Source organism: Tenacibaculum tangerinum (assembly GCF_029853675.1).
GTDB lineage: Bacteria > Bacteroidota > Bacteroidia > Flavobacteriales > Flavobacteriaceae > Polaribacter > Polaribacter tangerinum_A.
The window spans coordinates 1,388,700-1,446,370 of record NZ_CP122539.1 but is presented as its reverse complement, the minus strand read 5'-3'; the positions used below and the strand labels follow the sequence as shown (position 1 = coordinate 1,446,370).

The window sequence follows — 57,671 nt, the reverse complement described above, 5'->3', positions numbered from 1 at the left end:
AATAGACAAGAAAAGTTAGTAAAAACACCTGAATAGCGCATTACCATCGCTTTTACTGAAAGTTTGTTGAGACGGGTTTCAAACATAAAAAAAAACGGAGTTAACTGTTAACTCCGTTTTTTTTTATGTTTATAATTAGTAGTTTACGTAATCAACTATCTCCAGTCCGTAACCAATCATACCCACACGTTTGGCTTGTTTGGTATTAGAAACAAGACGTAGTTTATGAATGTGTAAATCGTGTAAAATCTGTGCGCCAATACCAAAATCTTTATTATCCATCACAACATTAGGAGCTTTTAGTTCTCCTTTTTCTTGGTTTTCTTTTAAGCCACGAAGTCTGTTTAATAAATTTAACGCTTGCATTTGTTGGTTAATAAATATAATAGCACCTCTGCCTTCGTCATTAATCACCTTAAACATTTGATCTAATTTTTGATCGGCATTGTTAGTTAAGGTTCCTAAAATATCGTTGTTTACCAACGTAGAATTTATACGTGTTAAAACAGGTTCATTTTTACTCCAAGTTCCCTTGGTTAAAGCAATATGAATTTGGTTATTGGTAGTTTGCTGGTAAGCATGTAAGCGAAAATCTCCAAAACGAGTTTGTATATTAAAATCTTCTTTCTTTTCAATTAACGAATCGTGCTCCATTCGGTACGCTACTAAATTTTCAATAGAAACGATTTTTAAATCAAATTTTTCAGCTACTTTCATTAGTTGAGGTAAGCGTGCCATGGTACCGTCTTCATTCATAATTTCAACAATAACACCAGCGGGTTGTAAACCAGCCAAACGCGCAAAGTCGATAGCAGCTTCGGTATGCCCAGTTCTACGTAATACCCCTCCAGTTTTAGCTTTTAAAGGAAAAATATGTCCAGGTCGAGCTAAATCAAAAGGTTTCGTATCAGGATTTATTAAGGCTTGTACGGTTTTGGCTCTATCAGAAGCAGAAATACCTGTAGTAACTCCATTTCCACGTAAATCTACCGATACGGTAAACGCCGTTTCCATAGGGTCGGTATTGTTACTAACCATCATGTCTAACTCCAACTCTTTACAACGAGTTTCAGTAAGGGGCGTACAAATTAATCCACGACCGTGTGTTGCCATGAAATTAATCATTTCTGGAGTAATTTTTTCAGCTGCTGCTAAAAAATCACCTTCATTTTCTCGATCTTCATCATCAACCACGATAATAACTTTACCGTTTTTAATATCTTCTATGGCTTCTTCAATAGTATTTAATTGAATGTTCGTTGTGGTTTGTGTTGTCATTATGTTGCGTTTTTCTCTTTTTTTGAGAATAAGTTTTTTACAAAGTTTTGTATTGGAGCAAAAAAGCTATTCACATCAAATAGTCCTTTGTCTTTGGTAGCTCTCACCGTTAACGTAATTGCCAAAGGTAGCATTAAAAACACACTTAGCCAAGAGCCAAAAATGGCGGTTAAAGAGCTTTCTTCGGCTAGGTTTCTTCCGAAAGTATTGGAGAAAAAGTATAAAACATAAATACAAATAGCTAAAATCATAGGCATTCCCATACCTCCTTTTCTGATAATAGAACCCAAAGGGGCTCCAATAAAGAAAAGCAATAAGCAAGAAAGCGAAAAGGCTACGCGATTGTAAAACTCAATATCGTATAAGTTTAAATACTTTCGTTTGTTTTTTAAGGTTTCTTTGTTAGAATTATTGTTGTTGATCGTACGCTCTAACTTTGAGGTAGCTATAGAGAGAATATTTCTTTTTTCTTTTAAATCAAAATTATCGAGAATGTTAAGTGATAACTCCTTGTTTATTAAAGAATCAGGGTATTGGTGTAGGTCTTCTATATCAATACTTAAAAATAAGTTTTTAGCTCTACTGCTCACAAAGGCATCGTAGTCTCGTTTTAGGGTAGGTAAGGTGTCGTTTAATTGTTTTAAACTTAACATATTAAAGTTTTTAGTATACTTTAAATCGTCAATATCATCATCATTAAAAGAAGAGATATCAATATTTATAGTATACTTTTCAAAATCGGCATAAGAGGCTGCCATTTTTTCACGCTCTTTAAAAGGCATTCCTACTTTTTCGTGATGCTCAAAGTAGTATCCGTCTTTTAAAATTAACGTCATGTAACGACTTCCATCTTCTGAAAGAATCTCCCCTTTCTTTGCAGTTATAATTTTGTTATTTCCTTTTTTGGAAGACAAATCATAGATCATGACCTCTTTTAAAAGATTGTCTTCTTCGCCATATTTTTCTTTGAATTTTATTTGAAAATTCGGAATTTCAGTATTAAATCCACCCGCAACTAAAGCAATGGCAGGTTGTTTCTTCTTAATATTTACCTTCATGTTTAATTGCTTTAACATAGCATAAGGGTATACGTAATTAAGAAACAGAAAGTTAATTCCGCTTAAAAAAATAGCTAAGAAAACAATAGGACGAACCATGCGTTGTAAAGATACTCCAGCAGATTTTGCTGCGGCAAATTCGTAGTTTTCAGATAGGCTACCCAGCGTCATAATAGAAGATAGTAAAACACCAATGGGCAACGCTTGCGGAGCTACAATAAGGGTGGTGTACCATAGGAATTTTAAAATAATTCCTACGCTTATACCTTTACCAGCAAAATTATCGAAAGCGAGCCACAGTGCTTGCATTACCAGTACAAATAAAATGATAAAGAAGGTGGCTAAAAATGGTATTAAAAAGCTTTTTAATATATATCTGTCTAATGTTTTCACAGATGCAAAGGTAGTAGGTTAGCGGGATATAAACATAAAAGTTTTGTTAATGATTTTATAAGTAAATCAGAAACAAAACTTTTGTTGTTTTTTTAGTCTATGTAATATCCTTGTTTGGCATACTTTGTTCTATCAAAAGAAAAAAGCTGAGCAGATATAGGTTGGTTGCTTTTAAATTTGGTAATGGTAAAGGTGGTTTCTGAACCATTAGAACCTATTTGTGTTAATTTGTAAATGTGCTTTGTTTTTGCATCGATACCTAACTTAACTTTTACAATATCAGAGTTGCTATCTATAGGAGTTAAGTTGATGTATTGCACTCTACGTCCGTTACTGTTTTCTAAAGCGCCCATTTGATAATTGTACCCTTCTTTATAAAAGGTTAGTAATTTTGAAGGGTAAATGAAACCGTCTTCATCGTCTAAGTTTCCGTTATTAATACTTATTTCTTTTTCATCTTTATTAATAACCACAAGTTTTTTTCCGTCGAAAATAAACGTATTTCCTAAATAATCTAAGTTGTATTTTTCTCCTGCCAAGGTAATTTCACCTCTAATTGGAGGGTCGTTGGTAATGCCTGCTTCTTTATTTATTAATGAAGAGCTAAAACCAATAACCATATTTTTATAAGCACCCATTTTGGCTGAAACTTCATTGAGCAATTTCTTCGCTTCTGAAGAATTTGTTTGTCCCATAGTGCTCATACTAACACACAATCCAATAAATAATACTCCTATTTTTTTCATCTTCTTTCTTGTTTCCAGTTTCGGAATAGTTTTAATTATTAATTCTTTTTCATTTTCTAATAATTGCTCTAAAGCAATCAAATCAGGTATTAGCACTTGTCGCGCTTTGCTACCTTCGAAAGGACCTACAATGCCTGCTGCTTCTAGTTGGTCAATTAATCTACCAGCACGATTGTATCCTAACTTTAACTTACGTTGCAATAACGATGCCGAACCTTGTTGTGCTGTTACAATAATTTCAGCAGCTTCTTTAAACAGTTTGTCTCTGTCTTCAATGTCAATATCAAGATTTGTGCCACCTTCATCATCAACGTATTCTGGTAACAAATATGCCTCTGGATATGCTCTTTGAGAACCAATAAAATCGGTTATTTTTTCGACTTCTGGGGTGTCTACAAAAGCACATTGAATACGTATAATATCATTTCCTCCAGAATATAATAAATCTCCTCGACCAATTAATTGATCTGCTCCTGGAGCATCTAAAATCGTTCTAGAGTCAATTTTTGAAGTCACTCTAAAGGCAATTCTAGAAGGGAAGTTCGCTTTGATAATACCTGTAATTACGTTTACTGACGGACGTTGGGTTGCCACGATTAAATGAATACCAATGGCACGAGCTAATTGTGCCAAACGCGCAATAGGAGTTTCTACTTCTTTACCCGCGGTCATAATTAAATCGGCAAACTCATCAATTACCAATACGATGTATGGTAAGAATCGGTGTCCGTTTTCAGGATTTAGTTTTCGAGCCTTAAATTTCGCATTGTATTCTTTAAGGTTACGAACCATGGCATTTTTGAGTAAGTCGTAACGGTTATCCATTTCAATACACAATGAGTTTAAGGTATTCACTACCTTGGTTGTATCGGTAATAATGGCTTCAGAATCATCTGGCAATTTTGCTAAGTAATGACGTTCTATTTTGTTGAATAATGTCAATTCTACTTTCTTAGGGTCAACCAGTACAAATTTCACTTCAGCAGGGTGTTTTTTATACAGAAGTGAGGTTAAGATAGCGTTTAGTCCTACCGATTTTCCTTGTCCTGTAGCACCCGCCATGAGTAAGTGAGGCATTTTCGCTAAATCGATGACAAAGGTTTCGTTTGAAATGGTCTTTCCTAAAGCTATGGGAAGTTGCATAGGTGATTCTTGAAATTTCTTTGAAGAAATTACCGAGTGCATAGAAACAATGGTTGCCTTCTTATTGGGTACTTCGATACCAATGGTTCCTTTCCCAGGAATAGGAGCGATAATACGTATGCCTAATGCTGAAAGTGATAGGGCGATATCGTCTTCTAAGTTTTTAATTTTAGAAATACGCACCCCAGCTTCAGGTACAATTTCATACAACGTAATAGTAGGACCAACCGTAGCTTTAATTTGTGCAATACCAATTTTATAGTTTTTTAAAGTTTCTACAATTTGATTTTTATTTGCTTCGAGTTCTGTTGGGTCTATAGAAATGCTTTCGTTGTATTCTTTTAGTAAGTTAAAAGTTGGAAATTTAAAGTTTCCGAGCTCTAGGGTGGGGTCAAATTCGCCAAAGTCTTTAATAAGTTGGTCAGATAAATTTTCAGAAACACTTTTTTCTTCTGCTATTTTTTCAATGGCAACTTCTACTTCTCTCTGTGTTTGTTCTGATACTTTTGTTGTGGGCTCGTTCGTTTGTATAACGTTTAAGGTAATTTCATCTTTTTGTGTGTTTTCTGAATTTTTATCGATACCAGAATAGTTTGTAATCGTCGGTTGTAAATTCTCTAAGGATACTTCAAAATTAGATTTGTCTTTTTGAATAGGTTCTTTTTCAGCGTCTTCAATATCGTTTATAGCAGTAGTTTCGTTTTGGGGTGTTGTAGAAGCATCTTCAAGGCTGCTTTCTTTTTTGCTATTCTGAATTTTCTCGCCAATAACCTCTGGGGTAATGCTAAAACGAATGATTAAATAGGCAATGAAGAAGAAAATTAGTAAAATGGTTAACCCTGTTTTGCCTAAAAAAGTTTGTAAATATTCATTGAGCTCAAATCCAATAACACCTGATAATAGTGCGTGCTTTTTTTCAACAAAACCTAGTGCCGTAGATAACCAAAGCATCATTAAAATACTCCAATTCCAAGAAGTAACAATTCTCTTTAAATTGGTTTTTAGCAATATTCTAGCACCAGTTAAGAACAATGTTATAGGAATAATAAAAGCGCCCAGACCGAAACCTCTATACACCAAAAAATCACTTAATTGTGCTCCTATTTTACCTAATAAATTTTTAGCAAGAACCGTTTTGTCTGTAAATTGATTCAGCGTGCTTTGATCTTCTTGCCAAGAAAAGAAAAAAGAAATAAAAGCTACAGTTAAAAATATAGAAAACAGTAACAGAAAAAAACCAATAATAGTTTGATTTTGTCTGTTAGAAAAAAAGTTTTTTATTCTTTTAAAGATAGATTTTTTAGGCTGTTTCTCACGAACAGTTGTTTTTTTTCTTGCCATGTATTTTTGTTAGAAATAAATTGAACGCTACAATATAGCTATTATTTTAGGAAGGTAAATTATTACAGCTATAATTAAAGAGATGATTGCTGCAAATGCTGGAGCACCAGCAGCAATATCTTTAATAAAACCTATTTTTTTATGATAATCAGGGTGTATAAAATCTGCTAACTTTTCAATAGCAGTATTCAAAGCTTCTGCTACCAAAACGAGTCCAATTATCAGCGTTTGAATCATCCATTCGGTAGTAGAAATTTGAAAATAAAAACCTAATAAAGTGGCAATAATACCAAAGAACAGTTGTGCTTTGATACTGTCTTCTGTAATAATTAACAGCCACATTCCTCTTAGAGCAAATTTTATACTACGTATGCGTCCTCTTAAAAAGCCGTCATTCGGATTCTTCATATATTCTTTTAAAGTGCTTTTAGTGCAGCATCGTAATTAGGTTCATCTGCAGTTTCATTTACTTGCTCAGAGTATAGTATCTTGCCATTTTCGTCAATAATAACAATACAACGAGAATGCAAGCCAGCTAGCGGACCTGTAACGATTTCTAAACCGTAATCTTTACCAAATCTACCTGCTGCGAAATCTGATAACATTACCACATTTTCAATACCTTCTGCACCACAAAAGCGGTTTTGAGCAAATGGTAAATCTCTCGAAATACACAAAACTTTGGTGTTTTCTAATTCGGCAGCTCTTTTATTAAATTCTCTAACTGAAGTAGCGCAGGTACCTGTATCGATACTTGGAAAGATGTTTAAAATCAATCTAGAACCGCTAAAATCACTTAGTTTTTTAGTTGATAAATCTGTAGCGACTAACAAAAAATCAATCGCTTCACTACCATTTTCAGGCAGGTTACCTATCGTTTCTATTTCATTTCCTTGTAGTGTTATCGTAGCCATATCGTATTTGTTTTTTTGAAAATCAAAGGTAGTTAAATTAATTAAAAAATGAAGAAGATAAACGCAACGCTCCTTGAAAAAAGTTATCTTCGCATGTCGAAAAACCAAGAAATTGAATTTACAACAGTATACTTCTGAGTTTAGGTATAACTTACAACTTGCAACGCCAGTTATGCTGGGTATGTTAGGGCATACCTTTGTGAGTTTTATTGATAATATTATGGTAGGGCAATTGGGAACTGCTGAATTGGCAGCGGTTTCATTGGGTAATAGTTTTATGTTTATTGCTATGTCATTAGGTATTGGTTTTTCGACGGCAATTACTCCACTCATTGCATCAGCCGATGCTTCTAATAATTTTTCACAAGCAAAGTCTACTTTTAAACACGGACTTTTTTTGTGTACCGTAATTGGAATTGTACTCTTTTTAGGAATTTTTTTTCGAAACCATTAATGTATTTAATGAAACAGCCAGCTGAAGTGGTCGAATTGGCAATTCCGTATTTAGACTTGGTGGCTTTTTCGTTAATTCCAATGATTGTTTTTCAGGGATTTAAACAATTTAGTGATGGCATGTCTATGACTCGCTATCCTATGTACGCTACGTTATTAGCCAATGTGCTTAATGTGTTACTAAACTATATATTAATTTATGGAAAGTTTGGATTTCCTAAATTAGGAATTGTAGGAGCTGCTTACGGAACTCTTTTATCACGGTTTGTAATGGTACTCTATTTATGGTGGTTGTTAAGTAAAAAAGAATGTTCTAAACGTTTGGTAACCAATATTAAATTCTTTGTGTTAGATACGTTGATGCTTCGAAAGATTATCAATTTGGGGACACCGAGTGCCATGCAAATGTTTTTTGAAGTAGCTATTTTTACGGCGGCAATATGGTTAAGTGGCTTGTTAGGAAAAAACCCTCAAGCAGCGAATCAAATAGCTTTAAATTTATCTTCAATGACATTTATGGTAGCCACAGGGTTGAGTGTAGCCTCAATGATAAGGGTAGGAAATCAAAAAGGATTGCAAAACTACAAAGAATTGCGAAGGATAGCATTTTCTATATTTTTACTAGGAACGATTTTGGCAACGATATTTGCCACTTTGTTTTTTGCATTTCACGAATGGTTGCCAAGTTTGTACGTTGATGTAAACGACGCAACGAATTATGAAGACAATATGGAAGTAATGAAAATAGCAGCAAATTTATTAATAGCCGCTGCATTTTTTCAAATAAGCGATAGTATTCAAGTCGTAGTGCTGGGAGCATTGCGTGGTTTACAAGATGTTGCCATACCCACACTCATCACTTTTATATCGTATTGGATAGTAGGTTTTCCTATTAGTTTTTTCTTAGGCACGGCAGAAAAATATGGCAGCTTTGGTATTTGGCTTGGCTTACTTGCCGGATTAACAACAGCTGCCATTTTATTATTTATACGATTTAATAAATTAACTTTACAATTGATTAAAACGAAACACGATGAACTTACCTAAATTTTTATTAGCCGATAACAGCGAGCACCCGGAAGATATCTTTGTGCTGCATACAGAATATCCTCGTTTTTTAATTAACTTAAAAGATGATGAAGTTGAGTGGTTTGAAGACTTGGCTAATGAAAATGAGCAAGATTTAGCGAATGAGTTGGAAAAACTTATTGAAGCTGCAGGAGCTTTCTACGATGCTGAAATGGAAGGATTGGAGTAAAGTTAGTCGCTGTCTATTCTTTTTCGACTTTCTACAATACAGCTTTTTCGTGTAATGCGAAGTTGAGAAACACATTATATGATACATGCAAGATTAATTTGCATGGTCGATTTTGTATATAAACCGAAGGAATTTTATAATTGCAAAATCCCCAGTAGGTGGTTATGCACTTTGTGTACATTTCTTCTTGTAACCTTTGGTTGAAATTACCGTGAAACATATACTTTTATAGTACATATTCCTAAGACGTAAAATTAAGATACATTTTTAAAGTTTTTTTATTGAAGCTAACTTTAAGATATTTGCCCAAAATAAGAATAATGTCTAAAATAGTTTTCATAACAGGAGCTTCTTCAGGAATAGGAGAATCAATAGCGAACTATCTGCACGATAAAGGGTATACCGTTTACGGAACCAGTAGAAACCCTAAAAAAGGTAGTACTCCATTTCAAATGGTGGCCTTGGATGTAACCGATGCAGCATCTATAAAAAAAGCAGTTACTGAAGTAATTACTGCGGAAGGAAAAATAGACGTACTTATAAACAATGCGGGAAAAGGAATTACAGGACCTATTGAAGATACTCCGACAGCAGCAATGAAAGAGAACTTTAATACTAACTTTTTTGGAGCAATAGACGTTATAAAAGCGGTGTTACCTCACATGCGTACCCAAAAATCAGGAACGATTATCAATACAACTTCTATAGCAGGGTATATGGGGTTACCGTTTAGAGGAATTTATTCGGCAAGTAAAGGAGCATTAGAGTTGGTAACAGAGGCATTGAGTATGGAGGTAAAAAGTTTCGGAATAACCGTGGTGAACGTAGCACCTGGAGATTTTGCTACCAATATTGCAGCAGGAAGATACCATACGCCCATTTTTGAAGATTCTGCCTACAAAGAAAAATATGCCGAGAACTTAGCGTTGATGGATGCTCACGTCGATTCAGGAGCAGACCCAAGAATCATGGCAACGGCAATTTGTAAAATCATTGAAAACAAGAACCCTAAAATTCACTACAAAGTTGGAGGCTTTATGGAGAAGTTTTCTATCGTATTAAAAAGAATATTACCCGATAAAGTTTACGAAAAACTGCTAATGAATCATTATAAATTGTAAATTCGCACACAATTAGAAAACAACAAAAATTACAACTTATAAAATTGTTTTATAAAGAGTTGAATTCTCTTAAAAACTAAAAATTAGGACACAACTACATAATTATATACAAATGAAATTTTTTATTGACACCGCTAACTTAGATCAAATTAGAGAAGCACAAGCTTTAGGTATTTTAGATGGAGTAACAACCAATCCGTCGTTAATGGCTAAAGAAGGAATTACAGGAGAGGAAAATATTATCAATCATTACAAAGCAATTTGTGATATCGTAGAAGGAGACGTATCTGCCGAGGTAATTTCAACTGATTTTGACGGAATGGTAAAAGAAGGAGAAGCGTTAGCTGCTTTAAATCCTCAAATTGTGGTAAAATTACCAATGATTAAAGACGGTATAAAAGCCTGTAAATATTTTTCTGAAAAAGGAATCAAAACAAATGTAACCTTAGTGTTTTCAGCGGGTCAAGCATTATTGGCTGCAAAAGCAGGGGCGACCTATGTGTCTCCTTTTATAGGTCGTTTAGACGATGTTTCTACAGACGGTTTAAACCTAATCGCTGAGATTCGTCATATTTACGACAATTACATGTTTGAAACAGAGATTTTAGCAGCATCTGTACGTCATACCATGCACATTATCGATTGTGCTAAGATTGGTGCTGATGTAATGACAGGACCTTTAAGTGCTATTGAAGGATTGCTAAAACACCCATTAACAGATATCGGTTTGGCTAAATTCCTAGAAGATTATAAAAAAGGAAATTAACCAACTTAAATTTACAAGTTATAAAGTCAGAAAGTTGAAAAGGGTATTCTTTAACTTCTGACTTTTTGTGCCTTTATCAACAAGAAAAAACTTTGTTGCTTTGTAACTTAACAAGAATGTTTCCAAAAAAAGAACTTGCACAATTGGTCATATCAGCATGTCATCAATTTAATGTTGATACGGTTGTTATTTCTCCAGGCTCACGCAACGCACCGCTTACTGTTGGATTTTCAAACCATCCAGCGATTCAAGCATTGAGTGTGGTCGATGAGCGTTGCGCTGCTTTTTTTGCGCTGGGAATAGCACAACAAACCCAACGACCTGTGGCTATGGTATGTTCTTCGGGGTCGGCACTGTTAAACTATTATCCTGCCATAGCAGAAGCTTTTTATAGCAATATTCCGCTCGTAGTAATTTCGGCAGACAGACCCAAACACTTGATTGATATTGGTGACGGACAAACCATTCGTCAAGAAAATGTATTTGAAAATCATATTTTGTTTTCGGCTAATTTAATAGAAGAAAAAAATCAGTTAAAAATAAATAGTGATTTGTTAATGGAAGCATTACATACTGCTACCAATCAGAAAGGACCTGTGCATATCAACGTTCCGTTTGATGAACCTTTGTATCAAACAGTTGAAGAACTCGATGCTACTATTGTAAGTAATGTAGAGCAATCTTATGAGGATTTTAATGTCGTTACCAGCAAGGCGAAACAATCTGTAGTAGAAATAGAGAAATTAGCTTCTATCTGGAATGCTTCTTCAAAAAAAATGATTTTAGTAGGAAGTCATTTTCCTGATGCCGAATTGCAACAAATACTGAATGTATATGCCGAAGACACCTCTGTTTTAGTACTTACAGAAACGACTTCAAACGTATATCACCCAAAATTTATCAACAGTATTGATAAATTGATATCTAAACTCACCGAAGAAGAATACAAAAAACTACAACCCGAAGTATTAATTACTTTAGGAGGAATGGTTATTTCTAAAAGAATTAAACAGTTTTTACGTAAGTTACCACCCAAACACCACTGGCATGTTGATGAATTAAAGGCGATGGATACCTACCATTGTTTATCAGCGTTTCTACAAACAAACCCCGTTAGGTTTTTAACAAATCTTGCAGCGGAAAAGAAAAACGTTGAAAGTGCTTATCAGCAAGTATGGTTACAAGAAAAAGAACGCAGAGCAATTCAGCATGAAGAATATTTGAAAAACTGTGCCTATTCAGATTTAAAATCTTTTGAAGCTATTTTAAAAAGTATTCCCGATACTTCACAAGTACAAATTAGCAATAGTTCAATCATTCGATACTCGCAATTGTTTGATATGAATCCTACATTAAAAGTGTTTTGTAATCGAGGAACTAGTGGTATTGACGGAAGTACAAGTACGGCTTTAGGAGCAGCATATGCTTCAAAAAACCAAACAATATTTATAACTGGAGATTTGAGTTTTCTTTACGATAGCAATGCGTTGTGGAATGCCAACATTCCGAAGAATTTTAGAATTATTATTTTAAATAATGCCGGGGGTGGTATTTTTAGATACATTCCAGGACCCTTAACAACCAATGCTGCGGAGTATTTTGAAACTCCTCATCAGTTAACAGCAGAACACTTGGCGAAAATGTATGATTTTGAATATGTGCAGGTAAACGACTTACAAAGCTTACAAACCAGTTTGACTTCGTTTTATACAACATCGAAGCAACCCAAAATAATGGAGATTTTCACTCCAAAAGAAATAAATGATGTAGTTTTAAAGAACTATTTTAAAAATTTATAAGATGGATTTAAAAGAAGGTGATAAGGTAGATTTAGTGATTGGTGTACAAACGGCACTAGGTTACACAGTATTAATCAATGAAGCGTATGAAGGCTTGTTGTACAACAATGAGGTGTTTAGTGATATAGAAGAAGGAATGCGCACTCAAGGTTATGTTAAAAAGATACGTGAAGATGAAAAAATAGACGTGTCATTGCGTCCGCAAGGATTTAAAAATGTAATTGATTCAGATGTTGATAAAATACTTAAAAAGTTAGAAGAAAAAGGCTTTTTGTTATTGACAGATAAAAGCTCTCCTGAATCTATTAAGTTTCACTTACAAATGAGTAAAAAAGCGTTCAAGAGAGCTATTGGCAGCTTGTATAAAGATAAAAAGATAGACTTACAAGAAGATAGAATAGTGTTAAAATAACCTATTCTTTATCTTCTTCATCAATCTCTTCCTCATCGTTCATCTCATCCTTTTTTTGGCCTCCCATTAAATCGTTTACCCGTTTGATATTTTCATAAAAAGCATCTGCATTTGGGTTTGAGGGGTCCATTTTTCCATAAGCAGCTTTGTAGTAAAAATCAGCTTTTTCATAATCTTTACCCAACTCATAATACTTTCCAACATAAAAATCTCCCATGTGAGAATCAGGATATTTTATCATCACAAAATCACCTAAAACACGTAGGTAATCACCATCTTGCCTGTCAATTACTATATCTTCAATAGCAAAAATATCATCTATTCTAACATTTAAGTTCGAGCCGTATAAATACTGAATATCTAAATATTTTTTCTCCACATATTTAATAGCATCTAAGGGAGCTAAATCTTTAACGTGGGTATCAAACTCTTCTTTGGTAATTTTAGAGTATAAAGCAAACATTTTGGTGAAAGCTCTAGGAATCGTTTCTGCAATAATTGATAAGTAACTAGGGGCATTTTTAAACGCATCAACCGTAATATGTAAGTTTTCATTGTCGAATGAAGAAAGATAGTTTCCTATTTGTTTAAAACGATCTCCTTGTTTTGTTTCGATGTATTTTTCATTGTTACTTAAATAAATGAAGTAAGTATTATCGATCGAATTAAGTCTTTCTAAAGAGTACGATTCTATAATGTTTGGAGCAAACTGCGGAAACTCTGGGGTAATACAAATATAGGAGTTAAAAATAGGCTCCGCATCTTTTAAATAGTGTGTAACAAAATTAGCTCCTTCCCCTTCACCCACAATGGTCATAAAAGGAGAAGTTCTAAAATTCCCCTCCATAAAAGGAATCAACTCATGTTTAATAAAGTTAAAAAAATGAAGTCCAACACTTGTCAAGGAGTTGTTAGCAGGTATCACTGAAACATCTTTGGCATAGGTAGCTTTCATATCAATTCCTACCACAATTTGCCTTGGAGCCTTATCAACATTGGCATACAATTTTGCATTTCCTACATATAAATCGAAAAGATACTCGTCGCCTAAAACAATAGCAACAGGATAATTGGTCGTTAAATCTGATTCATAGTTTTTAGGAAGATAGATTTTAACACCTCTATCTCCTTTCAATTCTTTCGAGTTTACTTTTTGAGTAATAATTTTTTGAGAAAAAAGATTGGCGCTAATTAATAACAGACCAATAAATAAATATACTTGTTTCATATTAGGGGTAAATTAGATCATTCAAATATAGAAAAGAAAAATAAAGTTATTATGTTATTTTTGTACAAGTAAATAACGACAATAATTTAAAATTATGATACAACCAGACTGGAAAGTTGCCAAAGAGTACGAAGATATTACCTATAAAAAGTCACACAACGTTGCAAGAATAGCATTTAATAGACCTAATGTACGTAATGCGTTTCGACCCAAAACTACTTCAGAGTTATTAGACGCATTTCACGATGCACATGAAGACACCAATATAGGAGTTGTATTATTGTCTGCTGAAGGACCATCGACAAAAGATGGGGTTTGGAGTTTCTGTTCTGGTGGAGATCAAAATGCACGTGGACATCAAGGATATGTAGGAGACGATGGGTACCACCGATTGAATATTTTAGAAGTACAACGTTTAATCCGCTTTATGCCAAAAGCAGTCATCTGTGTAGTGCCAGGTTGGGCAGTAGGTGGCGGACACAGCTTACACGTAACTTGCGATTTAACCTTGGCAAGTAAAGAACATGCTATTTTTAAACAAACCGATGCCGATGTTACATCATTTGACGCAGGGTATGGATCGGCTTATTTAGCGAAAATGGTAGGGCAAAAAAAAGCACGTGAAATCTTTTTCTTAGGAAGAAATTACTCAGCACAAGAAGCCTATGAAATGGGAATGGTGAATGCCGTAATTCCTCACGACGAATTAGAACAAACTGCGTTTGATTGGGCACAAGAAATCTTGGCAAAATCACCCACTTCTATTAAAATGTTAAAGTTCGCTATGAATTTAACGGACGATGGAATGGTAGGGCAACAAGTATTTGCAGGAGAAGTAACCCGTTTGGCATATATGACCGATGAGGCGAAAGAAGGACGTGATGCGTTCTTAGAGAAACGCAAACCAAACTTTCCAAAAACGTGGATACCTTAAAGGCTCACCCTAACCCTCCCAAAGGAAGGGAATGAGTTTGAGAAAATTATAAAAATAAAAGAGTATAATTTTTCCCCCTTGGGGAAATTAAAAGGGGATTATGAAAATAATTTGTATCGGGCGTAATTACGCAAAACATATTGAAGAATTAGCGAATGAAAGACCAGAAAATCCGGTAGTTTTCTTAAAGCCAGACTCGGCGATTCTTCCTAAAAAAATGCCATTTTTTATTCCACCATTTTCAAATGATATCCATTACGAGGTAGAAATATTGGTTAAAATAAACAAAGTTGGAAAACATATTTCTCCAAAATTTGCCCACAAATATTATGACACTGTGGGGCTGGGAATCGATTTTACAGCACGCGATGTACAAGCACAATGTAAAGAAAAAGGATTGCCTTGGGAAAAAGCCAAAGCTTTTGATGGCAGTGCTATTGTGGGAGAGTTTTTTCCAAAGGAAGATTTTGACTTAGAAAATGTATCGTTTCAATTACAGAAGAACGATGAGGTAGTGCAAGACGGAAATACTTCAAGTATGCTATGGAAAATTGATGAATTGATTAGTTATGTATCGCAATATTTTACGTTGAAAAAAGGCGATATTATTTTTACCGGAACACCCGCAGGAGTTGGAAAAGTGGCAGAAAATGATGTGTTAACAGGAACTATTGAAGGAAGGCAAGCTTTTCAAATTAAAGTAAAGTAGTTTTGTTTAGATGTTTAGATGTTTAGATGTTTAGATGTTTAGATGTTTAGATGTTTAGATTGTAAGTTTTCAGTTAGGTAGCTTGATTAACTTTTCAACTTTCCAACTTTCCAACTTTCATACATTACCAACTTTCAAACCAACAAAGAAATGAATGCAGAAATTATTACGATAGGCGATGAAATTCTTATCGGACAAATTGTAGATACGAACTCCCAATGGATTGGTCAAGAACTCAATAAAATAGGTGTTTCAGTCTATCAAATATCATCCATACAAGACGAAAAGCAACATATTTTAAATGCGTTAAAAGAAGCAGAAAGTAGAGCAGATATCGTTATTGTTACAGGGGGGTTAGGGCCTACCAAAGACGATATTACAAAAAAAACAATTGCAGAGTATTTTAAAGACGATAAAATTGTTGAGTACCCAGAAGTAATTGAGAATATTAAATACATATTCAAAAAAGTCAATCACCCATTCAACGAAATTCAGAAATATCAAGCGCAACTACCTTCCAAAGCCACCTTGTTGATGAACCGTTTAGGAACCGCGCCAGGAATGTGGTTTTACGAAAATAATACGGTTTTTGTATCATTACCAGGCGTACCTTATGAAATGAAAGGCTTAATGAAGTACGAGGTATTGCCAAAACTTCAAGCTACTTTTAAACTGCCATTTATTTTGCATCGAACCATTATGACGGTGGGTACAGGCGAAACCATCATTGCAGAAAGAATTTCTGATTGGGAAGATAACTTGCCTGATTTCATAAAATTAGCCTATTTACCATCTTTCGGAAGAGTTCGCTTACGATTATCTGCTAAAGGAGATGATAAAGAACTATTGGCAAAAGAGATAGAAAAGCAAGTTTCTGAATTGTATACCTTGCTTCCAGAGATTATTGTTGGAGACGATAACGAAACATCCTTAGAAAAAGAAGTAGGTAAGCTGTTAAAACAACATAAAAAAACGGTTGCAACTGCCGAAAGTTTAACAGGAGGAAAAATAGCATCAACTTTTGTCTCTGTTCCAGGAGCATCAAGCTATTTTGCGGGCGGATTCGTAACCTATACAGCCGCTTTAAAACAACAACTGCTAGGAGTTTCCGAAGAAACAATTAAGCAGTTTACAGTGGTAAGTAAAGAAGTAGCATCGGCAATGGCAACCGGATGTTTAGAGCAATTGCAAACAGATTATGCGATAGCTGTAACAGGAAATGCAGGCCCCACTACCGACCATAACGATAAAAGTGTAGGCTTGGTGTATATTGCTATTGCTAGCAAAAAAGGAGTGGCAGTACACGAGTTCAATTTTGGCAAGCCAAGAGAGAAAGTAATAAACAGAACCGTAACCAAATCTTTAGAATTATTACGAGCTGCCATATTAAAATAAATTAGTATTTTTGCCGCCGTTACGCTTCCATATAGGTTAGATGCTGAACCTAAGTTATGAATGATTAAAATAATTTAAAATTTAATCGAGAATATTTTTGTGCAATAAATTAAAATGCATAAATTTGCACCTCGTTTAGAAATAACACTAAAAACTGTCAAGAAGATGTCTAGAGTTTGTGAATTAACAGGAAAAAAAGCGATGGTAGGTAATAACGTATCTCACGCTTTAAATAGAACTAAAAGAAGATTTAACGCTAATTTAATGACCAAGCGTTTCTATATTCCAGAAGAAGATAAATGGGTAACTTTAAAAGTATCTGCTTCTGCATTAAAAAATATTAATAAAAAAGGAATCTCTGCGGTTATTAAAGAAGCAAGAGAAAAAGGTTTCTTAACTAAATAATTCCTTACGTAGATAAAATTTTAGAGAGATGGCAAAAAAAGGAAACAGAGTTCAAGTAATTTTAGAGTGTACAGAGCACAAAGCTTCTGGGCAACCAGGAACTTCTCGTTATATTACAACAAAGAACAAAAAGAATACTCCTGATAGAATGGAATTAAAGAAATTTAATCCAATCTTAAAGAAAATGACAGTTCATAAAGAAATTAAATAATAAGCTACGGCGTAAACTTTAATATAAAATGGCAAAGAAATCAGTAGCATCGTTACAAACAGGTTCGAAAAGATTAACCAAAGCTATCAAAATGGTAAAGTCTCCTAAGTCTGGAGCTTACACTTTTGTTGAAGCTATTATGGATCCAGATAGCGTGAATGACTTTTTAGCAAAAAAGTAATTCTTGTATACAGTTTAAAGAAAAGCTACTTTCATTTGAGAGTAGCTTTTTTTATATTTGACAATCTCAAGTTTTTAGTACAACGTAAAGATTTGGGCGTTACCCTAGCGGGTCGGGCTTTCGGCAGTCGCTTCCCGAAGTATCGGGAGAGCTCCAACAAATGCCTCAATCCCTAACGCAAGAGTAATGACAATTTGACCGTATCCATACAAACGGTATGGTTTTTAACCTATGTAAGCGATATAAAATTTAAGCATGAGTTTTTTAAAGAACATCTTCTCTAAAGAGAAAAAGGAAACCTTAGATAAAGGATTAGAAAAAACCAAATCGAGTTTTTTCTCTAAATTATCAAAAGCAGTTGCAGGAAAGGCAAAGGTTGACGATGATGTGTTAGACAATTTAGAAGAAGTATTGGTGTCGTCTGATGTAGGAGTAGAAACAACGCTAAAAATTATCGATAGAATTGAAGAACGCGTAGCACGCGATAAGTATCTAGGCACCGAAGAACTCAATCAAATTTTACGCGAAGAAATTGCAGGTTTATTATCAGAAACCAATACAGGCGATGAAACCGATTTTACCATTCCAGTAACGACCAAACCTTATGTGTTAATGGTGGTAGGAGTAAACGGAGTGGGAAAAACCACTACAATAGGTAAACTAGCCTCACAATTTAAAAAGAAAGGCTTAAAAGTCGTGTTAGGAGCTGCAGATACATTTAGAGCAGCAGCCATAGATCAATTACAAGTTTGGGCAGATAGAACAGAAGTGCCGATTGTACGTCAAGAAATGGGGTCAGACCCAGCCTCTGTGGCATTTGATACCGTGAAGTCAGGAGTAAGTCAAGATGCCGATGTTATTATCATCGATACGGCAGGACGTTTACATAATAAGGTAAATTTAATGAATGAGTTGACCAAAATTAAACGTGTCATGCAAAAAGTAGTACCTGATGCACCACACGATGTATTGTTAGTATTAGACGGTTCAACAGGGCAAAACGCCTTTGAGCAAGCCAAACAATTTACCAAAGCAACCGAAGTTACCTCATTGGCAGTAACCAAATTAGACGGTACGGCAAAAGGAGGCGTGGTCATTGGTATATCTGACCAATTTCAAATTCCTGTAAAATATATAGGCGTAGGAGAAGGAATCGACGATTTACAAGTATTTAACAAACACGAGTTTGTAGATTCATTTTTTAAGTAATACAAGAAGTAAACATATATCGAAAACTCCCATTTTGGGAGTTTTTTGTTTTTAAATAAGTACATTTGAGTATTTAATAACTAAGCAAAATGAGAAAAATAATACTGGTATTCGTAACGACGCTATTCATTTTTTCCTGTAAACAAACTCCATCAGCAAAGAACTACTTCAAAAAATACGATGAGACTGCTGAAATAGAACAACAGCAAACGCATGAAAACAAGCGAATGCAATTCAAATTACTACAATCGAAATACTCAGATTTAAACGAGCAGTTTCAGCCTTTTGAAGAGGAACTATCGAAATTTTCAGAAAAAGAATACAACCAATTAAAGCCACTCATTTTAGAAAAAAATATTCCCGCCATTCAACAAAGTATTTCAACAAAAAAACTAACCTACGAAAAACTAACCTTATTCTATTTGTATAGAATACGAAAGTTTGAAAGTGATAGCACACACTATTTGAATGCAATTATAGCACTCAATCCAAATGTTTTAAAAGAAGCAAGAGCAAAAGATAAAGAAGTAAAAGAAGTAGGAGCGTTCTCTCTGAACGGAATTCCAATTTTGATAAAAGACAATATCGATGCAGCAGGAATGGTAACTACCGCAGGAGCTGTAGCCTTACAAAACAACTCGACCGATAAAGACACTTTTATCGTTACAAAATTAAAAGATGCAGGCGCACTAATCTTAGGAAAAGTAAATTTAAGTGAATGGGCGTATTTCTTTTGTGAAGGATGTCCGTTAGGGTATAGCGCAATAGGAGGGCAGACCTTAAATCCTTACGGAAGAAAAGTTTTTGAAACAGGAGGTTCCAGTTCAGGAAGCGGGGTTTCGATTGCTGCAAATTATGCTGCTGCTGCTGTGGGTACAGAAACCGCGGGCTCTATCACATCACCATCGAGTCAGAACTCATTAGTTGGTTTAAAGCCTACCATTGGAGTGTTAAGTCGTTCTGGAATCGTGCCGATTTCAAGTACTTTAGATACCCCAGGTCCGATGACCAAAAGTATTGTTGATACTGCAATTTTGTATGAAGCCATGTTGGGGAAGGACGAGAAAGATGCAGCCTCTTTAAAAATAGAAGGTTTTAACCCTAAAGCTTTGCTCGAAGAAAATTACAATATAAAAGAAAAAAGAATTGGTGCTTTAAAACCACTTTTAAAAGATACTATCTATAGAGCAAGTATAGAAAAACTTCGAGAAGCAGGTGCAGAAATCATAGAAATTACACCCCCAGAAATATCGTTTGATGGTTTTATTACATTGTTGAATATCGATATGAAATACGATTTACCTAAATATCTATCAACCTATGGAAATAAAAATCTTACGGTAAAAAAGGTGGAAGATGTTGTTAGTTTTAACGAAAAAGATAGTATCAAAAGAGCTCCTTACGGACAACAATTATTTGAAGGAATTGTAAAAGATACGACCAGTTTGGCGCAATTAGAGATTGTAAAAGATAGCTTAGCTTTTAATGGGAAGAAGTTTTTACAAGATTTGGAGGCTCAGAACTTAGATGTCATTCTGTCTATTAACAATTACCACTCTGGTATTGCAGCAGTAGCGAAATACCCAACACTAACTGTCCCTATGGGTTATAAAAAATCAGGAGAACCTGTTAGTTTAACTTTTATAGGGAAACCATTTACAGAAAAAGAATTATTACAACTAGGGTACGTATTTGAGCAGTTAACGAAAGCAAGAAAGTTACCTGCTGATTATCAATAAAACACATTATTATATATCTCGCGTAAACTTATTCTAACGTGAGTTCGGCATAAGTATCAAATTGAACTTGCTAAAAATCAATATAATGATATCCCGAACTCACGTTATTTTACGTTATTCTTTCTAAAATGCTCTGTTGAATTGACAAAAATCCATAGTGCGTCATGTTGATAGCACGAAGTAGGAGTAATTTTAGAAACACAAATAAATTTAATCTAGTCTTGAAAGTCACAAGCGAAAAGCTTTTTTATAGTTTAATTTGAATTTTGATTTAAAAAAACCTCATGATTTTTTGCTGCTTGTATTGCCCATTGTCGGGGTCGAGTACCAAAACATTCTAAAATAGCATCAACGCCAATAATGGTTCCTTTCGCCAATCGTCCGAGCAAGGCTATGGGGATTTTTCTGTTGATATCGTCTGAAACTAAATATCCATTTTCGTCCGTAACCACACCAAAGTCATCATGAACTGCTTGCATTAAGTTATCCGAAAGTAAATTTTGAATAAGTGTTGATCGCACCGCTCTAATTTTTGGTGAATCTAAAACTGAATCAATCATCAAATTAACAGTGATGGTTTTTTTATCATCAGTGAACTGCCATCCTTCGTCAATTAAATCGATCGTTGGATCACAGACAAAATCTAAATTTAGAACCCCACTATTTGAAAGTGCTATTAATTGTTGAATGCTTTCAACTGGTGGACCATACGAGTATCTTTTCGTCGATTCGTCCAGTTTTATGATTTCAGCAAAAACTTTGTTTGAACACTCATTGAAAGAAAGGGCTTTATAAATAGATGGTTGGCAATGTCGCCATACTTGACCTATGCAAAAATCTAAGCTAATTGATTTTTCTCCAATAGCCATTCCTACGTAATCTTGCATACTCTGTTCGGCAGACTGCTTGGTAGAAAGGAATAAGGGGTGCTCATAAGTCTGGTCTTTTAACCATAAATCGATAGCCTGTTCAATTTCCTTTTTACTGAAGGTATTTTGGGTGTTCGGCAGGTTGCTATAAATAGTAGAGGCTATAGGAGCAAACGCATCTATAAGAAATTGAGGACTTTTTGCTGCTTTTTGATTTTCCTTGTCTCCAATTTGCTCCTCAAAAGCAGTAAGCGATTTTTGAGAAGGCGTAAACCAATTGTCTATGTGTGCGTTCAACGGTTTTGGCACTGGAGGCAATCCGTCGAGTGAAAACGGAACAAGTAAATTTTTAAGAGGTCGTTCAGTTTCAAATTCACACGCTTTAGTCTTTTCATTTGTGGTAACAAACTCGCCAAACTTATTGGCAATGGCTCTTGTAACATCAATCATGGCTAAGCCAAATCCACGAATTCCAATAGTGCTGTTTTCTTCCAGACTTTTGTGCTGTAAAAAGCTACTTATGGGATAAGGAGATTTAAATAAGTAAATGTCTTTTTTGGCGGAAACAAACTTTTCCCAGTCTTGTATTTGTTTAGAAAGTTTTGTGGGCTGATGCCCGATGGTCAATAAAATTTCATCAAAATCTTTGTGTGTAGTTTTATGGGTATTTATGACTAATTTACCATCATCCAACCATTGGACTTCTTGCACACACTCTTGATGTAAGGAAGCTATACCTGATTGTACCAAAGGCGTAAGAAGTGATTGCAAGCGTTGAGATAAAAACTTTCCTATTTTGGAACGTGGCGGATAGGTGTCTGGACTTTCTTCAGAGATGATGGAATAATCTTTAGACGCCCATTCCTTGTATGACGGAAAAGACTCTATATTCAGCGAATCTGTTTCGATTGGCTCACGTTCATTCAAATTTAACACGCGTTCTGTAATGTTTATCCAATTCGATGCATTCTGGTGTACATCATAAACCTGTCCGTTGCCAAAATCACCTGTTTGCTCAAATAACGATATATGAATGTTGGTAAGATGGTTTTTTCTTGCTAAGGCTACCATGAACCTTTCACAAGCATATCCACCTCTGGGGCCCAAGCCTATAATTGCGATTTTCCTTTTTTGTGATGCCATGTTTTATTATCTCTAGTCCTGAAATATGGATACAGTTTAAAAATTGATTTTACGCTGTTTTTAAATATACCATATTCGGTGTTTTATAGTCTAAAGATACAGGTAATATTATTGGATTGTATAGCTTAATTACATTTTTGTTGCTTTTCATGATAATAGTTTGAATTTTACGTTAGTAAATTGGAGTTTATAACTGTACTATTTTTTGGGAAGCCTACATTTTTGGGGAAGCCTACATTTTTTGTGGATGTTCAAAAAAATGTACCCTATTACTTAACATCTTTTGTTGTAAGTTTTCTAAAAGAACAAAAATCAGGAATTAAAATTTTGGCTTCGTTCTAAATAAAGCTCTTACATAGCTTTAAAATGAATTCCATTTTTTTAAAATTAATGGGTTGTGCATCAGCTACCATTGTTGGCAGAAGTACTTTTATTTTTTTAATTCTTCGTAATCATAATTTAGTCCGTATTCCGAGAAATATTTACTTAATGACTTTAAAAGACTATTGAAGTTTTTATTAAATAAGTCAAAATTCGGTCTTTGGTCATCATAATAGTCTTTTGTAGTCTTATCTGTTTTATCAACTGCTTCCTTGTATTTAGAACTATTTATACTTTCCGCTTCTTTAATAATCGACATTTTAATTCTTCCAAAATGTTTCTTGAAAGTCGATTTAATTAAATGATTACTTGCGACAATATCATTGGCATTTTCAACTATTTCTTTGTTTTTAATATGAAACAATACAAGGTTATGATAGTCTGAATAGAGCTTTCTATGAGCCTTTTCCACTTCAATTTGGTAGTCAACCAAATTTTGAGCTAAATCTTTTCCTGCAAAGCCACCAAAACTCTGAGAATGTAAGTCTTTAATTTCTAAACATCTTTCGAAGAAACTATTAAGCACTTGAATAGATTTCTCATCAACTATTGAACTTTGGTTGGTAAGAATAGAGAGTTGAGCGTTTATATCGGAAAGTTCCTTTCTAAACTCCTGTTTAACGTCTTCAGAAACTTTAGTCATTAAAGGAAGGTCTTCGGTAGTCGCTTCATTCTCTATTTTCTTCTTATAGTATGCTTTAAGAAGGTCCAATAGGAAGTAAAAAGCAATCCCTCCAAAAAAGTAAATTATTTCATCCATCTCAGTTTTTGTATTTCTGCCAACGTTCCGGCTAAAAAGCGTTGCTTTCCCGCAGGGCAGCTATGATTTTTTAGCCGTTGTGCCTGTTGCACAACCCCAATATACGATTTATTTTTTTTGCAATATAAAAGGTTTTTTTTATGTTAAGTTGCTGTATGTTAATTATATAAATTGTATATTTAATCATACAAGTCAAAAAAACGTATCAAGAAAAACTGTTCACTTCCTTTCAGTTGAGTGCACATGTACCGCAAGAAAACTTTTATCGTAGATTAAATTGTGGAGCCTGTTTTTGGAACTCTTACACAGTATGTGGGCTTGCGCAAGGTCAATGTTAGGGGTGTCGATGGGGCGAACAAGTGCATGCTCATGGCTGGGGCTGCATACAACATTAAAAAACTATTAAAATTCTTGGGTAAGTCTACTAAAACTGAGGCCAAAGCGGTTGCTTTTGTGTTTTGGTTAAAAAAAGTACGATATCACTTAATAAATTTCGTTTTAAGCTCAGAAAAAAGCAAAATAAGGAGTTAAAAATTTTGGCTTAATTCTAAATACAACCCTTACATAGCTTTAAAATGAATTCCACTTTTTTTAAATTTAGGGGTTATGCATCAGCTACCGTTGTTATGTGCTGGCTTTTCTACGTTCAGTTTATCAAAATATTCATTCATTTTATCCCAAACTGCGTAATATTCTAATTCTCTAGCTCTTTCGTCATTTCCCATATCACAGTTAATTACAATGTATCTTCCAGTCTTTTTTTCTTTGTCAAAATACATCCAAGTAGCAACTCCAGCGTCACCACCTGAGTGACCAACAAAACCGAATGCGCTATATCCTATAAAAATTGCAGGATTATAGTCTCCATCATAAGGATGATCTGCGTTACGTTCACCTTCTGCAAAATTGTTATCACTAAGTTGTTCTGTAAAAAGTTCTTTATAACTTTCTTTTGAAAGTAATGTACCTTCTCCCGAATAACCCTTAATCAATTCAACTAGATACTTTGCCATATCACTACTTGATGAAATTAACATTCCATCGGGATACGTTATAGCGGTGTAGAAAGGTAAAAGAGAGTTATCGTTTCTGTATAACCTTGAATGCTTTTTTATATCCACATCTTCTAATGACCAACCAGATGAATTCATACTCAATGGTTTTAAGATGTGTTCTTCAGTAAATGAATCAAACGCTTGACCTGTTGCTTTTTCGATGACTAATGCACATAAAGTAGCCCCTATGTTTGAATAGTTATATCGCTCTCCTGGTTTGAAGTTTATGTAATTGTCATCTTGGTAATATGCTCCATTTATTTCCAAATATCCTTTTAAATATTTTTCCATTGGTATGTTTAGTTCATATGGATTTAATTTTTGAGCGGGATAATCTGAACTAACTTTTGTTAAGTCTTGGTCTTTTGTAAGAATCCAAGCTCTTTCCATATATTGCTCGTCAGTATCATTAATACCAGAAGTATGAGTAGCTAATTGTCTTATAGTAATTGTTTCATTAGGATAATTTGGGTTTATTACCTTAAAAGGCAAATAGTTCTGAATCGGGTCATCTAAATTTAATTTCCCCATTTCTTTAGCTTTCATTAAGGCTATACCAATTAACGTTTTAGAAACCGAAGCAATGTGCTGTATTGTGTTTTCTGTATACTTCTCTTTTGTCTCAATATTAGCTAATCCAAAGCCTTTTTCATAGAGTGCTCCGTTTTGGTCGACCATTGCAACTGCAAATCCATTTATTAGTCCATTTTTTTGAATAGAATCCAATTCAGCTGTTAAAGAATTCATTACAATTTGGTTTTCACTTATTGGATTGTCGGTGTTTTTTTTATTTTGATTACACGATGAAAAAGAAATTACTATGATTAGTATTAAAGCTAATTTTCTCATTTGTTTTTATGGTTTCTTCTAAAGATTAAAAAAATGGGTTATTGTTACAGTTTCTTTTTTTTCGCTTGCACATAACGTCAGTCTGTCTCAAAAGTAGCATAAATGATTGATTTTTTAGGTAAATGCGTCATTTTTTTAGTAAAAAGGTTTGGTTCTTGAATTGTTTCAAAATGTATCTTTTGAGTTTGTAAAGCTTTTATTTTAAGGTATATAGCCCCAAATAGGCTTACAATAACGGCAAAATGTGTTTTAACAAGACAATATACCTCTTTTGTAAGGGTACTGAATCCCATGATATTGATTATTCTTCTCAGGTTATAGGCTAAGGCTATAAGCCCAACATCGGCACTAGCGCTTTCCTTTCCTTTCCCTTCTTGGTCATGATATGGTCAAATCCCCATTGTCGCTTTATGGTTCCAAAGGGGTGCTCTACCAGAGCTTGCCTCTTTTTGTACAGTTCTCCACTAGTTTTAATTCGTTTGGCATTGTTTTCTATATAGGGAGCATATTCACTGCGTTGTATAATCTTACCATTGATTTTTGCTGTGGTGCATAGCGTTCTTACTGGGCAGCTTTTACAGGCTTTAGTTTTGTATTGTTTAATAGTTTCTTCCTTTATACCAACTGCCATTGCTTGTTAGGGTATGTTGCTCAGGGCAAGTGTAGATGTCTGATGATTTGTGGTATGTAAAGTTTTCAAGGTTATATTTTGAATCTGGTGCTTGGCTGCTTTTACCAATAGCGGGTATGGCTACTAGAGTGTGTATGCCTAATTTCTCTGCACAATAAAACTCGCTTCCGGTATGATATCCTTTGTCGTAGAGCGCTGTTATTAGGTGTGATGGTCTGAGGATGGTTTTAGCCCTTTGAAGCATGTTGCCCATGGCTTTTTTGTCGTTTTCGTTGGTTACTTTAAAATCCACAAGTAGTTTGTACTTATCATCAACAGTTGTTTGTGCGGTGTAACATATTTCGGTAATGGGCGCCCCTGATAATTTGATGTCTGCTATCGGGATCGCTGGTGGATATTTGAGGGTTTTCATAGGATTCGTCCTGCTTTAATTGCTTTTGGATAGCTTTATACTTTTGTTGGTGCTTTTTGTGTTTGTCGATATGCAGCTGTATTTCGGCTGCCCTATCACCTGTCTATTCCTGAAATATGGCTACAGGTTAAAAATTGAATTTACGCTGTTTTTAAATATACCATATTCGGTGTTTCATAGCCTAAAGATACAGGTAATCTTATTTGTTTGTATAGCTTAATTACACTTTTTGTTGCTTTTCAAAATCACCCTTTGAATTTCACGTTCGAAAATTGAAATTTATAACTGTCCTGTTTTTGGGGGATGTTCACTCTTTTAGGCAAACGTTCCAAGGGGATACTGCAGAGCCAGGTGGAGCCTGTTTTTGGAACTCTCACGCAGTATATGGGCTTGCGCAAAGTAAATGTTAGAGGTATTGATGGGGCGAATACGTACATGCTCATGGCGGGGGCTGCATACAACATTAAAAAACTATTAAAATTCTTGGGTAAACCTACTAAAACTGAGGCCAAAGCAGCTGCTTGTGTGTTTTGGTTAAAAATGTACCCTATTACTTAACATCTTTTGTTGTAAGCTTTCTAAAAGAAGAAAATAAGGAGTTAAATTTTGGCTTCGTTCTAAATACAACCCTTACATAGCTTTAAAATGAATTCTATTTTTTTGAAATTTGGGGGTTGTGTATCAGCTACCATTGTTGGCTGTAGTTATTTTTTATTACCAAATTTCTTTTTAATCATTTTGTTTTTCCATTCCTCCCCGAAAAAATCAAAACTAATGAAGGAATAAATTCCTAAGAAAGCAATCCAAGAAATGAGCATATATAAAAACACGTACCAACCTTCTGAATCTGAATCATTAATCGCAATAAAAAAGAAGAAAATCAAATTCAATACTGCTAAACCAAAAAGTTTATAAAACCCTTTTAATTTTTGAATATAGGCTTCCTCTTTTCTAACCTGTTCTAATTCTGTTTTTTTATTCGAATCTTCAATGTTGGTTTCAAAAACAGCTGCTAATGATTTTAAAGATTCTAGTCCTGCATTTTCACCATTTTCAATTCTTTGAATGGTTCGGACACTTAATCCGCTCATTTCAGCCAATTGTTCCTGAGACCAATGACGTTCTAATCTCATTTTTTTGATATCTCTTAGATTTCTTTTGTTTGAATTCATTTCTAATAATTTTTTGATTTCGGTGCAAAGGTAATGTTTGAAGATAGTTTGTTATTGTCAGCTACCTGACCCAAGCATGACATCAATACGACATGAACTAGACAATCAATTTAGGTGACTTTAAACGATTAGATTTTTACTAAAGATTGTTTTAATTACAGCCAACGTTTGGTATAAAGATAGTTGCGGTTTTATGAGCGAGGATTTTCCGCAGGAAAATCAGAGGTAACAAAAGTGCAACGCCCTTCAGTTAAGCACTAATTTAGCAATTATTTTTATACGGTGTTGGCAACTAGCTTTTTTATTTAAAGTGTATTTTCATTCCTTCGTGAGTTGCTTTAAATCCCAAACCTTCGTAAAATTTAATTGCCTTTGTTCTTTTTTTGTCAGTCGTTAATTGTAGTAAATGAGCATTCCGTTCTTTTGCTCTATTAATTGCCCATTCAAACATTGTTTTTCCAATTCCGAGGCCTCTTTTGTCTTTTCTGATCCTAACAGCTTCTATCTGTGCTCTTATTCCGCCTCGATAGGTGAGATATTGGATAAAGGACAACTGTAAAGTTCCAATAATTTCTGAGTTTACATTTTCGACAACAATTAGTTCTTGATTTTGGTCAGCGTTTATTTTTTCAAAAGCGTTAAGATATTCGTTCGGTAATGGTACCTGAAAATTTTCTCTGGTTTTCCCAAGTTCGTCATCCGCAATCATTTCCACAATTATTGCAACATCATTTCTTGTCGCTTTTCTAAATTTCATCTTTTTGTTCAGTTTTTCCAGATTGTTGCCAACGGTGAGTATATGAAGTGTAGCCTGCCGATAGGCGGTTATGATTTCATATACAGTGTTCTCTGCTGGCTTTCCTTTTCATTTGTTTCTTTCAGCATTGTCATACAGCTCTTTGCAACCGCAGGAACGAGGATTGCAATGTGCTGTAAATTGCGTTGGCTGTTATAATCTTGGGTCAACATCTTCACTCTCCAATGCTAATACTCCAAAAACACTTTCGTGTATTCTTCTTAAAGGTTCTTTTCTTACAAACCTTTCCAGTCCTTCTACTCCTAATGCAAATTCTCTCAAAGCCAAAGAACGCTTTCTTGACAGTCCTCTGCTTTTAAGTCTTTGCATATTCTCTGGTAAGTCATATTCTGGTCCATAAATTATTCTTAGATACTCACTTCCTCTACATTTAACGGCAGGTTGTAATAGCCCTTCTTTACCATATGAAATGAAATCAAAAGATTTAACGACCATTCCTTCTCCACCTTTTTCTGTCATCTCTGTCCACCAATCAATGGCTTTCTGCACGCTCTCTTTGTCGTTTGTCTCAACAACTTTGTAAGGTGTAATTCTGAATATTTTTTCATCAGCAAGGCAAACTTCTTTGATGTTTTCCATATGCCAGTGATGGTCTTTATCAATGTGTACAGCTCCTTCCGTCGCAAGAATATGAAATGGTGCTAATTTGTAATCATCCACAGAATTAACATCCCAACAATAATTTCTATAAGCATCAATGAATTTAGAAACCGCTTTTTTCTTGTAGCTAAATTTATCTAAAATAGTTTCAATATCTTTAATTCCTCTGTTTTTTGTCTTCTGTAGTACTTGCTCAACCGCTGTTAACGAGTTTTTGGCAGAAGAACCAACGGAGGCATATTGGTCTTGTAATAACGACTGGGCTTTTGAAGACCAAGGCATTAATTCTGCATCTAAACATACCCAATCAGTCTTAAATTTATCCCAAAACCCAGATTTGGTTAATGCAATTTGAACTCTGCTCAAAAATTCTTTTTCTATGGTACTATCATTAAAAAAGTTTCGTCCAGTTCTTGTATAACAAATTCCAATTCTCTCATTTTCTATTCCAAAACGATTTAAAACCGTCTCTTCATCTTTACAAAGCACTAAAATGACTCGTGAACCCATATGCTTTTCTTCACAAACTATTTTTTCAACTCCTCTTTTCCTGTAATAGTTAATAGCTTGCTCTGGATGCTCCAAGTAATTCGGTAATTCACTTGTGGCACACGGTGACATTGTTGGTGGCAAATAAATGAGCCATTTAGGATTGATGGCAAAACGACTCATTACTTCTAATGCTGCAATAGAGTTTTCTTCTCTGATGGTCAAATTATTTCGCAGGCGTGTTTGCACGATTCGTTTTCCTATAACATCATCAATATTCAATAAATCATCATATTCTTGTTGATGACTTAGGTTAGATTCTACTTCTAATTCCAATGGTTTTATAGGTTCTGAATATACTTTGGCTGCTTTAACAGAAACTAATTCTTCTTCGGGATAACGTAAGGCTGTAAGTTCTCCACCGAATACGCAACCTGTGTCAATATCAATAGTTTTATTAAGCCATTCTGCTTTTGGAACAGGTGTGTGTCCATAAATAACTTTGGCTTTACCTCTATATTCAGAAGCCCAATTATACCTGACAGGTAAACCGAATTCGTCAATTTCTCCCGTAGTTTCTCCATATAAACAAAATGACCTAACTGCACCAGAGCCTCTCCCTTGCATTTCTTCTTTTATACCAGCGTGTGCAACAGCTAACTTACCATCATCTAAAATATAGTGACTAATTAGGCTGTATAAAAACTCTTTAACATCTGCTATAAACTCAGGCGACTCGTTTTCCAATTGTTCCATTGTCTCAGCTAAACCGTGTTTCAACTGAACATTTTTTCCGTTTAATTTCTTTTGAAGTTTTAGGTCGTGATTTCCAGGAACGCAAAGAGCTGAACCGCTTCTAACCATACTCATTACTAATTTTAGAACCGCTGGCGAATTCGGACCTCTATCCACTAAGTCACCTAAAAATATCACTTGTCTATTTTCAGGATGTTTTATTTCTAATCCGTAATTGTTTCCATCATTATCCACTGAATTAATGATATACCCGAGTTTTTTTAAGAGTGAAATTGTTTCATCATAGCAACCGTGAATATCTCCAATAATGTCAAAAGGTCCGTGAAGTTCTTTTTTATCGTTGTAGAGTTTTTCTCTAACGATTCCAGTTACGGAATCGACTTCTTCTTCACTTTTTAAAACGTATATCTTTCTGAAGCCTTCTCTTTTTAGTCCTTTTATCGACCTTTTGAGTTGCTGTTTTTGTTGTCTAATAACATGATTTCCAAAGTTTCTATCTTCTCGACTTGCATTTCTATCTTCACAAATTCTTTGAGGTAAATCTAAAACAATGGCAACTGGTAAGGTATGATATTGTCTTGCAAGATTAATTAATCCTTTTCGGGCTTCGGTTTGTACGTTTGTAGCATCAACAACAGTTAAATGCCCGTTTTTTAGTCTTTTTCCAACAATGAAGTTCAGTACATCAAAGGCATCATTTGTCGCACTCTGACTGTTCTCGTCATTCGATACAATTCCTCTACACACGTCAGAAGAAACGACTTCGTGTTTGCCAAAATGCGTTTTAGCAAAAGTGCTTTTTCCTGAACCAGAAGCACCAATAAGTAATACTAATGATAATTCGGGTACTTTAATTTCCATATTCAAAAATTGCCATTTGTGAAGGTGCTCCTACTTTTTTGTCTTCCTCGCCAATAGGTAAGAATTGCACATTATAATTATTAGTTTCAGCTACTTTTTTTGCCCAAGTTTCAAATTCTGTTCTTGACCATTCAAATCTATGGTCTGTATGTCGCATTGTATCAGCTTCCATATTTTCAAAAAGTACGTTGTATTCACCGTTCGGTGTTGTTAAAACAACTGTTTTGGGTTTAGCACATTCAAATACAACTCGTTCAAAAGATGTTAACCTATTCTCATCAAGGTGTTCAATTACTTCTACAATTGCTGCTGCATCAAATCCCTCCAATCGTTTGTCTTTATAGGTTAAAGCACCTTGAAACAGATTGATTCGTTCTTTTTGTCTTGGTGCCATTTCGTCCCAATGTAATCTGTCTTTACATTTTGTTAATTCTTGGTAAGACACATCCATTCCAGTTATATTGCTAAATTGTTTTTCCTTTAACAACATTCGAATGAGTTTTCCTTCTCCACAGCCTAAATCAAGTACGCTTTTAGCACCTGACTCTTTTAATTTACTCAAAACCAATGACAATCTTTGTTGATGTAAAGTCTCTTTTTTCTTTACTTCCTCTAAATCTGTTTCTTCCTGCAACTCCTTTGATTCGTCATCATCATTCAATCGCTCCAATGCCTGTCTTGAAAGAGAGTTAAGATTAAAAAGATAGCGTCTTGTAATTTGTTCTTTTTCGGGATGGTCAGATAGCCAACCCTTTCCTTTTTCTAGTAGTTTATCAATCTCATTCTGACTTACATAATAATGTTTGTCATTGTCCAGTGCTGGAATCATTACGTATAAATGAGACAACAATTCTTGAAGAGTAGTGGTGTGATTTAGTTTTAATGTAAAATATTTACTGTCTCCCCAATTCACGAATTTGTTGTCCAAAATATGTCTTTCCAATACCACTTTATAACCAAGAGGTTCAAACATCTTTCGAATAAGGATTTCTCCGCCTTTTGGGACAGGTAATACTGAAATAGTAACTTCAAATGGCATTTTAATATCTACCAATTCGGGTTTTTTACTACACTTACCATTCATTGCGGTTGAAAACGCTTTAGCAATGGCAACACTCATAAATGAAGAAGCCACATAAGGTCTGTCATTAACGTATTGTCCAAGAGAAAAGCCTTTTCCTGATAAGTTTCTGCCACCTCTCACCATATCAATTGGGTCAATATCCAATAATAAGGAAGCGGTAGTTCTTTCATCTGAATTTTCAGGATAAAATATATGTGCTTTTCCAATCGACAAATCAATGGATTGCAATTTATCGGGATGTTTATGCAACAAATATCCTAAGTCTATTGCTGGTTTATGTGTCGTAGTTATGTTTAGTAACATTTATTCATTTTATTTTTAGCACTGGCAAAAAAAAGCAATGTGTGCGATAGCACTCTTTGCTTTTGTGCAGTTGGCTGTTTTAGCTTGTTGCCAACGTATTTGTGTATGATTAGTGGTGTGTTTCGGCACCTAATTTAGCAAATAAAAACCGAATAGAAAATCCGAGAGGATTTTCGTAAGTAGGCGAGAACCAGCCATTAATTACACAACGTGTTGCCCACAGTTATTTTATTCTTTTCCAAACACTATATCCTTTATAAGTGAAAAATTCAATTTTATTTTTGCTTACATATTTTAATTTGAATTTTTTCTGATATGTATAATAAAACTTTCCACACTCTTTTTCGAAAATCTTTTTTTGTTTTAAAAAGGCTTCTCCGAGTATTATATCTTCAAATGTTTTTGTTGAAAATCTTCGCCAAAATATTATAGTGTTATTTTTATCTATTTCATAATCTCCAATTTCGACATAATCTTTATTGAAATACATTTTAAATTTACTATTTTTCCTAAAAGTTAAATCTGGGTTCCCTGTTGCACCATTTTCAGTTTTTATATAATTAATACATACAGCAATATCTTCAGATTTTTCTTTTTCAGTTCGCAAGTCAATTTCCGATTCAAATCTCCAAGTACCTTTTAGATATTTAGGTTTAATTTCTTGAGCATTGAGAAAACTAATTTGTAAAATCAATATGAATTTCAATACGTTTTTCATAATGTTTAGTCCTGAAATATGGCTACAGTTTAAAATTGAATTTACGCTGTTTTTAAATATACCATATTCGGTGTTTTATGACTTAAAGATACAGGTAATCTTACTTGGTTGTATAGCTTAATTACATTTTTTGTTGCTTTTCATGATAATAGTTTGAATTTTGCGTTAGTCAATTCGAATTAATAATTGTCCTTTTTTTGAGGGTGTTTACAATAAACTATACCCTATTACTTAACATCTTTTGTTGTAAGCTTTCTAAAAGAAGAAAATAAGGAGTTAAAAACTTTGGCTTCGTTCTAAATAAAGCCCTTACATAGCTTTAAAATCAATTCTATTTTTTTTAAATTTAGGGGTTGTGCATCAGCTACCGTTGTTGTACACTGTTTTTATTCTTTTTTATGTGGATGTGAATTCCAATTATAAGGTATATTATAAGTGAAGGAAACCCACTTAAAGATTCCATATCAATCACAAATGGCGCTATCCATATCAATCCACAAGTTCCAAAAATACTGAATGTAACTTTATCTAAATCAATTAATATTGCGTAAATTGAGTTTATAATCAGGCTGATTACACCGAACAACCAAGCGTAGTCAAACAATTGATTAAAGCCTGCACGAAATCCATACTCCTTAAAATTCCATATCAATATTAGATAGCTGCTTATTAAAGATATTATTCCAATTAATTTTATAATCTTTTTCATCGTAATTTTTAATTTTTAGAGAGCGACTTAATGATTTGACTCTCGCTAAATTTGCTACTTTTCATAATGACAGTTTGAGTTTAAAGTTAGTAAATTCGAATTTATAGCTGTCCTGTTTTTGGGGAAGCTTACATAAATAAAGCCCTTACATAGCTTTAAAAGGAAATCCGTTTTTTGAAATTTGGGGGTTGTGCATCAGCTACCGGTGTTGGCATTAGTATTTTTCTAATTTCATTTTATTCAAGCTAATTTTCTCTTTCTTTCTTGGATATTTTCCATGTTCAAAAGTTAATTCAAAATCGAATTCAAAATCTTCTTTTTCAATTCGTTCCAATGAAATTAAGTCAACATTATAGAAATAACCAATTCTATATAATTCGTAATCTTCCCCAAGTTCTTCTGGTTCAATAACAATATATATTGAATCTGTGCAATTACACATTTCAAGCGGTAAAGATTCTCCGTCACAAATGCTAAAAGCCGAATATCCAAAAGAGTTCAATTTCTCTCTAATATTTCCAAAAGCTTCTGCAAATAGTTTATTATCTAATTTAGTCAACTCAACAGTTCTCTCAAATATGTATTCGTTTCCATATTTTTCTAAATCCAACGTGTCTTTTGAAAAACGTTCGTCGAGTTTTTTTATTACTTTAGAATTTCTTAATTCTTTGTTTTTACTTTCCACATTTTCAGATTTCGATGATTTAAGAATCGAGTTTAGTTTACTTAATTCAACATTTTCTTTCTCCAATTCCGATATATTAGTTTTTAGAATTTTGTTTTCTTTTATCAAGGCTTTGTTTTTATTCTTTTCAGAACAAGAAAAATTTAAAATTAGAATAAGAAATATGATTGTTATTCGGCTCATTTTTTAATTCAGACTAACGGTAATTCTTTTCTTTAAAATTACTCTAAAAATTTCACTCGTTAGCTTAAGAAATTAATAAAGTTTCTTTATGTGGGAAATTGGTTACAACGTTTTGTATAAACACCGTTTTAATGGGGTTTATATTTTGTTGTGTGTAGTTAGTTTTTTCCACTCATCTTCATCTTTTAAATATCTGTTTTCATCTAAATAATAGATTTCACCTGCACCAGTAGATTCATTCATAATCGCTTTAACTGTAGTTTTCGTTATAGTTTTTACATCATTCCAACATTTTGAAACAAAAAAATGTAAAAGGTTTAGTTCTGTATCATAAAACTCAGGTAAATCTAATTCCCAAAATTCACCTGATTCTGGATCTTCAATAGAGCTTATTTCATCCCAAATCGAAGCAAATATTTCTAGTAACAATAAATTTTCATTATTAGTATTTATCTCAAAACGAGGGTTTTCTTCATGTTGTTCCGATAAATTAAAAGGCTCTATGAAAATATAAAAATATTGGCAGTTGTAATACCAAACACAAAAAACATCAATCACTGAAGAAATGTTTTTTTCTGTCTCAAACTCTTTAGATTGAACTTTGAAAAACAATTTTCTTAATTCTTCTTGAATAGGTAATAAAACATAATTAGGATAAATTCTATTCCATTCTTCAAGTAGTACGTCAATTACCGTGTTATATTTCCATTCGTTATCAACTCCCCCCTTTTGTTTACATTTTTTAAACTCTTTTAGTGCTTTATCAAAAGTTGAACTGATTAAGTCCCAATTCTCCTTAATTAACTTTGATTTAATGTCGTCTTTATTCATACAATATCTTAGAATTCTTAGTAACCTTTTTGTAATTATTAAAAGTCAATACTACTTTTTTAATTTAATCCTTTCGTAAAACACTTCCATAAATTAAGTATTTTTTTTCATGGAATATGAAGGTAATGTCTAGTCCTGAAATATGGCTACAGTTTAAAATTGAATTTACGCTGATTTCAACTATACCATATTTGTTGTTTTATAGCCTAAAGGTACAGGTAATCTTATTTTGTTGTATAATTTAATTACATTTCTTGTTGCTTTTCAGAATCACCATTTGGATTTGACGTTCGTAAAATGGAATTTATAACTGTACTATTTTTTGGGGATGTTCAAAAAAATGTACCCCATTACTTAACATCCTTTGTTGTAAGCTTTCTAAAAGAAGAAAATAAGGAGTTAAAAATTTTGGCTTCGTTCTAAATAAAGCCCTTAGGTAGCTTTAAAAGGAAATCCGTTTTTTGAAATTTGGGGGTTGTGCATCAGCTACCATTGTTACCAGCCGTTTTTTATTTTTTCAGCTTTTATTTCTTCAATAATTGCCTTTTTACCTTCCCAATCACTCTCAATCCTATTTAAAAGTGACTCTGCCTTTTCCAAGTATTCTCTGGATTCTTCTTTGTCCTTATCTCTAGTTAGTTCGTAGAGTGACAAATAAAACTCAAAATAATTAGGATAATATCTAATTCCCAATTTATAAATTTCTGTAGTTATATCATTATAATCGCTATTCCAGTATCTTGAAGCAATTCCATTAATTTCTGCTAATTCAGGTGGATAAAAAGAAGCTCCAATTTTTGATGCTGATATTACCTTTTCAACTTCATTTTCTGGTGTTTCGGGTACAGAAATCAATTTATATTCTTCATTGACTTTTGCAATATGCGTGTATCTATCTCTAAAATTTTGAAAGACTCTTGTTAGAAGAGTAGATGTCGATACAATTGGCACAGCATTATGTGCAGAATAATCGGCTTCAAAGATGTTGATTGAATTAAAAAAGTCTGGATGCTTTTCTTTTAGTTCATTATATTTTTTCCGGTGGTAATAGTCTTTGTTCCCTGATATTCCACCTATGCTTATAGAAATTTTACTTTTTTCTATTTTATTATTCCCTTGAAAACTGCTAACCAACAATTCCAATTCATCAAGTGGTGTATTTGCTATTACAGAAGTGTAGTAGTCTGGATGGTTATAATATGAATAGAGTGAAAATGATGCTGAAAAAGAGTGTCCAATAATTACTTTTATATCACTTGGGTTATACTTTTTTAATAGCTCTTTGTCTAATTCGTTCGTTATAAAAGCATCAAGTGGTAATTCGCTTTTTAAATCTACAATACCACATTCTTTATTCCGATTTTTATGAGGAACAACAGCAACTATTGCATTGGGGATTTCATGCGTATATTGTAAATATTTTATGTCTGAAAGTATCGGGTTAACAAACCATTCATGTTGTCCATCAAGTAAATAGATTACAGGAAGCTTTACTGAATCCGATTTGTATTTGTAAAATTCTGGTTTGTGAAGATATACAGTTCTTTCTTCTTGAAAGGCTTTTGAATAAAAAGTCAGAGTGTCTATTTTCTGTCCATATGTTATGGAAGAAATGCTAAATAATAACAACAAGATTGCAATCTTCATCTGAGAGTTTCTTTTAATGTTTAGTCCTGAAATATGGCTACAGGTTAAAAATTGAATTTACGCTGTTTTTAAATATACCATATTCGTTGTTTTATGACTTAAAGATACAGGTAATCTTACTTGGTTGTATAGCTTAATTACACTTTTTGTTGCTTTTTAGAATCACCCTTTGAATTTTACGTTAGTAAATTCGAATTAATAATTGTCCTTTTTTTGAGGATGTTTACAATAAACTATACACTATTACTTAACATCTTTTGTTGTAAGCTTTCTAAAAGAACAAAAATAAGGAGTTGAAAATTTTGGCTTCGTTCTAAATACAACCCTTAAATAGCTTTAAAATGAATTCCATTTTTTTGAAATTTAGGGGTTGTGCATCAGCTACCGGTGTTAGCAGTAGTTATTTTTCCTTCAAGTATATTTTTCCATCTTTCATAAAAGCTATTAAGCCTTCATTTTTCTTTATTATTAACTGATTAATTAGAGAATTATCTCTTTCGTGCTTAATCAAGTTTAGTTCAATAACATTTGTAAATTTATAATTATCTAGGATTAATTCCTCTTGCGTAATTTCATTAAATTTATTTGTTATTATTTCTTTGTTATTAATTAATCTCCTTTCACTATATCTAGAATAATTTACAGAGTAATCTATGTCAATAAATTCAGATTCATCTTCCAAAATCGAAGCTGTGATTTGTGTTCTAAAAAATAAAGAATCGTTTACTCTGTATATTTCCTCAAAAGAACTAAAGCAATCACAATTCGGGTCTGCAAAACCTCCACATCTTTCAATATAACTTTCTGAAAAATATCTACCAGAGGAAGATAATTTTACTGTGTCATTTTGTTGATTAATAAAATTATAATTGTCATTTTCTTCTTGGAACATTGAGTAATCAAGAATGACATTAGATTTATCAAATTCTTTACAATTAATTTCAATTACTTCGCAACTTATAATTGTCAAAATTGCTAAAAAGTAAATAGTTTTTTTCATTTTTTTCATTTCGTTTTTTTAATTACTGGCAACGTGTTTGTGTATAATTTGTGGTGTGTTTAAGCACTAATCTAGCAAATAAATCACAGATAGAAAGTCTGCGAGGACTTTCGTAAGTAGACTCAAACTAGCAATTACTTATAGCCATTGTGCCTGTTGTACAACCCTAATATACGATTTATTTTTTGCATTATAGAAGAGTTTTTTTTCTGTTAAGTTGTTGTTTTTCAAATGTATAAATCGTATATTTAATCATGCAAGTCAAAAAAACGTATCAAGAAAAACTGTTCACTTCCTTTCAGTTGAGTGCGCATGTACCCCAAGAAAACTTTTATCGTAGATTAAATTGTGGAGCCTGTTTTTGGAACTCTCACGCAGTATATGGGCTTGCGCAAAGTAAATGTTAGGGGTATCGATGGGGCGAACAAGTGCATGCTCATGGCTGGGGCTGCATACAACATTAAAAAACTATTAAAATTCTTGGGTAAGTCTACTAAAACTGAGGCCAAAGCGGTTGCTTTTGTGTTTTGGTTAAAAAAAGTACGATATCACTTAATAAATTTCGTTTTAAGCTCAGAAAAAAGCAAAATAAGGAGTTAAAAATTTTGGCTTCGTTCTAAATAAAGCCCTTACATAGCTTTAAAATGAATTCCATTTTTTGAAATTTGGGGGTTGTGCATCAGCTACCGTTGTTGCCCACAGTTTTTAAATTCCAAAAAGTAAATTATTTTTTAAGTTCGTTATAAATATTATGCATCAAATCATTTAGCTTTTGATTCACATTAACGGAAGATTCATTAGTGAAAATAGAAATACCAATTTTATTTTCGGGGAAAATAGCTAATACATTTTTTGCTCTAGAAATTCCGCCATCGTGCCTATAGTGTAAATCGTAATTTTGATTTTCTATACACCACCAAAAATAACCTATCCAATAATCAGTATCAATTTCGAATATCTCTTTGTGAGATTCTTCAACAATTTTGTCATTTTTAAACTGATGACTTATATATTTTAGTATATCTGAAGTGGTAGATTTAAGTGCACCTTCTGCTCCCCAAAGCGTATTGGCTAAATTAGTTTCTGGCATTGGTTTCCCTAATAGATAACCATTTGCAAGTCTATCTCGTTTGTTTCTAGGAACATTGAAATAAGTGTCTTCCATTTTTGCCTTTGCGACTACTTCATTCATTATTAACTTTTGAAAAGGTTCTTCGTATACTTTTTCTAATATATACCCCATTAAATTTGTTCCAGCATTTGAATAACTAAATATAGTTCCTGGTTTTTTAGTAAGTTTAATTTTGGAAAGACTTTCAAAAAAAGGGGTTTTGTTTTTTTGTTTTCGTGAGCAACCACAATTTTATTAAAATCTATTTCATTTGAGTTTTGATTTATTTTAGTATCTAAAGCTATTACATGTCCTGGTAATCCACTAGTATGAGTTAGTAAATGCTTAACTTTAATGGGGTTTCCTTTATATTCTAAATTAGGATATGCTTGAGATAAATAGGTTCTTATATCTTCTTCTAGATTCAATTTCTCTTGCAAAACAGCTTTTGCTGCTAATGTGCCAGTAAATGTTTTTGTAACTGAAGCAATTTCATATATGGTTTTATTTGTTGGAATGTCTCCTTTTCCTTTTGTTAATTCTCCATAATTGAATGCAAAGGAAACATTGTTTATATATAGGCCAATAGACAAAGAATTTATTAAAGAATCTTTTAAAAGTTCTTTTGCGTTTTTATCTATGATTTGCTTTATTTCTTTCCCGATTGCATCACTATAAATCTCAACTGATTTATTACCGTCTACTATTACTTTATTTGATTTTCTATTTTGAGATTTACAACTTGAACAGATAAAGAATAGAGACAAAAGTGTTAAAAATAAGTTTTTCATATTGTTGTGTTTTTAATTCAACACAAATAAAAACTTATAATCATTTTAAAAGGTTCGACTACGTAAAGTCGAACCCTTTTTACTCCTTATTATCGCTTGTTTGCGATATCGAATCCTTGGTTTTTCTATATTCAGAAGGGGTTACACCTGTTTGCTTTTTAAAAGCTGTGTAAAAAGAGGATTTAGAATTAAACCCAACATCATACATAATTTGTTGTATGGTTAACTGATTGTTTTTTGGATTTTGAAGAATACTCTGCGCTTTTTTTATTCTAAATTGGTTTATGAAGTCGAAAAAATGTTGATTCAAATTATGATTAATCAATATTGAAACATCACGATTTGGTAATTCTAATTTATTCGCAAGTTTTTGTAAAGTTAAAGTAGCGTCGAGGTAAGGTTCTTCGGTTTCCATAAACTCTAATAATCTATTAACATCTTCACTACTATCCTTTTCTAACTTATTGAGTATGTTATCTTCTATTAAAATTTTTTTTGCTAATCTATGCTCTGAACTAATATTTCTAAAAAGGTCTGGATGATACATACTTTTTAAAACAATCCAAGTTAAAAAAACAAGTAAAAACAAAGTAAGGGTTAATCTTAAAATATTTAAAATCTCAACATCAGTTCCATATAGCTTATAAAGTTGTTTTAATAATGAAAAACAATAAATAACACTTAATATCACTAATAATTGATATAACCATTTATAGTTGAAAACAGATTTATTTGAATAATTTTCTAATAGTAATTGTTTGTATTTTCTTAATTCTAAAAACATTGCAACTAAATAAAAAAGAGCGATAAATAACCCAAAAATTATAGATAACCTTCCTTCTATAGTATTGTTTAAATTTTCAAGTAAAAAATTTCTTGTACTTATATCTGCAAAATAAAACCTTGGCGAAAAAATTAATATTTGGATTATAAAAGGCAATAAATGTAATAGATGTTTAGGTTTTAATTTGAAATCTGAATATATAGAAGATATTATATATAAAAATAACAAAGGGCTTGTAAAAAAAGAAATATGGTCACGAAGCATTTCTAAATCTGGTGGTAGGCTAATATATTTATGGTAAAAGAAAACACTAATATGAATTGCAAAAACCAAAAAATAAATCCCTAAAAATGTATTTGCTTTTTTGTTAGATGTTTTAACTGTTAAAAGAAATAACGCTAACAAAAACGAAGTAAATAATATAAAAATTGTTGTTATTCCTAAAATTGAAAAATCCATTTAAATATAAATAGGCAAATATAATTTAATAATACAGAAGAGTATGAATTTCAGTTTCACGGGAAGAATAAAATTTAATCAAAATCAATAACTATTAGTCCTAGCGAAAAGGTGGTTAAATTGTGGGCAACGTTTTGTATAAGAATAGTAGCGGATTTCAAGGCTCTTTACTTTCAGCTTAGCACTAAACTTTGTACAAAGATACTTGCTTTAAATTTGGCACTTTACCCGCTATTATTTTTATACTTTGTTACCTGCTTTGCTTGTTTCTATTTCTAATAAATTTCCAAATTTGAATTCCTTTTGGATGCAATAATATAAGGTGAGTAAGAGCCATTAGAATTGCACCAGGGATAATATTAACTGCTATAGTTTTTGTTAGTTGCTGTCCGAAACTATTATTTAAAGTTTCATTAATTTTTATATTAAATTCAGTTATTTCTATTCTTGTAGCTATAACTAAAAGGATTGATGCAAAATGAAAACTATTTACAAAAAGATGTAAAATATATTCCCATCTTGGTAAGCCTCCAATTGATTTTCTACTATCTTTTTCTGAAAAAGCATCAATCCCTAATACAATAAGGTCAATAATAAATAAAGTTATTCCTAACCAAAAACTAATAGAATCTACATTTACAAATAAAAGCCAAAGTATTAGAGGAAATAAAATAGCCCTTGTTGTATGTGTTTTGTGCTCAAATACACTTTCATTTCTATTAAACAATTCGCTTACTTCCAAAGATGTAAGTATAAACCATCATAGTTTGCAATAATCATAAACCCTATCAAGCAAACTATTATCAAATAATATAATATTTCCATTTACTAAAATCTAGATTTTTTTGCACTTATAGAAATGCTTGCAACAGAATTTGAAATATTTTCAATTTCTTGTTTACTTAAATTATTTTCCTTAATAATTTTTATTGCAATTGGGTCATTTAACATTAATTCCATTGGAAAATGTGTTTGTTTGTCAATATTTATTTCTGTAAAACCTGCTTTAGAAAGAGCATTGATGTATTCTTCTTTACTTACTGCTCCAGCCAAACAAGCAATATGTCCATCTAAAGAATTATTTATATATTTAGGTAAGTCATTAAGCAAAATGATATCCGAAATTATAATTCTACCATTCGGTTTTAGGGCTCTAAAAGACTCTTTAAAAACTTGTTCTTTTTGATTTGATAAATTGATTACACAATTAGAAATAATTAAATCAATACTATTAGTTTCAATAGGTAAATTTTCAATTTTCCCAATTTTGAATTCTACATTATTATAGTTTCCTTTTTTAGCATTTTTTTTGCCTGTATTACCATTTCAGGTGTTATGTCCACTCCAATAACTTTTCCTGTTTCACCAGTTTTTCCTGATGCTAAAAAACAATCAAAACCTGCTCCAGAACCAAGGTCTAAGATAGTTTCACCTTTATTAATAGATGCCAAAGCAGTTGGGTTGCCACAACCAATTCCTAAGTTGGCATCTTCTGGAACATTTTTTAATTCTTCTTCGCTGTACCCAATTTTCTTTCCAATGTGAGTTGCGATTTCTTTTTGATCGCAACATTGAAAAATATTTGGAAGAAAGGATTTTTTAGTATTTCTCTTAACTATATCTGCATAGCCAGTTTTTACTTTTTTTTGAATTTGATTGTTATCCATTTTTTTATGTTTTAATTATCAATAAATTACAACACAAAGGTTAGGAAACTTTAAAAGGGTTGAAAGGACAAATGTCCTCAAATGTTTATTTAGAAACTTCTTGTCGTATTCTTGATAAAGTCCGCCTTGTAATACCCAAATAAGAAGCAATATCTTCTATTTTTGCTTTTTGTAGAACACTTGGTTGTTCTTTTAGAAGTCTTAAATATTTTTTTTTGGCAGTTTCGTTATTAAGCACCGAAGCATACTTTTCCATAATAATATATTCTCTCTCCGCAACTACTCTACCAATAGTTTGCCAAACAATACTTGTACTATATAATTTTTGTAAATTGTCGTAATCAATTATCAAAAGTTCTGTTTCTTCCAATGCTTGAAGAGAAAGAGTAGAAGGTTGTTGAAGTATAAAACTTTTGTAAGAAGTTGTTAAATTGTTTTCGGTGCAAAAGCAAGATGTGGTTTCTTCTGCTTTATCGTTGAGATAAAAAGTTCTTAAGATACCTTTATTTATAAATGCAATTTGTTTGCAAACTTTTCCTTGTTGTACAAGAAAATCACCTTTATTTAAAGTTTGCTTTTTAAAGGTAGAAACTGTCTGTTCAAATTCTATGTCAGAAATTGGACTTATTTGTTTTATAAATTTTTTGAAATTATTAATCAATATTCAGCTTGTTTGTCGGTTTTGGTCGCATTGCAGGTAACTCGTTTTATACCAAACTTTAGTTTTGTTATCCCGATAAAAACATGGGATAACCTAAAATTTAACAATGATTATACGCTATCAAATATATCAAAACCAATGCTTTATCAAAAGTAAAGTTATTAACGAGTTATTGCTATTTGTTAATTAATTATAAAAATCGAGTTGTTCTTACAATTCTTGCGAATCTAAAACATTCCTCCCACACAATCTTACGGAATCCCACAAGCTTAACTATTTACGTTATAAAAGTTACTTTTTAGAGTAGGAACAGTTTTTATATCACAAAAATGGGTCGCAGCTATCACGGCGTGCTCCGCTAATACCACGGCATGGGTTGCAGCTATCACGACATGCTCCGCTAATACTACGGCATGGGTCGCAGATACTACGGCATGCTTCGCTAACACCACGGCATGGAGCGCACCTATCACCGCGTGCTCCGCTAATACTACGGCATGGGGCGCAGCTATCACGGCATGCTCCGTCAACACCACGATATGGGTCGCTGATACTACGGCTATCCTACCAATCTCAAATCTGTATGGATTCAATTCAACCCTCTTGGGCTACGTATTAACGACTTAGATTTTACATGGAAAAATCTTTTTCTAAGCTATTATTCTTTTTCTCCATAACAGTACGATCAATACGTTGGATTTAATTCTTTTTTAAATCAGCAAAGAAATCGCAGACTCATAAACACCTTAAAAGTGATGATTGTAAACATTGAATGTACGGCGTTTTTAAAATTGCATTCCTACTTTAAAATTCAATACCCTACCAGTCATGTAATTTGGAATGCCGTATTGATTTTTACTGTAAGCATCACGCACCCAGGTATTGGTGTTCGAGTTGCGAATATCAAAAATGTTAAAGAGTTCTAGGCCAGCAGTAAGTTCTTTAAAACTGCGTAAAAATCCGGTTTTATATTGCTTGTTCGCATCGGCAAAAACATAAGAAATTCCGACATCGGCACGTTTGTAATCGTTCAAGCGATTTTGAAATTGATATACATCGGCATAGGCAGGGGCACCTCCTGGTAAACCTGTGTTGTAAACAAGATTTAAGTACGCTTTTAAATCAGGTAAATTAGGTACATAATCTTGAAAAAGTACCCCAAGTTTAAAACGTTGGTCAGTGGGCCTAGCAATAAATCCTCTGTTATTTATGTTTTCTTCCGTTTTTAAATAGCCAACACTAACCCAACTATCGTTACCAGGAACAAACTCTCCATTGAGTCGAACATCCAATCCGTATGCATACGCATCAGTAACATTATCGGCACGATAGCGAATACGCACATTGTCTACCGAATAGGCATTCACATCGGTTAAATCTTTATAATATATTTCAGTAACTAATTTAAAAGGACGTTCCCACAGATTAAAACTAAATTCATTTCCGGCAACGATATGAATTGATTTTTGTGCTTTTACCTTGGGCTGAACTTGTCCGTCATAATCACGTAACTCCCTATAAAAAGGAGGTTGTGCATACCATCCTCCAGAAATTCTAAACAGCATGTCACTCTCCCAATCAGGTTTAATGGCAAATTGTGCTCTAGGACTAAATATTGTTTGAGAATAGGTATCTGTAGAAGCAGTTTTTACAGTCCAATAATGAGAGCGAACACCGAGATTTAACCATACTTGATGATCGTTCCACGTTGTTTTTCTGCTAAATTGTAAAAAACCAGTAATTCGATTGATGTCTGTTTCATTATCAGCTCTTACATTTCTATAAGGTTCTATAGGACCTGTAAAAGGTTCGTAGGGTTGATTGTTTGGGGTGTGATGTGGCGGACGAACAGAAAAGCCTAACGAATCGATTACTTCCCACTCACGAATGCGATCTTTAATGTTTTCTGTTTGGTATTTCATACCTGCTTTCCATTCATTGTCGCCATCTCTTAACGTTGCTTTTAATTGAATGGTATTTATTAAGGCATCTAAATCGTTACGTGCGTGATTAATTTGTGAACCAATGCCTTGAAAAAAATCAACCTCTCCAAAATTTTCAGAACCGAGGTTGCTATTTACTTCTCCTATGGCATAAGCTGCAGCAATATCAAAATATTCTTCTTCTTGTGTATTAAAAGATGAAATTGTACCCGTTAATTTTAGGTTGTCATTCATTTGATAGTCAGCAGACAAAGCTCCGAACAACGTTTGAAAACGATCTTGTTCTTGACCTTGATAAAAAACAATCAATTCTAAAGGGTCTGTTAAGGTGCCAAATCGAGTTTTACGAGTAATTGGTTTATAGTTGTAATTGTTTAGCGAGAAGTTGCCTAAGAAGTTTAATGTAAGTTTATCAGTAGCTTGGTAGCTTAAAAACGATTGCACATCTGTAAACTGAGGCCTGAAGTTTACTTCAGTCTGCTTACTATTTACAAATAAACTATTATCACGATAGCGAACACCTATGATAGCACTTAGTTTATTGTTGGCAAAAACATCTTCAATAGTAAAACTTCCCCCTAATAAGCTGAGGTCTAATTGAATTCCAAAGTCAGTAGGTTTGCGATAGGTGATGTCTAACACAGAAGATAATTTATCACCGTATTTTGCTTGAAAACCACCGGCAGAAAAGCTAATGTTCTGAATCATGTGTGGATTGGTAAAACTCAATCCTTCTTGTTGACCCGAGCGAATTAAAAATGGGCGATATACTTCGATTCCGTTTACATATACCAAGTTTTCATCAAAATTACCGCCACGAACATTGTATTGGGTGCTTAGTTCGTTGTTATTACTTACCCCAGGTAGTGTCATTAAGATGTTTTCAACTCCAGCATTGGCACCGAGTATATTTTTTACTTTTTCAGTTTTTATCTTGGTAATGCCCTGTGCTTCCTTTTGTTGGTTTTTTACAATTACTTCTTCTAATTCTTGACTTTTAATTTGTAATGTGGGTGAAAAATTAAAGTTTTTTTTACCCCTTGAGGTAAATTTTTTCACTAAAGTTTTATAAGAAACATGAGTAAATGTAACAGTTACTGTTTTTCGTGTAGGAATAGTAAATTGGTACATTCCATTAGCATTGGTAGTTGTTCCTTTTGATAGATAAGAAATTGCGACTCCTTCAATCGGAGTGTTGAATTTATTGGTAATGATTCCTTTTACGGTAGCTGTTTGCTGCGAAAAAACGAGTGAAGGAAATACTAATAAAAGAATGAGTTTTTTCAAGTTTGTTTAATTTACTTTTTAAAAAATGTAGCAGAAATGGTTTCAGTATTTCCCACATTGTCAGAGACTACAAGTTTAAAAATATGTTTGCTACCTACCAACTTTTTATCATTAAAATCGTAGGTAAGAATACCTTTTTTATGATTATACTCCATTAAAATCCATTCACCATCAATAGTTGCATGGTAATTCTTAATACCCGTTTGGGTATCTTTAATTTTAACCTTTAAGGTTTTATTTTTAGAAATCCATTGGTTATCGTTAAAATTGTACAGTTGTATAGTAGGTTTTTCTGTATCAAAACGTAACTCATAACTGCCTAAAAGCTTCGTAGTGGTGTATACTTTATCTATTTTTTTTCTTGTTGAAGTGTATCTAGGATATTTTGGATTGGTAACGTTGGCGATGTATACCTGTTGCTTTTGTTCTTCAGTTAAAAAAGAAGTTTCAAAAGTGAGTGTATAACGTTTGTCTAAAGGAATGGTGGCATCGTGCACTTTAGCAATGCCATTTTCAACCTTAAAATCGATGAAACAATCTTCGTAAAAGGTGTTTTTAGGAAAGGCAATAGTTACATTTTTTTGATGGAATTTATTAAAGTTAGCTGCTATAATTTTATAATTTGTGGTGTCTTTTTGTTTGAATACTAAGTTACTTACAGTTCCTTTAACGGGTATTCGCATTTTTGACGTGTTGTGTTTAAAGTCTTTGGCTATAATTTCAATCGTATAGTTGGCTCCGTTTTCAATATGAACCTTTCCGCTATTTACTAAATCTTCGTATAGGCTCAGTCTGTTTGCGTTTACTTTATATGTTCTCTGTACCCTAGTTCTGTATTTTTTATAGTGCTTATAATCGATTAACAAATTGATGTATTTACTTTCAGCAAAAGAAAAAGTTTCAACATCGTGATAATACACACGCTTGCCATTTACCTTCATTTCTAAGCTGTAAATGCCATTTTTATTTAAAGCACCATTCAATCGATCAAAAACACTTATACCAAAACCAATAGTACCACTAGCCGTAATCCTTTCAGCAACATAGTTACCACTCTCTTTTTCTTTAAAAGAAATAGTAGATTCTAGGAAAGAGTTGTTAATTCTAGCATCGTCGCTTAATGGGTATGCCATTAATTTTTGAATGGTGGGTTTTTTATCATCTTCAGCAGTAAGACCAAAAAGCATAGGGTTGATAATATGCTCTGTTTTAGTGTCTCTAATTTCATAATGTAAATGAGGTCCCCCAGAACTTCCAGTATCACCAGTATAGCCTATAATTTGCCCTTTTTTTACAGGAAACACATCCGGTTTAGGAAAAAGATTCCCCGTAGCGTACTTTTCTTTGTTGTATTGAATTTGCTTTACATATTGTTGAATTTTTGGTTCAAAACGTTTTAGATGTGCGTATACAGTAGTGTATCCGTTAGGGTGGGTGATGTACAAAGCCTTGCCAAAACCATATTGTTGCACTTTAATGCGCGAAACATACCCATCTGCAGGAGCATAAATAGGAATATTTTCTTTACCCTGTGTTTTAATATCTACTCCTGAATGAAAGTGATTACTGCGCAGTTCGCCAAAAGTACCTGCAAATACAGTAGGAATTTTTAGAGGGTTTGAAAAGTAATTTCTAGGATACTGATTTTGAGCAAATCCGCAAACCACAAATAGCCATAAAATAATAGAAAAATAAAGTTTCAAAATGCAACGGTTTTTATACAAAACTACTAAAAATATGAGAATAATCTTAAAGGTTGAAAATCAGTGTTTTGGTAAAAAATAACAAAAGAGTTGTTAATTATAAGTTATATTAATAACTTTGTAAATGTAGTTTTATTCTCTAAAATAAATGAGTAATACAGTAGAAGCAATTCATTTGTTGGAAGATAAGTTAAAAAACTTACTTTCAAATTATGAGTTTTTAAAGGAAGAAAACAAAGTTTTGCTTCAAAATAATGCAGAATTACAGATTTTATTACAAGAAAGAGATAAGCAATTAAAAGAACAGCAAAGACAATTTAATTTGCTAAAAATTGCCAAAACTATTGAAGGCAGTAATGAAAATACAAGAGAAACAAAACTCAAAATAAATGCTTTAATTCGAGAGATTGATAAATGTATTACTCTTTTGAATACATAACAATGAGTTCTTTACATGGAAAAAATAAAAGTTAATGTAGTAATAGCTGGTAGAACATATCCTTTAAGTGTGAATAGTGTTGACGAAGAAGAAGGATTACGCAAAGCAGCAAAAAATATTAACGAATTAATAGCCAAGTTTGAACAAAGTTATGCGGTAGCAGATAAGCAAGATGTATTAGCAATGAGTGCGTTGCAATTTGCATCAAAAGCAGAAATAGTATCGTTAAAAAATACTAAAGAAAATACCGAAGTATTGCAAAAGATAAATGAATTGACTAACTTGCTAGAAAATCATTTATAAAACGTTCTTTAAAATATATAATTTAAATATACTGCCTACATTAGTACATTGTTTGTTAAACTCAACGTTATTCAATTATAAAGGATGAGTCGTGATTAGTAAAGCATGCCGATTTTATTTCGGATCCTTGATCAATCAGTTAGTCCTAAACTTGTTATTTGGAGTTTTAAAACCCTATTAATGTAGGCTTTTTTATACAATAAAATCAAAATTATGGAGGGAGTATTATTTCTTGTTTTAGCAGGAATTATAGGAGCAGCAGTAGGTTTTTTTATAGCTAAAATGCTAGAAAAATCTAATGCAAATAAATTAATACAGGAAACAAAAAAAGAGGCTAACAGTATTATAAAAGAGGCCAAAGTAGAGGCAGAGGCTATAAAAAAAGATAAAATTTTACAGGCTAAAGAGCGGTTTATAGAACTAAAATCTGAGCACGAAAAAGTAATTTTATCTAGAGAAAAGAAAGTTTCCGATGTAGAAAAAAGAATAAGAGACAAAGAAAGCCAAGTATCGTCAGAGCTCGATAAAAACAAAAGACTTAATAAACAGTTAGAGAAAAAAGAGGCTGATTTAGATTTTAAGTTAGAGTTTCTAGAAAAAAAAGAATCAGAATTAGAAAAAATGCACAAGCGCCATGTAGATATGCTTGAGCAAATTTCTGGACTATCAGCAGATGAAGCTAAAACAGAATTAGTAGCATCGTTAAAAGATGAAGCAAAATCAGATGCGATGTCTTTCATACAAGATACCATCGAAGAGGCTAAAATGACGGCTCAACAAGAAGCGAGAAAGGTAGTTTTAAATACAATTCAAAGGGTAGGAGTAGAACAAGCAGTAGAGAATTGTGTTTCTGTTTTTAATCTAGAGTCTGATGATGTAAAAGGAAGAATTATTGGTCGAGAAGGACGTAATATTCGTGCTTTAGAATCGGCAACAGGTGTAGAAATCATTGTAGATGATACCCCCGAAGCGATTATCTTATCTTGCTTTGACCCTGTACGTCGTGAAATTGCTCGTTTGTCAATGCATAAGTTGGTAACCGATGGAAGAATACACCCAGCGAGAATAGAAGAAATTGTAAAGAAAACCGAAAAACAGATTACTCAAGAAATCATCGAAGTAGGTAAACGTACTGTTATCGACTTAGGAATTCACGGTTTACACCCTGAACTGATTAAAACAATTGGACGTATGAAGTATCGCTCTTCGTATGGTCAAAATTTGTTACAACACTCGCGTGAAGTAGCAAACCTATGTGGTATTATGGCTGCAGAGATGGGCTTAAACGCTAAAGCTGCTAAACGTGCTGGATTATTACACGATATTGGTAAAGTGCCAGAAACTGAAAGTGAATTGCCACATGCTTTATTAGGAATGCAGTGGGCAGAGAAATACGGTGAAAAACCAGATGTATGTAATGCAATTGGAGCTCACCACGATGAGATTGAAATGAAAACAATGTTGGCGCCTATTGTACAAGTATGTGATGCGATTTCAGGGGCAAGACCAGGAGCTCGTCGTCAAGTATTAGACTCTTATATACAACGTTTAAAAGATTTAGAAGATATCGCTTTTGGATTTAACGGAGTACAAAAAGCCTATGCTATTCAAGCAGGACGTGAATTAAGAGTTATGGTTGAAAGTGCTAAAGTAAACGATACCAAAGCGGCAGAATTATCATTTAATATTTCTCAAAAAATTCAGAACGATATGACGTATCCAGGTCAGGTTAAGGTTACGGTAATTAGAGAGACAAGAGCAGTGAATGTGGCAAAGTAATTCAAACTTCTAGAAACAGCTGTTATTAAAGAATAGAGAAGTATTACAAAAAAAAGAAAATAGCAAAAACGACTATTATATTAATTGAAACCCTACGGAAACCCGTAGGGTTTTGTGTTTTTATCGGGGTAGGTTTGTAGTAACATTAATTTAAAAAATATGGAATATAAAGTAGTACCGTTTTATCCTATTATAACTAGAGAGAAAGATAATTCAAAAAAAATAGCAAAACAGTTAGAAGATATTATAGAAAATTATTCAAATCAAGGTTGGCAATATGTTAGGTTAGAGAGTGTAGAAACTTATTTATTTCCAGATGCAGGCTGTTTTGGTTTTGGAGCGAAACCAGGATATACAGCATATAGAAAGATGATTGTTTTTAGTAAAGCATGATGAAATACTTATTACTTCTTGGAATAAAGTCCTATTGGAAGTTCAAGCCAAAAGACAAACTAGAAAGATGATTGTTTTTAGTAAAGCATGATGAAATACTTATTACTTCTTGGAATAAAGTCCTATTGGAAGTTCAAGCCAAAAGACAAACCACCTCGCTGTATTTTTAGAAAGTCATGCTCGCACTACGTATATGAAGAAACTAAAAATACCGGCTTTATAGCAGGAATTAAGGCACTCATGTATCGGTTTAAAAATTGCACTTACGGTTATGAACTATATACGAATCCTGTAAACAAGAAAAAGCAGCTGTTACTAAAGAATGGAGAGGTAGTAGACGAAGAGAACATAGCAAAACGATTGTTATACTGACAAGTACCCTACGGAAATCCGTAAGGTTTTATGTTTTACAAGAGCTAATTTAGACACCATAAATTCAAGCTCTTTTGTATTATGGATCAGCTAAACAGAAAAGTGTTACTACTCGCATCGTCACTTATGGTAATAGCTGCTTTGGTGATTATTGCCAGAAAAGACAATGTTCAAGAAAATGTATACAACACGGCTATAGTCGGTTGTTATGTTTCTCCTGAAGCTAGGTGTACAGGTTCTGCAAACTGTAGGGCATGTAAAAACTGTAACTATTGTAAACATTGTAGCAAAGGAGGTTCATGCGGAGTGTGTTCTGGAAGAAATCAAACAAGAAACTATTCAAATTCTCGTAAAAACTACCCAAGACCAAAACCTACCGAAAGAACTATTTTTGACGGTCGTAACACTACAAATACGATAATACAAGAAGAACCCTACTATTTAAAAATATTATTGGTAAACCAAAATTCCTTAAACTTAAGGAGCGGACCCGATACTTCTTATTACGTAATACAAGAATTAAATTTTAGCGAAAAGTTAAGTCTGTTATCTACACATGGTAAATGGATTAAAGTAAAAGTGAAGAAAACAAAAGCAATTGGTTTTGTACATTATAGTGGAGTCCTTTTGGTAGAAGAGTAACTTTAAATTTAAGTTCATTACGGTTTTCCGTAAGGTTTTGTTTTATAAACAGTTTAGTTTTGGGATATGGAACTAGTTGCTTCAAAAATAAACGAGATAATACCATTAATCATTCTATTGCTAATTATTCTAGATGTTACTTTTTTATACGAGTATCCAGCTCACATTGCATATTTATTCATAGTGGCATTTATTGTATTAAAAACACGACTACCTAATGTCACATCAATAATACTGGTAGTAGTACTAAGGTTGGCACTAAGTGCGTTCCACTATTTTATTTGGAGAAAAAAGTTAGAAAAACTTCACGATACAATACGATCACCAAGAAAACATATTGGGCTATTGAAAGTTGTATAGGAGTGAAAGGAAAAATTTAAAAATAGAAGAAGAATTATTCATAACTCAATATAAAGAAAATGGAACTAACCAATAAACTAAAAACACTGTCGCAAAAAATTATCACGTTAAAAGAGCAGATAGAAACAGAAGAAGCCACCAAAACAGCCTTTGTGCTACCATTTATAGATTTGTTAGGCTACGATATTTTTAATCCAACAGAAGTAATTCCAGAATTTACGGCAGATATTGGTTTGAAGAAAGGGGAAAAAGTAGCTTATGCAATTATTCAAAATAATATTCCTGTTTTACTCATAGAATGTAAATATTGGAAAGAAGACTTGAATACACACAACTCACAATTGTTTAGATACTTCCATACTTCAAAATCAAGATTTACTCTTTTAAAAACAATAAATCATTACAAAGAACTAGACGTAGAAAATGTTAATTAGAATAAATCGAATTCAACCTTATAAACTTTAAAGCAACCAAATTAAAAACCAATGAAGAAAATCGTAATAATCCTGCTCTTTTTGAGTATGTTAGTCGCGTTTCAGAAAAAAGAAGATAAAAAAGTATATATCTGTAGTAGTGTAGCGAGTACAAGCTACCATTTTAAAAAAAAGTGTAGAGGATTGTCTAACTGTAAAACAGCCATCAAAGAAAGTACCGAAAAAAGAGTAAAAAAATTTGGTAGACTGCTGTGTAAATGGGAAGAAAAAGAATTAAAAAAGAAATAAAACGAACTCTGTTGATAACTATATGAACAGAGTTTTTTATTTTTTCGGGCGAAGTGGTATTTTAGCAAAGACTTCAAATTTACACGATTTTTATGACGCAAGAAACACAATATACCGAAGACAATATACGCTCACTTGACTGGAAAGAACACATTCGTATGCGTCCAGGAATGTACATTGGTAAATTAGGAGACGGATCATCACCAGATGACGGAATTTACATTTTGGTTAAAGAGGTTTTAGACAACTCTATCGACGAATTTGTCATGGGAGGTGGTAAAAACATCGAAGTTTCTGTTCAAGGAAATAAAGTAATCGTGCGTGACTACGGGCGTGGTATTCCGCTAGGAAAAGTGGTCGACGTAGTTTCAAAAATGAATACGGGTGGAAAGTACGATTCTAAAGCCTTTAAAAAATCTGTTGGTTTAAATGGGGTAGGTACCAAAGCAGTAAATGCGTTGTCATCTTATTTTAGAGTAGAGTCGACTCGTGACGGGAAATCAGCTGCTGCAGAGTTCGAAAAAGGGAATTTAACCAATCAGGAGTTTTTAGAAGAAACCTCACGCAGAAAAGGAACCAAAGTAACCTTTATTGCAGACGACACTATTTTTAAAAATTATAAATACCGCCCTGAATACATTTCTAAACTATTAAAAAACTATGTGTATCTAAACCCAGGATTAACCATAGTTTTTAACGGAGAAAAATTTTATTCAGAAAACGGATTAAAAGATTTATTGGAAGACAACAATAATCAAGACGATATGTTGTATCCAATAATTCACTTACGAGGCGATGATATTGAGGTAGCCATTACCCACAGTAAAACACAATATTCAGAAGAATACCATTCGTTTGTAAACGGACAAAATACCACCCAAGGAGGAACACACTTAAATGCCTTTCGAGAAGCAGTTGTAAAAACAGTACGAGAATTTTTCGGGAAGAACTTTGATGCCTCCGATGTACGTAAATCCATTATTTCAGCGATTTCTATCAAGGTAATGGAGCCCGTTTTTGAAAGTCAAACAAAAACAAAATTAGGTTCTACCGAAATGGGAGGCGACTTACCGACCGTTCGTACCTATATCAACGACTTTGTAAAAACACAATTAGACAACTATTTACATAAAAACACCGAAGTAGCTGATAAACTCCAAAAAAAGATACTACAAGCTGAAAAAGAGCGAAAAGAATTATCAGGAATTCGAAAATTAGCACGCGAACGTGCTAAAAAAGCTAGTTTGCACAATAAAAAACTACGCGATTGTCGTATCCATTTTGGAGACACCAAAAAAGATGGCTATTTAGATACTACCTTGTTTATTACCGAGGGAGATTCGGCAAGTGGATCGATTACCAAATCACGAAATGTAAACACGCAAGCGGTATTTAGTTTAAAAGGAAAACCCCTAAACTCATACGGATTGTCTAAAAAAATAGTATATGAAAACGAAGAATTTAACCTCTTACAAGCAGCATTGAATATAGAAGATGGCTTAGAAGATTTGCGTTATAACAATATTGTAATTGCAACCGATGCCGATGTAGACGGTATGCACATCCGTTTGTTATTAATTACCTTCTTTTTACAATTCTTTCCAGAAGTAATTAAAGAAGGACATTTGTATATTTTAGATACGCCGCTGTTTAGAGTACGAAATAAAAAAGAAACCATTTATTGCTATTCAGAAGAAGAAAAACAAGCAGCAATAGAAAAATTAAGAGGCAAACCTGAGATTACTAGATTTAAAGGATTGGGGGAGATTTCTCCTAATGAATTCGTGCATTTCATCGGAGACGATATCCGTCTAGACCCCGTAATGTTAGACAAAGAAATGTCGATAGAACAAATGCTAGAGTTTTATATGGGTAAAAACACACCCGACCGACAGAAGTTTATTATAAACAACTTAAAAGTGGAGTTGGATTTAGTAGAAGAAAATTAAAATAAAAAGCAACATGGAAATAAAACGATTAGAGTACTATAAAATACTACTTGTATTCTTTGTAGTAATAGCTGTCGGTTGTTCTTCAAATGACGATGAAGATTGTGTGAAAACAATCACTATCCCACAATTCTATATAGTATGGAATCAGACGTATCGTTACGATATTGAGCAAGAAGTACCTTGTGATGTAGAAGAAATAATAGAGCCTATCAAAATAGCACCACTATTATTAGAAGGATTTACGTACGAAGTAGTCCGTTTTGAATATACCCCAGATACCGGTAATAATACATCTCGGTTACAATTCGAAATAAAATTAAATAATCCCAATAATTATGCTGTGAATGGAGTCGCTTATTTTAGAATACTTAGTGACGATTTAGAGTTTTCAACAAATTATGAAAACTTAGTGAATCCGCCTTGTACAACTCTTGAAGCGAATTCAAGTTGTACGGTAACTTTAGATGTAGAAGAAAATAGAGATTTGGGGTACGCCAATTCATTTGAGCTTTTAGATGTAGAGTATTATATAACTAACTAAATATCAATAAATAAAAATATTTTTTAACGAATAAACGTTGAAACATTCATACATGAGTGAAGAACATAACAAGTACGAACACGACGAAGAACTAGATAAACCAATAGAGAACACCGAAACCATTACCAAGGTTACAGGTATGTATAAAGAATGGTTTTTAGACTATGCTTCGTATGTAATTTTAGAACGTGCGGTCCCCTCTATAGAAGACGGATTCAAACCCGTGCAACGTCGTATCATGCATTCTATGAAAGACTTAGATGATGGGCGCTATAATAAAGTAGCAAACATTGTTGGTCATACCATGCAGTACCACCCACACGGAGATGCTTCAATTGCCGATGCCATGGTACAAATGGGGCAAAAAGAACTGCTGATAGATATGCAAGGGAACTGGGGAAATATCCTAACAGGAGACCGTGCAGCAGCCTCTCGTTATATAGAAGCACGATTGTCTAAATTTGCCTTAGATGTTGTTTTCAACGCCAAAACTACCGAGTGGCAAGCCTCGTACGACGGACGTAAAAAAGAACCCGTAAACTTACCCGTAAAATTCCCGTTGTTGTTAGCGCAAGGAGCAGAAGGTATTGCGGTAGGATTATCAACCAAAATATTACCTCATAACTTTAACGAATTAATCGATGCTTCTATCAAATATTTGAAAGGAAGAAGTTTTACCATCGTTCCCGATTTTTTAACAGGCGGTATCGTAGATGTTACCGATTATAAAGATGGAAAAAGAGGAGGGAAAATTCGAGTACGTGCCAAAATAGCAGCATTGGATAAGAAAACACTGGTTATTAATGAAATTCCGTTTGGAACTACGACCTCTTCGCTAATCGACAGTATTTTAAAAGCCAACGATAAAGGAAAAATTAAAATCAAAAAGATTGAAGATAACACGGCTGCTGAGGTAGAAATTTTAGTACACTTACCGCCTAATGTATCGCCAGACAAAACTATCGATGCATTGTATGCTTTTACCAGTTGTGAAAACTCAATATCACCACTGTGCTGTATTATTGAAGACAACAAACCTATTTTTATCGGTGTTAGCGAAATTCTAAAAAAATCAACAGATTTTACAGTAGAACTGCTAAAACGTGAATTAGAA

At 33.3% G+C, this 57,671-nt stretch carries 52 protein-coding genes, 1 other RNA gene and 5 pseudogenes (2 of these 58 cut by a window edge); 29 read left to right on the top strand and 29 right to left on the bottom strand.

The features are described from left to right. Positions 1–36, top strand: the 3' end of a protein-coding gene (locus tag P8625_RS06170; RefSeq protein ID WP_279652597.1) for a hypothetical protein. The gene continues 354 nt to the left of window position 1, outside the view; the window shows 36 of its 390 coding nt (coding positions 355–390); its start codon lies beyond the left edge, outside the window; it ends in the stop codon at positions 34–36. 99 nt (positions 37–135) lie between these two features. Here the strand turns inward: P8625_RS06170 and ribB are convergent, their stop codons facing one another. The 6 genes and pseudogenes from ribB to tpx form a co-directional block, all read right to left on the bottom strand. After that, a complete protein-coding gene (gene ribB / locus P8625_RS06165) occupies positions 136–1,278 on the bottom strand; it encodes a 3,4-dihydroxy-2-butanone-4-phosphate synthase (protein WP_279652596.1) in 1,143 nt (380 codons plus the stop codon). Then, positions 1,278–2,729 (bottom strand): LptF/LptG family permease, encoded by a 1,452-nt coding sequence (locus P8625_RS06160; protein WP_279652595.1) that lies wholly within the window; start codon positions 2,727–2,729, stop codon positions 1,278–1,280. Before P8625_RS06160 ends, ribB begins: the two co-directional genes overlap by 1 nt. Positions 2,730–2,821: 92 nt before the next feature. Beyond that, a pseudogene (locus P8625_RS06155) lies at positions 2,822–3,217 on the bottom strand (LolA family protein); the annotation flags it as partial. A gap of 303 nt (positions 3,218–3,520) precedes the next feature. Further along, a pseudogene (locus P8625_RS06150) lies at positions 3,521–5,959 on the bottom strand (DNA translocase FtsK); the annotation flags it as partial. 27 nt (positions 5,960–5,986) lie between these two features. Further along, positions 5,987–6,367: a diacylglycerol kinase family protein gene (locus tag P8625_RS06145; RefSeq protein ID WP_279652594.1), complete on the bottom strand. Its 381-nt coding sequence runs from the start codon at positions 6,365–6,367 to the stop codon at positions 5,987–5,989. 8 nt (positions 6,368–6,375) lie between these two features. Further along, the gene (tpx, locus tag P8625_RS06140) at positions 6,376–6,873 is read right to left on the bottom strand and encodes a thiol peroxidase (protein WP_279652593.1); all 498 of its coding nucleotides are present in this window, start codon (positions 6,871–6,873) and stop codon (positions 6,376–6,378) included. Between the two features lie 112 nt (positions 6,874–6,985). On the opposite strand from tpx, the pseudogene P8625_RS06135 reads away from it, so the two are divergent. From P8625_RS06135 to P8625_RS06110, 6 genes and pseudogenes are all read left to right on the top strand, one after another. Then, positions 6,986–8,373, top strand: a pseudogene (locus tag P8625_RS06135) (MATE family efflux transporter). Continuing rightward, entirely contained in the window at positions 8,360–8,584 is a 225-nt protein-coding gene (locus P8625_RS06130) for a hypothetical protein (RefSeq protein WP_279652592.1), read from the top strand. The pseudogene P8625_RS06135 and the gene P8625_RS06130 overlap by 14 nt, the downstream one beginning before the upstream one ends. 320 nt (positions 8,585–8,904) lie before the next feature. Beyond that, positions 8,905–9,705, top strand: coding sequence for an SDR family oxidoreductase (locus tag P8625_RS06125; RefSeq protein ID WP_279652591.1), 801 nt, complete (start codon positions 8,905–8,907; stop codon positions 9,703–9,705). Between the two features lie 112 nt (positions 9,706–9,817). Further along, entirely contained in the window at positions 9,818–10,471 is a 654-nt protein-coding gene (gene fsa, locus P8625_RS06120) for a fructose-6-phosphate aldolase (protein ID WP_279652590.1), read from the top strand. A 116-nt stretch (positions 10,472–10,587) separates the two neighbouring features. After that, positions 10,588–12,270 (top strand): 2-succinyl-5-enolpyruvyl-6-hydroxy-3-cyclohexene-1-carboxylic-acid synthase, encoded by a 1,683-nt coding sequence (gene menD / locus P8625_RS06115; RefSeq protein ID WP_279652589.1) that lies wholly within the window; start codon positions 10,588–10,590, stop codon positions 12,268–12,270. A 1-nt stretch (position 12,271) separates the two neighbouring features. Beyond that, complete coding sequence (locus P8625_RS06110; RefSeq protein ID WP_279652588.1) at positions 12,272–12,682, top strand: S1 RNA-binding domain-containing protein; 411 nt, start codon at positions 12,272–12,274, stop codon at positions 12,680–12,682. 1 nt (position 12,683) lies between these two features. Here P8625_RS06110 and P8625_RS06105 read toward each other — a convergent pair whose 3' ends face one another. Beyond that, the gene (locus tag P8625_RS06105) at positions 12,684–13,910 is read right to left on the bottom strand and encodes an alpha/beta hydrolase (RefSeq protein ID WP_279652587.1); all 1,227 of its coding nucleotides are present in this window, start codon (positions 13,908–13,910) and stop codon (positions 12,684–12,686) included. A 94-nt stretch (positions 13,911–14,004) separates the two neighbouring features. Between P8625_RS06105 and P8625_RS06100 the strand changes: the two genes are divergently transcribed. The 8 genes from P8625_RS06100 (at position 14,005) to P8625_RS06065 (ending at position 20,693) form a co-directional block, all read left to right on the top strand. Then, a complete protein-coding gene (locus tag P8625_RS06100; protein WP_047790629.1) occupies positions 14,005–14,844 on the top strand; it encodes a 1,4-dihydroxy-2-naphthoyl-CoA synthase in 840 nt (279 codons plus the stop codon). 100 nt (positions 14,845–14,944) lie between these two features. Then, on the top strand, positions 14,945–15,553 hold the full coding sequence (locus P8625_RS06095) for a fumarylacetoacetate hydrolase family protein (protein ID WP_279652586.1): 609 nt from the start codon (positions 14,945–14,947) through the stop codon (positions 15,551–15,553). A gap of 150 nt (positions 15,554–15,703) precedes the next feature. Then, entirely contained in the window at positions 15,704–16,948 is a 1,245-nt protein-coding gene (locus P8625_RS06090; protein WP_279652585.1) for a competence/damage-inducible protein A, read from the top strand. Between the two features lie 165 nt (positions 16,949–17,113). Further along, on the top strand, positions 17,114–17,353 hold the full coding sequence (gene rpmB, locus P8625_RS06085; RefSeq protein ID WP_047790661.1) for a 50S ribosomal protein L28: 240 nt from the start codon (positions 17,114–17,116) through the stop codon (positions 17,351–17,353). Between the two features lie 28 nt (positions 17,354–17,381). Further along, positions 17,382–17,564, top strand: coding sequence for a 50S ribosomal protein L33 (rpmG, locus tag P8625_RS06080; RefSeq protein ID WP_013070733.1), 183 nt, complete (start codon positions 17,382–17,384; stop codon positions 17,562–17,564). Between the two features lie 28 nt (positions 17,565–17,592). Next, positions 17,593–17,745 carry a DUF4295 domain-containing protein gene (locus P8625_RS06075; protein WP_279652584.1) on the top strand — a complete coding sequence of 51 codons (153 nt, stop codon included), beginning with the start codon at positions 17,593–17,595 and terminating at the stop codon, positions 17,743–17,745. 255 nt (positions 17,746–18,000) lie between these two features. Then, positions 18,001–18,954 carry a signal recognition particle-docking protein FtsY gene (ftsY, locus tag P8625_RS06070; protein ID WP_279652583.1) on the top strand — a complete coding sequence of 318 codons (954 nt, stop codon included), beginning with the start codon at positions 18,001–18,003 and terminating at the stop codon, positions 18,952–18,954. 89 nt (positions 18,955–19,043) lie between these two features. After that, positions 19,044–20,693: an amidase family protein gene (locus tag P8625_RS06065; protein ID WP_279652582.1), complete on the top strand. Its 1,650-nt coding sequence runs from the start codon at positions 19,044–19,046 to the stop codon at positions 20,691–20,693. Between the two features lie 254 nt (positions 20,694–20,947). On the opposite strand, the gene P8625_RS06060 is transcribed toward P8625_RS06065, so the two are convergent. From P8625_RS06060 to P8625_RS16435, 4 genes and pseudogenes are all read right to left on the bottom strand, one after another. Next, on the bottom strand, positions 20,948–22,705 hold the full coding sequence (locus tag P8625_RS06060; protein WP_279652581.1) for an FAD/NAD(P)-binding protein: 1,758 nt from the start codon (positions 22,703–22,705) through the stop codon (positions 20,948–20,950). A 430-nt stretch (positions 22,706–23,135) separates the two neighbouring features. Further along, positions 23,136–23,846, bottom strand: coding sequence for a hypothetical protein (locus P8625_RS06055; protein ID WP_279652580.1), 711 nt, complete (start codon positions 23,844–23,846; stop codon positions 23,136–23,138). Between the two features lie 611 nt (positions 23,847–24,457). After that, the gene (locus tag P8625_RS06050) at positions 24,458–25,750 is read right to left on the bottom strand and encodes a serine hydrolase domain-containing protein (RefSeq protein WP_279652579.1); all 1,293 of its coding nucleotides are present in this window, start codon (positions 25,748–25,750) and stop codon (positions 24,458–24,460) included. Between the two features lie 77 nt (positions 25,751–25,827). Then, positions 25,828–26,890, bottom strand: a pseudogene (locus P8625_RS16435) (transposase); the annotation flags it as partial. Positions 26,891–27,096: 206 nt separating this feature from the next. On the opposite strand from P8625_RS16435, the gene P8625_RS06035 reads away from it, so the two are divergent. Beyond that, positions 27,097–27,351, top strand: coding sequence for a transposase (locus tag P8625_RS06035; RefSeq protein ID WP_279652576.1), 255 nt, complete (start codon positions 27,097–27,099; stop codon positions 27,349–27,351). Positions 27,352–27,497: 146 nt separating this feature from the next. Here the strand turns inward: P8625_RS06035 and P8625_RS06030 are convergent, their stop codons facing one another. The 10 genes from P8625_RS06030 to P8625_RS05985 form a co-directional block, all read right to left on the bottom strand. After that, a complete protein-coding gene (locus tag P8625_RS06030; protein WP_279652575.1) occupies positions 27,498–27,965 on the bottom strand; it encodes a helix-turn-helix domain-containing protein in 468 nt (155 codons plus the stop codon). A gap of 301 nt (positions 27,966–28,266) precedes the next feature. Continuing rightward, positions 28,267–28,722 carry a GNAT family N-acetyltransferase gene (locus tag P8625_RS06025; RefSeq protein WP_279652574.1) on the bottom strand — a complete coding sequence of 152 codons (456 nt, stop codon included), beginning with the start codon at positions 28,720–28,722 and terminating at the stop codon, positions 28,267–28,269. 192 nt (positions 28,723–28,914) lie between these two features. Next, positions 28,915–31,488 carry a polynucleotide kinase-phosphatase gene (locus tag P8625_RS06020; RefSeq protein WP_279652573.1) on the bottom strand — a complete coding sequence of 858 codons (2,574 nt, stop codon included), beginning with the start codon at positions 31,486–31,488 and terminating at the stop codon, positions 28,915–28,917. Continuing rightward, on the bottom strand, positions 31,478–32,875 hold the full coding sequence (locus P8625_RS06015) for a 3' terminal RNA ribose 2'-O-methyltransferase Hen1 (RefSeq protein ID WP_279652572.1): 1,398 nt from the start codon (positions 32,873–32,875) through the stop codon (positions 31,478–31,480). The genes P8625_RS06020 and P8625_RS06015 overlap by 11 nt, the downstream gene beginning before the upstream one ends. A 223-nt stretch (positions 32,876–33,098) precedes the next feature. Then, a complete protein-coding gene (locus P8625_RS06010) occupies positions 33,099–33,593 on the bottom strand; it encodes a hypothetical protein (RefSeq protein WP_279652571.1) in 495 nt (164 codons plus the stop codon). Between the two features lie 364 nt (positions 33,594–33,957). After that, a complete protein-coding gene (locus tag P8625_RS06005; protein ID WP_279652570.1) occupies positions 33,958–34,302 on the bottom strand; it encodes a hypothetical protein in 345 nt (114 codons plus the stop codon). 214 nt (positions 34,303–34,516) lie between these two features. Next, the gene (locus tag P8625_RS06000) at positions 34,517–35,095 is read right to left on the bottom strand and encodes a hypothetical protein (protein WP_279652569.1); all 579 of its coding nucleotides are present in this window, start codon (positions 35,093–35,095) and stop codon (positions 34,517–34,519) included. 213 nt (positions 35,096–35,308) lie between these two features. Then, on the bottom strand, positions 35,309–36,001 hold the full coding sequence (locus P8625_RS05995) for a hypothetical protein (RefSeq protein WP_279652568.1): 693 nt from the start codon (positions 35,999–36,001) through the stop codon (positions 35,309–35,311). 495 nt (positions 36,002–36,496) lie between these two features. Beyond that, positions 36,497–37,648, bottom strand: a complete 1,152-nt coding sequence (locus P8625_RS05990; protein WP_279652567.1) for an alpha/beta hydrolase-fold protein — start codon at positions 37,646–37,648, stop codon at positions 36,497–36,499. A gap of 400 nt (positions 37,649–38,048) precedes the next feature. Then, on the bottom strand, positions 38,049–38,648 hold the full coding sequence (locus tag P8625_RS05985; RefSeq protein WP_279652566.1) for a hypothetical protein: 600 nt from the start codon (positions 38,646–38,648) through the stop codon (positions 38,049–38,051). 348 nt (positions 38,649–38,996) lie between these two features. Here P8625_RS05985 and P8625_RS16240 point away from each other — a divergent pair, with 348 nt between their 5' ends. Beyond that, complete coding sequence (locus tag P8625_RS16240; protein WP_322790511.1) at positions 38,997–39,248, top strand: transposase; 252 nt, start codon at positions 38,997–38,999, stop codon at positions 39,246–39,248. A gap of 124 nt (positions 39,249–39,372) precedes the next feature. Here P8625_RS16240 and P8625_RS05980 read toward each other — a convergent pair whose 3' ends face one another. From P8625_RS05980 to P8625_RS05945, 8 genes and pseudogenes are all read right to left on the bottom strand, one after another. Beyond that, the gene (locus P8625_RS05980) at positions 39,373–39,924 is read right to left on the bottom strand and encodes a serine hydrolase domain-containing protein (RefSeq protein ID WP_279652918.1); all 552 of its coding nucleotides are present in this window, start codon (positions 39,922–39,924) and stop codon (positions 39,373–39,375) included. Further along, positions 39,891–40,550, bottom strand: a complete 660-nt coding sequence (locus tag P8625_RS05975; protein ID WP_279652565.1) for a serine hydrolase domain-containing protein — start codon at positions 40,548–40,550, stop codon at positions 39,891–39,893. The genes P8625_RS05980 and P8625_RS05975 overlap by 34 nt, the downstream gene beginning before the upstream one ends. 79 nt (positions 40,551–40,629) lie before the next feature. Next, positions 40,630–41,793, bottom strand: a complete 1,164-nt coding sequence (locus P8625_RS05970) for a helix-turn-helix domain-containing protein (protein WP_279652564.1) — start codon at positions 41,791–41,793, stop codon at positions 40,630–40,632. Between the two features lie 250 nt (positions 41,794–42,043). Then, positions 42,044–42,535, bottom strand: a complete 492-nt coding sequence (locus P8625_RS05965) for a hypothetical protein (RefSeq protein WP_279652563.1) — start codon at positions 42,533–42,535, stop codon at positions 42,044–42,046. 86 nt (positions 42,536–42,621) lie between these two features. Next, a pseudogene (arsM, locus tag P8625_RS05960) lies at positions 42,622–43,460 on the bottom strand (arsenite methyltransferase). 85 nt (positions 43,461–43,545) lie between these two features. Continuing rightward, a complete protein-coding gene (locus tag P8625_RS05955) occupies positions 43,546–44,121 on the bottom strand; it encodes a Crp/Fnr family transcriptional regulator (protein WP_279652562.1) in 576 nt (191 codons plus the stop codon). Between the two features lie 785 nt (positions 44,122–44,906). Continuing rightward, complete coding sequence (locus P8625_RS05950) at positions 44,907–47,351, bottom strand: TonB-dependent receptor (RefSeq protein WP_279652561.1); 2,445 nt, start codon at positions 47,349–47,351, stop codon at positions 44,907–44,909. An 11-nt stretch (positions 47,352–47,362) separates the two neighbouring features. After that, the gene (locus P8625_RS05945; RefSeq protein ID WP_279652560.1) at positions 47,363–49,054 is read right to left on the bottom strand and encodes a M23 family metallopeptidase; all 1,692 of its coding nucleotides are present in this window, start codon (positions 49,052–49,054) and stop codon (positions 47,363–47,365) included. Positions 49,055–49,202: 148 nt separating this feature from the next. Between P8625_RS05945 and P8625_RS05940 the strand changes: the two genes are divergently transcribed. The 12 genes from P8625_RS05940 to P8625_RS05885 form a co-directional block, all read left to right on the top strand. Further along, the gene (locus tag P8625_RS05940) at positions 49,203–49,493 is read left to right on the top strand and encodes a hypothetical protein (RefSeq protein ID WP_279652559.1); all 291 of its coding nucleotides are present in this window, start codon (positions 49,203–49,205) and stop codon (positions 49,491–49,493) included. 15 nt (positions 49,494–49,508) lie between these two features. After that, positions 49,509–49,796, top strand: coding sequence for a cell division protein ZapA (locus P8625_RS05935; protein WP_279652558.1), 288 nt, complete (start codon positions 49,509–49,511; stop codon positions 49,794–49,796). Positions 49,797–49,855: 59 nt separating this feature from the next. Beyond that, positions 49,856–49,963, top strand: a non-coding RNA gene (ssrS, locus tag P8625_RS05930) — 6S RNA. Between the two features lie 46 nt (positions 49,964–50,009). Continuing rightward, the gene (rny, locus tag P8625_RS05925) at positions 50,010–51,575 is read left to right on the top strand and encodes a ribonuclease Y (RefSeq protein ID WP_279652557.1); all 1,566 of its coding nucleotides are present in this window, start codon (positions 50,010–50,012) and stop codon (positions 51,573–51,575) included. Between the two features lie 159 nt (positions 51,576–51,734). Next, positions 51,735–51,968 (top strand): hypothetical protein, encoded by a 234-nt coding sequence (locus P8625_RS05920; protein ID WP_279652556.1) that lies wholly within the window; start codon positions 51,735–51,737, stop codon positions 51,966–51,968. A gap of 87 nt (positions 51,969–52,055) precedes the next feature. Then, positions 52,056–52,340, top strand: a complete 285-nt coding sequence (gene yidD / locus P8625_RS05915; protein WP_279652555.1) for a membrane protein insertion efficiency factor YidD — start codon at positions 52,056–52,058, stop codon at positions 52,338–52,340. An 81-nt stretch (positions 52,341–52,421) separates the two neighbouring features. Next, positions 52,422–52,982, top strand: a complete 561-nt coding sequence (locus tag P8625_RS05910; RefSeq protein ID WP_279652554.1) for an SH3 domain-containing protein — start codon at positions 52,422–52,424, stop codon at positions 52,980–52,982. 419 nt (positions 52,983–53,401) lie between these two features. After that, a complete protein-coding gene (locus P8625_RS05905; protein WP_322790510.1) occupies positions 53,402–53,776 on the top strand; it encodes a hypothetical protein in 375 nt (124 codons plus the stop codon). A gap of 51 nt (positions 53,777–53,827) precedes the next feature. Continuing rightward, on the top strand, positions 53,828–54,064 hold the full coding sequence (locus tag P8625_RS05900) for a hypothetical protein (protein ID WP_279652553.1): 237 nt from the start codon (positions 53,828–53,830) through the stop codon (positions 54,062–54,064). Positions 54,065–54,156: 92 nt separating this feature from the next. Further along, positions 54,157–56,013 (top strand): DNA topoisomerase IV subunit B, encoded by a 1,857-nt coding sequence (locus P8625_RS05895; RefSeq protein WP_279652552.1) that lies wholly within the window; start codon positions 54,157–54,159, stop codon positions 56,011–56,013. A 13-nt stretch (positions 56,014–56,026) separates the two neighbouring features. Continuing rightward, positions 56,027–56,557, top strand: coding sequence for a hypothetical protein (locus P8625_RS05890; protein ID WP_279652551.1), 531 nt, complete (start codon positions 56,027–56,029; stop codon positions 56,555–56,557). A 52-nt stretch (positions 56,558–56,609) separates the two neighbouring features. Then, positions 56,610–57,671: the 5' end (the start) of a DNA gyrase/topoisomerase IV subunit A gene (locus P8625_RS05885; protein WP_279652550.1), read on the top strand. 1,647 nt of this gene lie beyond the right edge of the window; only the first 1,062 of its 2,709 coding nucleotides appear in the window; its start codon is at positions 56,610–56,612; its stop codon lies beyond the right edge, outside the window.

Coding starts and splice junctions, on each gene's coding strand:
- P8625_RS05920 (WP_279652556.1), top strand. CDS start 51,735: ATGGAATATAAAGTAGTACCGTTTTATCCTATTATAACTAGAGAGAAA.
- yidD (WP_279652555.1), top strand. CDS start 52,056: ATGATGAAATACTTATTACTTCTTGGAATAAAGTCCTATTGGAAGTTC.
- P8625_RS05890 (WP_279652551.1), top strand. CDS start 56,027: ATGGAAATAAAACGATTAGAGTACTATAAAATACTACTTGTATTCTTT.
- P8625_RS06055 (WP_279652580.1), bottom strand. CDS start 23,846: ATGGATGAAATAATTTACTTTTTTGGAGGGATTGCTTTTTACTTCCTA.
- P8625_RS06145 (WP_279652594.1), bottom strand. CDS start 6,367: ATGAAGAATCCGAATGACGGCTTTTTAAGAGGACGCATACGTAGTATA.
- rpmG (WP_013070733.1), top strand. CDS start 17,382: ATGGCAAAAAAAGGAAACAGAGTTCAAGTAATTTTAGAGTGTACAGAG.
- P8625_RS06060 (WP_279652581.1), bottom strand. CDS start 22,705: ATGGCATCACAAAAAAGGAAAATCGCAATTATAGGCTTGGGCCCCAGA.
- P8625_RS06130 (WP_279652592.1), top strand. CDS start 8,360: ATGAACTTACCTAAATTTTTATTAGCCGATAACAGCGAGCACCCGGAA.
- P8625_RS06100 (WP_047790629.1), top strand. CDS start 14,005: ATGATACAACCAGACTGGAAAGTTGCCAAAGAGTACGAAGATATTACC.
- ribB (WP_279652596.1), bottom strand. CDS start 1,278: ATGACAACACAAACCACAACGAACATTCAATTAAATACTATTGAAGAA.
- P8625_RS06015 (WP_279652572.1), bottom strand. CDS start 32,875: ATGTTACTAAACATAACTACGACACATAAACCAGCAATAGACTTAGGA.
- P8625_RS05935 (WP_279652558.1), top strand. CDS start 49,509: ATGGAAAAAATAAAAGTTAATGTAGTAATAGCTGGTAGAACATATCCT.
- P8625_RS05895 (WP_279652552.1), top strand. CDS start 54,157: ATGACGCAAGAAACACAATATACCGAAGACAATATACGCTCACTTGAC.
- P8625_RS06075 (WP_279652584.1), top strand. CDS start 17,593: ATGGCAAAGAAATCAGTAGCATCGTTACAAACAGGTTCGAAAAGATTA.
- fsa (WP_279652590.1), top strand. CDS start 9,818: ATGAAATTTTTTATTGACACCGCTAACTTAGATCAAATTAGAGAAGCA.
- P8625_RS06035 (WP_279652576.1), top strand. CDS start 27,097: ATGTTCACTCTTTTAGGCAAACGTTCCAAGGGGATACTGCAGAGCCAG.
- P8625_RS06020 (WP_279652573.1), bottom strand. CDS start 31,488: ATGGAAATTAAAGTACCCGAATTATCATTAGTATTACTTATTGGTGCT.
- P8625_RS05905 (WP_322790510.1), top strand. CDS start 53,402: ATGGAACTAACCAATAAACTAAAAACACTGTCGCAAAAAATTATCACG.
- P8625_RS06110 (WP_279652588.1), top strand. CDS start 12,272: ATGGATTTAAAAGAAGGTGATAAGGTAGATTTAGTGATTGGTGTACAA.
- P8625_RS06125 (WP_279652591.1), top strand. CDS start 8,905: ATGTCTAAAATAGTTTTCATAACAGGAGCTTCTTCAGGAATAGGAGAA.
- P8625_RS06105 (WP_279652587.1), bottom strand. CDS start 13,910: ATGAAACAAGTATATTTATTTATTGGTCTGTTATTAATTAGCGCCAAT.
- P8625_RS06005 (WP_279652570.1), bottom strand. CDS start 34,302: ATGAAAAAGATTATAAAATTAATTGGAATAATATCTTTAATAAGCAGC.
- P8625_RS05970 (WP_279652564.1), bottom strand. CDS start 41,793: ATGGATTTTTCAATTTTAGGAATAACAACAATTTTTATATTATTTACT.
- P8625_RS05985 (WP_279652566.1), bottom strand. CDS start 38,648: ATGAAAAAAACTATTTACTTTTTAGCAATTTTGACAATTATAAGTTGC.
- P8625_RS06030 (WP_279652575.1), bottom strand. CDS start 27,965: ATGAATTCAAACAAAAGAAATCTAAGAGATATCAAAAAAATGAGATTA.
- tpx (WP_279652593.1), bottom strand. CDS start 6,873: ATGGCTACGATAACACTACAAGGAAATGAAATAGAAACGATAGGTAAC.
- P8625_RS06025 (WP_279652574.1), bottom strand. CDS start 28,722: ATGAAATTTAGAAAAGCGACAAGAAATGATGTTGCAATAATTGTGGAA.
- menD (WP_279652589.1), top strand. CDS start 10,588: ATGTTTCCAAAAAAAGAACTTGCACAATTGGTCATATCAGCATGTCAT.
- P8625_RS06090 (WP_279652585.1), top strand. CDS start 15,704: ATGAATGCAGAAATTATTACGATAGGCGATGAAATTCTTATCGGACAA.
- rpmB (WP_047790661.1), top strand. CDS start 17,114: ATGTCTAGAGTTTGTGAATTAACAGGAAAAAAAGCGATGGTAGGTAAT.
- P8625_RS06010 (WP_279652571.1), bottom strand. CDS start 33,593: ATGAAAAACGTATTGAAATTCATATTGATTTTACAAATTAGTTTTCTC.
- P8625_RS05990 (WP_279652567.1), bottom strand. CDS start 37,648: ATGAAGATTGCAATCTTGTTGTTATTATTTAGCATTTCTTCCATAACA.
- P8625_RS05940 (WP_279652559.1), top strand. CDS start 49,203: ATGAGTAATACAGTAGAAGCAATTCATTTGTTGGAAGATAAGTTAAAA.
- rny (WP_279652557.1), top strand. CDS start 50,010: ATGGAGGGAGTATTATTTCTTGTTTTAGCAGGAATTATAGGAGCAGCA.
- P8625_RS05900 (WP_279652553.1), top strand. CDS start 53,828: ATGAAGAAAATCGTAATAATCCTGCTCTTTTTGAGTATGTTAGTCGCG.
- P8625_RS05975 (WP_279652565.1), bottom strand. CDS start 40,550: ATGAAAAACTTATTTTTAACACTTTTGTCTCTATTCTTTATCTGTTCA.
- P8625_RS06050 (WP_279652579.1), bottom strand. CDS start 25,750: ATGAGAAAATTAGCTTTAATACTAATCATAGTAATTTCTTTTTCATCG.
- P8625_RS06065 (WP_279652582.1), top strand. CDS start 19,044: ATGAGAAAAATAATACTGGTATTCGTAACGACGCTATTCATTTTTTCC.
- ftsY (WP_279652583.1), top strand. CDS start 18,001: ATGAGTTTTTTAAAGAACATCTTCTCTAAAGAGAAAAAGGAAACCTTA.
- P8625_RS05910 (WP_279652554.1), top strand. CDS start 52,422: ATGGATCAGCTAAACAGAAAAGTGTTACTACTCGCATCGTCACTTATG.
- P8625_RS05995 (WP_279652568.1), bottom strand. CDS start 36,001: ATGAATAAAGACGACATTAAATCAAAGTTAATTAAGGAGAATTGGGAC.
- P8625_RS06095 (WP_279652586.1), top strand. CDS start 14,945: ATGAAAATAATTTGTATCGGGCGTAATTACGCAAAACATATTGAAGAA.